The organism is Modestobacter caceresii (assembly GCF_000761485.1).
GTDB classification, from domain to species: domain Bacteria; phylum Actinomycetota; class Actinomycetes; order Mycobacteriales; family Geodermatophilaceae; genus Modestobacter; species Modestobacter caceresii.
Map to the genome: position 1 here is coordinate 51,574 of NZ_JPMX01000040.1, position 40,565 is coordinate 92,138.

37 protein-coding genes and 1 pseudogene are annotated in these 40,565 nt (G+C 70.9%); 21 read left to right on the top strand and 17 right to left on the bottom strand.

The annotated features are described in order from the left end of the window. The 3 genes from IN07_RS09940 to nhaA all read right to left on the bottom strand — a co-directional run. A partial coding sequence (locus IN07_RS09940; protein WP_036335507.1) for an NAD(P)-dependent alcohol dehydrogenase occupies positions 1–1,000 on the bottom strand: 1,000 nt, incomplete at its 3' end. A 218-nt stretch (positions 1,001–1,218) separates the two neighbouring features. Beyond that, positions 1,219–2,298 (bottom strand): NAD(+)/NADH kinase, encoded by a 1,080-nt coding sequence (locus IN07_RS09945; protein ID WP_036335508.1) that lies wholly within the window; start codon positions 2,296–2,298, stop codon positions 1,219–1,221. A 123-nt stretch (positions 2,299–2,421) separates the two neighbouring features. Continuing rightward, positions 2,422–5,046, bottom strand: a complete 2,625-nt coding sequence (nhaA, locus tag IN07_RS09950; protein WP_064972394.1) for a Na+/H+ antiporter NhaA — start codon at positions 5,044–5,046, stop codon at positions 2,422–2,424. Positions 5,047–5,999: 953 nt separating this feature from the next. Here nhaA and IN07_RS09955 point away from each other — a divergent pair. From IN07_RS09955 to IN07_RS09970, 4 genes are all read left to right on the top strand, one after another. Continuing rightward, entirely contained in the window at positions 6,000–6,290 is a 291-nt protein-coding gene (locus IN07_RS09955; protein ID WP_036335509.1) for an alcohol dehydrogenase catalytic domain-containing protein, read from the top strand. A 100-nt stretch (positions 6,291–6,390) separates the two neighbouring features. Continuing rightward, positions 6,391–7,158 carry an SDR family oxidoreductase gene (locus IN07_RS09960; protein WP_036335510.1) on the top strand — a complete coding sequence of 256 codons (768 nt, stop codon included), beginning with the start codon at positions 6,391–6,393 and terminating at the stop codon, positions 7,156–7,158. Positions 7,159–7,253: 95 nt separating this feature from the next. Then, the gene (locus tag IN07_RS25710; RefSeq protein ID WP_052091098.1) at positions 7,254–7,724 is read left to right on the top strand and encodes an SDR family NAD(P)-dependent oxidoreductase; all 471 of its coding nucleotides are present in this window, start codon (positions 7,254–7,256) and stop codon (positions 7,722–7,724) included. 94 nt (positions 7,725–7,818) lie between these two features. Further along, complete coding sequence (locus IN07_RS09970; protein WP_036335511.1) at positions 7,819–9,141, top strand: metallophosphoesterase; 1,323 nt, start codon at positions 7,819–7,821, stop codon at positions 9,139–9,141. A 95-nt stretch (positions 9,142–9,236) separates the two neighbouring features. Here the strand turns inward: IN07_RS09970 and IN07_RS09975 are convergent, their stop codons facing one another. Continuing rightward, a complete protein-coding gene (locus IN07_RS09975) occupies positions 9,237–10,457 on the bottom strand; it encodes a low temperature requirement protein A (protein WP_081975306.1) in 1,221 nt (406 codons plus the stop codon). 68 nt (positions 10,458–10,525) lie between these two features. On the opposite strand from IN07_RS09975, the gene IN07_RS09980 reads away from it, so the two are divergent. The 9 genes from IN07_RS09980 to IN07_RS10020 all read left to right on the top strand — a co-directional run bounded on the left by IN07_RS09980 (position 10,526) and on the right by IN07_RS10020 (position 20,136). Continuing rightward, complete coding sequence (locus tag IN07_RS09980) at positions 10,526–11,410, top strand: helix-turn-helix domain-containing protein (protein ID WP_036335512.1); 885 nt, start codon at positions 10,526–10,528, stop codon at positions 11,408–11,410. A gap of 313 nt (positions 11,411–11,723) precedes the next feature. Continuing rightward, complete coding sequence (locus IN07_RS09985) at positions 11,724–12,638, top strand: alpha/beta hydrolase (RefSeq protein ID WP_036335515.1); 915 nt, start codon at positions 11,724–11,726, stop codon at positions 12,636–12,638. Positions 12,639–12,912: 274 nt separating this feature from the next. Beyond that, entirely contained in the window at positions 12,913–13,971 is a 1,059-nt protein-coding gene (locus IN07_RS09990) for a zinc-binding dehydrogenase (RefSeq protein WP_036335516.1), read from the top strand. A 251-nt stretch (positions 13,972–14,222) separates the two neighbouring features. Next, complete coding sequence (locus tag IN07_RS09995; protein WP_036335518.1) at positions 14,223–15,236, top strand: zinc-dependent alcohol dehydrogenase family protein; 1,014 nt, start codon at positions 14,223–14,225, stop codon at positions 15,234–15,236. Between the two features lie 68 nt (positions 15,237–15,304). Beyond that, entirely contained in the window at positions 15,305–16,381 is a 1,077-nt protein-coding gene (locus IN07_RS10000; protein WP_036335519.1) for an FAD-dependent monooxygenase, read from the top strand. Between the two features lie 69 nt (positions 16,382–16,450). Further along, positions 16,451–17,212, top strand: coding sequence for a glucose 1-dehydrogenase (locus tag IN07_RS10005; RefSeq protein WP_036335520.1), 762 nt, complete (start codon positions 16,451–16,453; stop codon positions 17,210–17,212). Between the two features lie 8 nt (positions 17,213–17,220). Then, positions 17,221–17,994 carry an SDR family oxidoreductase gene (locus IN07_RS10010; protein ID WP_036335521.1) on the top strand — a complete coding sequence of 258 codons (774 nt, stop codon included), beginning with the start codon at positions 17,221–17,223 and terminating at the stop codon, positions 17,992–17,994. Between the two features lie 201 nt (positions 17,995–18,195). Beyond that, entirely contained in the window at positions 18,196–19,194 is a 999-nt protein-coding gene (locus IN07_RS10015) for an aldo/keto reductase (protein ID WP_036335560.1), read from the top strand. 108 nt (positions 19,195–19,302) lie between these two features. Beyond that, positions 19,303–20,136: an SDR family oxidoreductase gene (locus IN07_RS10020; protein ID WP_036335522.1), complete on the top strand. Its 834-nt coding sequence runs from the start codon at positions 19,303–19,305 to the stop codon at positions 20,134–20,136. 130 nt (positions 20,137–20,266) lie between these two features. On the opposite strand, the gene IN07_RS10025 is transcribed toward IN07_RS10020, so the two are convergent. After that, a complete protein-coding gene (locus IN07_RS10025) occupies positions 20,267–20,665 on the bottom strand; it encodes a (R)-mandelonitrile lyase (RefSeq protein WP_231558090.1) in 399 nt (132 codons plus the stop codon). 146 nt (positions 20,666–20,811) lie between these two features. Then, positions 20,812–21,819, bottom strand: a complete 1,008-nt coding sequence (locus IN07_RS10030; protein ID WP_081975307.1) for a zinc-binding dehydrogenase — start codon at positions 21,817–21,819, stop codon at positions 20,812–20,814. 297 nt (positions 21,820–22,116) lie between these two features. Between IN07_RS10030 and IN07_RS26955 the strand changes: the two are divergent. The 3 genes and pseudogenes from IN07_RS26955 to IN07_RS10040 form a co-directional block, all read left to right on the top strand. Next, positions 22,117–22,311 (top strand): annotated as a pseudogene (locus IN07_RS26955) (MmyB family transcriptional regulator); the annotation flags it as partial. A 216-nt stretch (positions 22,312–22,527) separates the two neighbouring features. Beyond that, the gene (locus IN07_RS26310) at positions 22,528–23,055 is read left to right on the top strand and encodes an aldo/keto reductase (protein ID WP_052091100.1); all 528 of its coding nucleotides are present in this window, start codon (positions 22,528–22,530) and stop codon (positions 23,053–23,055) included. Positions 23,056–23,188: 133 nt separating this feature from the next. Then, positions 23,189–24,205: an aldo/keto reductase gene (locus IN07_RS10040; protein ID WP_036335526.1), complete on the top strand. Its 1,017-nt coding sequence runs from the start codon at positions 23,189–23,191 to the stop codon at positions 24,203–24,205. Positions 24,206–24,357: 152 nt separating this feature from the next. On the opposite strand, the gene IN07_RS26850 is transcribed toward IN07_RS10040, so the two are convergent. The 5 genes from IN07_RS26850 to IN07_RS10060 all read right to left on the bottom strand — a co-directional run bounded on the left by IN07_RS26850 (position 24,358) and on the right by IN07_RS10060 (position 27,836). Next, positions 24,358–24,837 (bottom strand): ANTAR domain-containing protein, encoded by a 480-nt coding sequence (locus IN07_RS26850; protein WP_081975308.1) that lies wholly within the window; start codon positions 24,835–24,837, stop codon positions 24,358–24,360. A gap of 197 nt (positions 24,838–25,034) precedes the next feature. Further along, a complete protein-coding gene (locus tag IN07_RS10045; RefSeq protein ID WP_036335527.1) occupies positions 25,035–25,802 on the bottom strand; it encodes an SDR family oxidoreductase in 768 nt (255 codons plus the stop codon). Between the two features lie 83 nt (positions 25,803–25,885). Then, on the bottom strand, positions 25,886–26,818 hold the full coding sequence (locus IN07_RS10050) for an FAD:protein FMN transferase (protein WP_052091104.1): 933 nt from the start codon (positions 26,816–26,818) through the stop codon (positions 25,886–25,888). Further along, a complete protein-coding gene (locus IN07_RS10055) occupies positions 26,815–27,114 on the bottom strand; it encodes a hypothetical protein (RefSeq protein WP_036335564.1) in 300 nt (99 codons plus the stop codon). Before IN07_RS10055 ends, IN07_RS10050 begins: the two co-directional genes overlap by 4 nt. Positions 27,115–27,395: 281 nt before the next feature. Further along, on the bottom strand, positions 27,396–27,836 hold the full coding sequence (locus IN07_RS10060) for a nuclear transport factor 2 family protein (RefSeq protein WP_036335528.1): 441 nt from the start codon (positions 27,834–27,836) through the stop codon (positions 27,396–27,398). A gap of 430 nt (positions 27,837–28,266) precedes the next feature. Here IN07_RS10060 and IN07_RS10065 point away from each other — a divergent pair, with 430 nt between their 5' ends. Continuing rightward, positions 28,267–29,742 carry an MFS transporter gene (locus tag IN07_RS10065; RefSeq protein WP_052091101.1) on the top strand — a complete coding sequence of 492 codons (1,476 nt, stop codon included), beginning with the start codon at positions 28,267–28,269 and terminating at the stop codon, positions 29,740–29,742. 399 nt (positions 29,743–30,141) lie between these two features. After that, complete coding sequence (locus IN07_RS10070) at positions 30,142–31,131, top strand: aldo/keto reductase (RefSeq protein WP_036335529.1); 990 nt, start codon at positions 30,142–30,144, stop codon at positions 31,129–31,131. Between the two features lie 355 nt (positions 31,132–31,486). On the opposite strand, the gene gndA is transcribed toward IN07_RS10070, so the two are convergent. The 4 genes from gndA to IN07_RS10090 form a co-directional block, all read right to left on the bottom strand. Then, positions 31,487–32,968: an NADP-dependent phosphogluconate dehydrogenase gene (gene gndA, locus IN07_RS10075; protein WP_052091102.1), complete on the bottom strand. Its 1,482-nt coding sequence runs from the start codon at positions 32,966–32,968 to the stop codon at positions 31,487–31,489. Between the two features lie 326 nt (positions 32,969–33,294). Next, positions 33,295–33,678: a nuclear transport factor 2 family protein gene (locus tag IN07_RS10080; protein ID WP_052091103.1), complete on the bottom strand. Its 384-nt coding sequence runs from the start codon at positions 33,676–33,678 to the stop codon at positions 33,295–33,297. Between the two features lie 6 nt (positions 33,679–33,684). Next, positions 33,685–34,575, bottom strand: coding sequence for an aldo/keto reductase (locus tag IN07_RS10085; RefSeq protein WP_036335531.1), 891 nt, complete (start codon positions 34,573–34,575; stop codon positions 33,685–33,687). After that, a complete protein-coding gene (locus IN07_RS10090) occupies positions 34,572–36,020 on the bottom strand; it encodes an MFS transporter (protein ID WP_036335533.1) in 1,449 nt (482 codons plus the stop codon). Before IN07_RS10090 ends, IN07_RS10085 begins: the two co-directional genes overlap by 4 nt. Before the next feature lie 100 nt (positions 36,021–36,120). Here IN07_RS10090 and IN07_RS10095 point away from each other — a divergent pair, with 100 nt between their 5' ends. Then, entirely contained in the window at positions 36,121–37,014 is an 894-nt protein-coding gene (locus IN07_RS10095) for a helix-turn-helix transcriptional regulator (protein ID WP_036335534.1), read from the top strand. A 341-nt stretch (positions 37,015–37,355) separates the two neighbouring features. On the opposite strand, the gene IN07_RS10100 is transcribed toward IN07_RS10095, so the two are convergent. After that, the gene (locus IN07_RS10100; RefSeq protein WP_036335536.1) at positions 37,356–38,255 is read right to left on the bottom strand and encodes a M48 family metalloprotease; all 900 of its coding nucleotides are present in this window, start codon (positions 38,253–38,255) and stop codon (positions 37,356–37,358) included. Between the two features lie 253 nt (positions 38,256–38,508). Here IN07_RS10100 and IN07_RS10105 point away from each other — a divergent pair, with 253 nt between their 5' ends. Then, positions 38,509–38,952 (top strand): hypothetical protein, encoded by a 444-nt coding sequence (locus IN07_RS10105; protein WP_036335537.1) that lies wholly within the window; start codon positions 38,509–38,511, stop codon positions 38,950–38,952. After that, complete coding sequence (locus IN07_RS10110; RefSeq protein WP_036335539.1) at positions 38,949–40,007, top strand: helix-turn-helix domain-containing protein; 1,059 nt, start codon at positions 38,949–38,951, stop codon at positions 40,005–40,007. The genes IN07_RS10105 and IN07_RS10110 overlap by 4 nt, the downstream gene beginning before the upstream one ends. Before the next feature lie 326 nt (positions 40,008–40,333). Here the strand turns inward: IN07_RS10110 and IN07_RS26320 are convergent. After that, positions 40,334–40,565: BRCT domain-containing protein (locus tag IN07_RS26320; RefSeq protein WP_407937436.1), on the bottom strand; the 232-nt coding region annotated here is incomplete at its 5' end.

Here is a 40,565-nt window from a genome sequence, read left to right on the forward strand (position 1 = left end):
CGGACTTCAGCACCCGGTCGAACGCCTCGTTGATCTGCCCGGCGTCGATGACCTCGACGTCGGCGGTGATCCCTTGCTCGGCGCAGAAGTCGAGCATCTCCTGGGTCTCCCGGATGCCGCCGAAGGACGAGCCGGCGTAGGAGCGGCGCTGACCGAGCAGGGCGAACACGTTCACCGACATCGGCTCGGCGGGGACACCGAGGTTGACCAGGGCGCCGTCCATCGCGACCAGCGACAGGAAGGCATCGACGTCGACCTTGGCGCTGACCGTGTTGAGCACCAGGTCGAAGGTGTTGGCCAGTTCGGTGAAGGTCGCCGGGTCGCTGGTCGCGCGGTAGTCATCGGCGCCCAGCCGCAGGCCGTCGTCCTTCTTGCTCAGCGTCTGGGACAGCACGGTGACCTCCGCGCCCATGGCCTTGGCCAGCTTGACCGCCAGATGGCCCAGCCCGCCCAGGCCGACGACGGCGACCTTGGTCCCCGGGCCGGCGTTCCAGTGCCGCAGCGGCGAGTAGGTGGTGATGCCCGCGCACAGCAGCGGCGCAGCGGCGGCCGGGTCCAGACCAGCGGGGACCTTGACGACGAAGTCCTCGACCACCGGGACGTGCGTGGAGTACCCGCCCTGGGTGAGCCGGCCGTCCACGTCCACCCCACCGAAGACCAGGGTGTGGCCGTTGAGGCAGTACTGCTCCTCGCCCTTGCGGCAGTTGACGCACTCCCGGCAGGAGTTGACCATGCAACCCACGCCCACCCGGTCACCCACGGCGTGCCGGGTCACCTGCGGGCCGACCTCGGTGACGGTCCCCACGATCTCGTGGCCGGGCACCAGCGGGTTGGGCACGGGACCGAAGTCACCGCGGGCGAAGTGGATGTCGGAGTGACAGATCCCGCAGTAGTCGATCTCGATCATGACGTCCCGCGGCCCGAGATCACGCCGCTGGACGGTCATCGGAGTGAGCGGGTCGGTGGCGGACGTCGCGCCGTAGGCGTTGACGGTGAGCACGGTTCTCCAGGTGTCGTGGGACGTAGCCGCTCCGGGGTGCCGCCGCTCTTCTGGCGGGGACTTCACCTCGGAGGTGATGACCAGAGAACCCTCGAACAGCGCGGGTTGGCAGGGCCGGTCGTTCCAGGTACCGGCAGAGCCCCCCTCCCGGCTTGCGGACCGCTCAGGCATGCACGACGTGCCTGGCGTCGTCGGGTCCGGTCGCCGCGCGGTGCGGCTCAGAGGTCGCGGAACAGCTGGGCGATGTCATCGGGCATCGGCACGTCGTCCGAAGGCCGGTAGTCGGCCGGCGGCGTTCCGTCCGCGGTCGCGGCGGCGGCGTCGGCCAGCCCGAAACGGGCACGCAGCCGACCGTAGAAGTCGGTCGGGCGCAGCCGCACCAACCGCGCCCGAGTGGCGCCCGCGTGGACCGCCACCCAGTCCCCGGGCTCCAGGACGCCGCGCAGCTGGCCGTCGACGCTGACCGCCACCCGGCCGGAGCGCTCGAGCACCCGGACGCCGACCGTCTCGTCCGCGGCCAGCAGCAGACTGCGGTCGAACACCATGTGCGGAGCCACCGGGGTGAACACGAGAGCATCCAGTCGAGGCGAGACCACCGGTCCCCCGGCGGCGAAGCTGTAGGCAGTCGACCCGGTGGAGCTGGCCACGATGAGGGCATCTGCTGAGTAGGAGGCGAACAGCTTGGCGTCCAGGTAGACGCCCAGGCTGGCCTGCCGGTCGCGCGCCAGTTTCTCGAAGACCACGTCGTTCACCGCGACCTCGTCCACGGGCACGCCGTACCCCACGTCGTCCGGGTCACCGGGGCGCTGCACCGGTGGCGGCAGCGCCGGCCCTCGGCCGTAGCGGAGCAGGCCCTCGATCTCCGGTGGGATGGACAGCGGCCGACTCGCCCGCATCCGCAGCGTCAGTCGCGGCTCCACCGGTGCTGTCCCATCTACGCAGGCATCCAGCGCCCGTTCCACCTCCTCCGGTCGCACCTCGGTGAGGAAGCCGACCCGGCCCAGGTCCACGCCCAGCACCGGAGCGTCGTGCCGCGCAGCCACGCGCACCCCGCGGAGGAAGGTGCCATCGCCGCCCACGGTCACCACCAGGTCCAGCGCACCCGTGGCGTCGTCGATACCGGCGCCCATGGTCGCGAAGGCCTCCGCCATGGAGCCGGAACCCGGGTCGGTCCACACGTCGACGTCGATGACAGCCACGTCACGGCGGCCGGCCCAGGCGCGAACCCGCTCGGCCACATCACGGGCAGCGGGACGGCCCCCGTGGACCACCAGCCCGATCCTCCGCACTGAAACCATGGCTCCTCCCCGGATGAGCAACGCGATGGCCACCTCGTGCCCCGTACCGCGCCGGCGAACACCCGGGTGGGGATAGGACCGGCTCGCCGCACGCGGGAGACCGCCAGCGTGGGCCGTCCGGTCTCAGTCGGTCGAGCCCAGGATCCGGCCGAGAGCGGCCTCGTCGGGATGACGCAGCGTCGTCCCCGTCCGCGGGACGACGACGACGGGCAGGTCGGCCTCGGACACGCCGAGCTCGTCCAGGAGGGCGCTGTCGGTGCCGGCCTCCACGTCGACGAGATCGGTCGTGAGGTCGTGCTCACGGGCCCATTCGCGCAACCGGCGGGTGTCCGGGCTGCCGGGGCGCCCGATGATGCGCAGGTCGGCGGAGAGCTCGAACCGGATGGCGCGGCGGATGAGGAAGGCCCGCTGCACCAGCTCGCGCAGCTCCGTGTCCTCGGCGAGGACTTCGCGGAACTGGTCCTGCGACAGGCGGAGCACCTCGCCGGCTCGGATCACCACCGCCGTCCGGGACACGGGCTGGCTGCTGAACAGGTCCAGTTCCCCGAGGAACCGTCGTTCGCCGTGCACCCGGACGACCGGATCGGCCCCGCCCAGCTGACCGACGACCGCCACCGCGCCGGAGAGGATGACGTGGAAGTCGTACCCGGGGTCACCGGGCCGGTAGAGGACGTCCCCGGCGACGACCTGCCGGCGAGTGCCGAAGCGTTCGAGCCGGCTGATCTGGGCGTCGGTCAGCCGCGGGTGGTCACCGCCGCGGTCCGGTGTCTCCGGCAGGTCGGCCGGGAGGTCCGGCAACGCCACGACGGCATCCCGGCCGCGCTCGTCCGAGCCCACCGGAAGGCCACCCCCCGTCGTGGAGTCGGGGGCAGCACCTGTGAACGGACCCGGGACGGCGTCCTCGTCCGCACTCGCCAGCAGTGCGGCGGCCAGTGTGTCCGCGTCGTGGGTTCCGGTGTGCCGGCGCCCGCCGATGAAGAACGTGGGGATGCCGGTGACGCCGCTGGCCTCGGCGGAGGCGACGTCCTGCCCTATCCGACGGGCATGGCTGCCGGCGCCGAGATCGCGGGCGAAGCGCGGCAGGTCCAGGCCGATCGCCGCGGCGTGGTCGAGCAGGTCGGTCGTGGACAGCTGCTCCTGGTGGGCATAGAGCCGGTCGTACATCTCCCAGAACCGCCCCTGCCCGGCGGCGGCCTCCGCAGCCTCGGCCGCCAGCTGCGCGTGCGGATGGACGTCGGTCAGTGGTGCATGCCGGAAGACGTAGCGCAACCGGTCGCCGAAGCGCGCTCGCAGTTCGTCGACCGCGCCGGTGGCGCGGCCGCAGAACGGGCACTCGAAGTCGCCGTACTCCACCAGCGTCAGCGGCGCCTCCGCCGGGCCCCTGATGTGGTCCCGGTCGGCGTCGACCGCCGGGTGGAGGAGGTCGGGCCGGGAGCCCGTACCCGGGGATCGCCGGGCGGCGAGCAGCAGCGTGCTCGTGCCTATCGCCATGGCCAGCAACGAGGCGGCCAGCACGCCGACCCGGGCCTGATCGGCGAGCTGTTCGTCGTCGAAGGCGAGGTCGACGATGAACAGCGAGATGGTGAAGCCGATGCCCGAGAGCGCGCCACCGCCGGCCAGGGTCGAGCCGGTGAGACCGGGCGCCAGGTCACCCAAGCGCAGCCGCACCGCGAGGACGGTGCCCAGCAGGATGCCGACGAGCTTGCCCAGCACGAGACCGGCGACGACGCCGAGTGTGATGGACGAGGTTGCCGCGGCACGCAGGGTGTCGCCGGACAGCGTCACACCGGCGTTGGCGAGGGCGAACAACGGCACGATCACGAAGCTGGTCCACGGCTGCCACAGCCGCTGCAGTCGCTCCCCCGGCGGCACGGAGCGTTCGATGGACAGCCGGGCGGCGTGCGCGAACTCCGGGTTCGGTGACTGCAGGTACGCCCGGGTGCGGCGAGCGGCGTCCTCAACCTCCTCCCGCCGGGCGATGTAGGCCGGCGTCACCAACGCGATCACCACGCCCAGCAACGTCGGGTGGACACCAGAGAGGTACAGGGCGACCCATGCGATGGTCCCGAGTACCAAATAGGCTGGCCCCCGCCAGACGTTGAGCCACCGCAGCCCCAGCATCAGCCCCAGCACCAGCACCGCCAGACCGAGCGGGAGCAACCGCAGGTCCTCGGTGTAGAACAACGCGATGGCGGCGAGCGCGCCGACGTCGTCGGCGATCGCCAGGGCCAGGAGGAAGACCCGCAGCTGAGGTGGGCAGGCCGAGCCGACCAGGGCGAGGACGCCGAGCAGGAAGGCGGTGTCGGTCGAGATGACCACACCCCAGGCGGCCACCCCTTCCCCGCCGAGGTTGAACGCCACGTACACCAGGGCGGGGACGACCAGTCCGGCGAGGGCGGCCAGTGCCGGGACCGCAGCTCTCCGCCGGTCGGCGAGCTCCCCGATGGACAGCTCGCGCTTGACCTCCAACCCGACTACGAAGAAGAAGAAGGTCATCAGGCCGTCGTTCACCCAGTGCTGCAGGTCCAACGACAGCTCGCTGTCCCCGGCCCCGAATCGCACCGGGGTGTGCCAGAAGTCGTCGTAGCTGTCACCCCACGGCGAGTTGGCCCACAGCAGCGCGATGACCGTGGCGGCCAGCAACAGGCCCGCCCCACCGGCCTCGGTGCGCAGATGCCGACGCAACGGCGCCATCCTGGCGAGCAGACCGGTGCCGCCGGCAGTGGACCGGCTGTCAGCGACCGTCATCGAGATGCTTCTCCATCGGTTCGGGGCGGCGGTGGACCGGCGGCATCGGTCGACGCGAGGTGTGCTGGGCCGTGGGCGGACACAGGCGGTGCCCTCGACAGCGTTGCCGCATCTACAGCCAACCGCAGGACGGGGAGTGGCGCCAGGTACTGCCAAGGCACCCCAGCGCCGTCCGACCACGCGGGCACCGCCGCCCCGGTGAGCCGCGGCGGCGGGTACGGGAGGAACCGGTGTGCCCAGTCATGACAGTGCCTCGGAGAAGTTCGTCGGTGCGTAGCTACGTCGCGAATGTGACGGGCCCACACATCGTCGACGGGGTCGACCGGACTGTCGCGCCGGCACCTCGGCGTGCAGTCGTGGTGGGTGCGTCCCTGACGGGTCTGGTGACCTCGCTGCCTCTGGCACGCGCCGGCTGGCACGTGGTGGTCCTGGAACGCGTCGGCATCCTACGGAGGAGCGGCGCAGCACCGGCCGTGGACCCGCAGGACCTGCTCCGGCTGCTCGGATCGGGGCCTCCGTCACCGTGCCGGCCCGACCTCGCGGTCGATGCGGCGGCCACGGGCGCTGGACTCCCGGTGACGTGGGAGCGCTGCACGCCGGCTGCAGGCGGCCGCCAGGTGTGGACGTCGCCGGTTCCCGCCACCGCCCACGCGTGCCCCTCGTCCTGCTCGATCTCCACGACGCGGGACCAGTTGCGCACGTCGATGGTCGCGTGCCCGGAAGCTGACGGTCGACGGGCGCCGGACGCGGATCTACGCCGCCCACAACTGATCGGCGACGCGAGGCCCTGCCGGTACAGGTACCGGCAGGGCCTCCCTCCTGCGGTGTAGCCCGGACGCCGTCCGGGGAGGACCGAAGAGTCAGGCCGTGGTGGTACCGGTGCGACGACGCCCGCACTCCCGGCCTCTCGACGTCCCCGGTCCCCTCGCGGACCCTCACCGACAGGAGGCACCGTGCCCGCGAACATCGGCTACGCCACCTCCGACGCCAGCAGCCCGCTCGCTCCCCTGGAGTTCGACCGTTCACCGGTCGGACCCGAGGACGTGCTGATCGACATCCGCTACTGCGGCGTCTGCCACTCCGACGTCCACCAGGCCCGCGACGAGTTCGACGGCGCCCTGGCCACCACCTTCCCCTGCATGCCCGGCCACGAGATCGTGGGCATCGTCGCCGAGACCGTGGCCAAGGACGTCCGCTTCCGGTTCGTCATCGACAACGCCACCCTGCGCCCAGCGGGCGCCTGACCGCGACGAGGCACACCCGACCGTGACCAGGCGCATCTCGCCCCGGCCCGGCCACGCTGCGACGCCGCCCGGCGCCCGCTCTCATCCGAAGGAGAACCTCATGGAGACATCACCCTCCGACGTGCTCGTCGTCGGAGCCACCGGCAGCGTCGGACGGCTGGCCGTGGAGGAGTCCCTCCGCCGCGGTCACCGGACCCGCGCCCTGGTCCGGAGCAGCCGCAGAGCCAGGGACCTGCCCGCCGACGCGCACGTCGTCGTGGGCGACCTGACCCGCGCCGAGACCCTCGCCGAGGCGGTGGACGGCGTGGACGGGGTCGTCTTCACCCACGGATCGCACGGCGGCGCGCGGGACGCCGAGCTCGTCGACTACGGCGCCGTGCGCAACGTCCTGCAGGCGCTCGGCGACCGGCCGGCGCGCATCGCCCTCATGACGTCGATCGGGGTCACCCGCCACAGGCCCGCTCTCGACTGGAAGCGCCGTGGTGAGCGCCTGGTACGTGCCAGCGGCCGCCCGTACACGATCGTCCGCCCGGGTTGGTTCGGCTACAACGACCCCGACGAGCTCAGCCTGGTCATGCTGCAGGGCGACCACCGTCAGTCGGGAACGCCGGCCGACGGTGTGATCTCCCGCCGCCAGATCGCCCAGGTGCTGGTGGACGGCCTGACCTCGCCTGCGGCGGAGCGGAAGACTCTCGAGCTCGTCGCCGAGCGCGGCCCCGCCCCGGCCGACCTCGACCCGCTGTTCGCCACCCTCCGGACCGACACCCAGGGAGAGCTGGACGCCGTCCTGGACCCGGACAACATGCCGTTGTCGCAGGAGCCCGACACGGTGCAGCAGGACCTCGCCTCCCTCGGTCACCGCGCCTGAGCGTCTTCGCGAACGACAACTCCGATGGGTCAGCTCGGGAACAGCCGGCGTGGACCCGACCTCGGTGGCGGGACAGCCAGAGCGAGGAGCGCAGCGTGAACATCGACTTCGCGGGAAAGGCCGCCTTCGTCACCGGCGGCTCGAAGGGGATCGGCAAGGCCATCGCCGAGACGCTGGCCGCCTCCAGCGCCAACGTCGGCGTCATGGCCCGCGGCAAGGACGAACTCGAGGCGACGGTCGCGGAGCTGAACGCCCGAGAGGGCGGCAGGGCTCTCGCCGTCGCCGGGGACGTCTCGAGCCGCGACGAGCTGGGCGAGGCCGTCCGGCGCACGGCCCGCGAGTTCGGCGGCCTGCACCTCGCGGTCAACAACGCCGGCATCACGGGGCGAGGGGGCCTGCTCCACGAGACCGGGCCGGAGAACTGGCGCACCGTCATGGGCGTCAACCTCGACGGCCTCGCCTACGCGATGATGGCCGGGATCGTCGCCTTCCTCCTGTCCGACCTGTCCAGCTGCACCACCGGGACGGACATCCTCCTCGACGGGGCCTTCCTGCTCCGGGAGTGAGGTCCCGCCGGCGGGCGGCAGGAACCGTCCGGGCCCGACGCCTTCGTGAACCCCTTCGATCGTCCGCCTCGTCCTTCGGAGACCGCTTCTACCCATGGTCGGAACCCTTCTCTTCATCGCCGTCCTCCTGTTCGTGCTGGTGGTGCTGCCGACCTACCTCTGGTGGCGCCTGGTCCGCGCGACCACGGTGCCTGGCCGCACGCGGCGGTGGCTGACCGCCCTGACCGTCGTGGTCGTGCTCATCCCGCTGACCGCCGGGGGGCTCGATCGCGTCGTCCCCGAGGACGCTGTCACTCCCCTGTCCTGGATCGCCTACAGCGTGGTGGGCGTCCTCCTGTACCTCTTCCTCGCACTCCTCGTTCTCGAGCCGGTGCGGCTGGGTCTCCGGGGCTGGACGCGCAGGCCCATCCCGCAACCAGCGCCGGCCCCAGGAGCCGGCGTAGCCGAACGGGAACCGGAGACCGTCCCGAGCGGGGCCCGCAGCCGATCAGGCAGCGAGGACGCCCCGGCTCGGCCCGACGGGCAGAGCCACGCCCACCGCGATCGTCCGGAGAACGGCCGCGTGGTCGACCCGTCCCGGCGGCTGTTCCTGGCCCGGAGCATGGCGACCACGGCTGGTGTCGTTGCTCTCGGCACCACGGGCGCCGGCACGTACTTCGCCAACAGCGCTCCGGTCGTCCAGCGCGTGCCCATCACCTTGCGTGGACTGGATCCCGCGTTCGACGGGTTCCGGATCGTCACCTTCTCCGACGGGCATCTCTCCGAGACGTACGGTGGACGACGGTTCGAGCGGCTGGTGGAGATCGTCAACGCACAGCGGCCCGACGTCGTAGCGGTCGTGGGTGACCTGGTGGACGGCGAGGTCGACGACCTGCGCGACGACGTGGCCCCCCTCTCCGACCTGGTCAGCGAGCAGGGCGTGTACTTCGTGACGGGCAACCACGAGTACTTCGTCGACACCCGGGCGTGGCTGCGTCACCTGCCGACCCTCGGGGTGGAGGTCCTCCGCAACCAGCGCGTCCCGCTGCGCCGGGGGACGGCGACCTTCGATCTGGCGGGCATCGACGACCGCACCGCGGCCGCCTCGGGTGTTCCCGGACACGGGGCCGACCTCGACGCAGCCCTCGACGGCCGGGACGACAACACGCCCGTCGTGCTGCTCGCGCACCAGCCGGTGCAGGTGGCGCAGGCGGCAGCGGCCGGCGTGGACCTGCAACTGTCCGGGCACACGCACGGCGGTCAGTTGTGGCCGTTCGACTACGTGGTCAGCCTCGAGCAGCCCGTCGTGGAGGGACTGAGCCGTTACGGCGACACCCAGATCTACGTCACCCGTGGTGCCGGCTATTGGGGGCCGCCGATGCGGGTGGGGGCCCGCCCCGAGGTGACCGTCGTGGAGCTCCGGTCACCTCGCACCTGACCGGGGCGACGGCCCCGCTCGCCCGGCGCCCGGAATGTTCGCGAGAGCGCATGCACGCCAACTGGCGGCACGTGTGCCGGAGTCCGCCGCTCCGGTCAGGGGGCCGGCGCGTTGCGGTCCTCGTTCCGCTGGTGCGCGTAGCGCCGCGTCTCCACGGCGATCAGTGCTACGAGGATCGCCAGCAGCCCGGCGAGCGCGGCGAGTGGCGGCGCGTACGCCGCCAGCGGGGTCACCGCGAGCAACAGAACCGTGGTCACCACCCGGGCTCGGCTGACAGGGAGACGTAGCCGGTTGCTGAACAGCAGGTGGCCGGCGAGGTAGACGGCGAACCCGCCGAACAGCGCCACGGCGTAGAAGCCGTCCAGTCGTTCGGTCTCGTCGGCGTTGGCGATCACTCCCTCCACACCGACCGCGGCCAGGATGACGCCAGCGACGAGCACGAAGTGCCCGTAGGTGTAGCCCTCGATCGCCATCTTCGCCCGCGCTTGGCCCGGCGCTGCCGCCATCCGCTCCTCCGCAGCGACCGCGATCCCGTCGAAGTACAGCCACCACAGGCACAACACAGCAGCGATCCCGAGCACGCAGGCCAGGATCAACGGCGCCCCGACGGTCTGCTCGGCCGCCCCGACACCCATCGCGACCACCGACTCCCCGATGGCCAGAAGGACGAACAGACCGTGCCGTTCGGTCCAATGGCCGGCGCTCTGCACCCGCCAGCCACCTCGCAGGGAGGTGAGGTACACCCCGCCCCAGTCGACGACCAGGGCAGCGCCGAACAACAGCGTCTGAGCCGCGCCGCCAAGCAGCACACCGGCCACAAGCAGGACCGCACCGGCGGCTGTAGGGATCCAGCTCACAGCGATCTGGCGCCGCAACGACGGGTCCCCACCGGCGGCGATCGAGTACACGGTGAGGTGCAGACAGCGCACCAACAGGAATGCGCACACGAGAACCAGTGGGCCGTGCAGACCGCCGGGGGCGTCGCGCCACGCCTCAGGAATGGTCACCGCGACGACGAAGACCGCCGCAGTCGCCACCGCCATCGCGGTACGCACCAGCCCCTCGTCGGCACGCGCATGGTTGCCCAGCCAGGTGTACCCCGTCCACGTCCACCACAGCAGGGCCAGGAGCAGCATGCCCTGCACGACGCCGAGAGCACTGTGCGTCCGGAAGATGTACCCAGTGATCTGGATCGCGGCGAAGACGTACACCAGGTCGAAGAAGAGCTCGAACGTCGTCGCGCGGTCAGTTTCGTCGGTGTGTCGGACGGCGCTCAGCATGTGCAGGCGGCCTCTGGTGTTGCGGTGCTCGACCATGATCGGGTGCCTACCCGCCCGGCCGGGAGGTACCAACAAGGCCCTGTCTGCCGGTTTACCCTGACACGGTGAACGCCCAGGCTGAGGTGCGGCAGTTCCTGGTCACGCGACGCGCCCGGCTGACTCCAGAGACGGCCGGCTTGCCTACTGCCACCGGCCGCCGCCGAGTCCCTGGGCTGCGTCGGGAAGAGCTGGCGAGTCTTGCCGGGGTCTCGGTCGACTACTACATCCGGTTGGAACGCGGAAATCTGAGCTGCGCCTCCGACGGCGTGCTTGAGGCGATCGCCCGCGCGCTCCAGCTCAATGACGTCGAACGGGCCCACCTCTTCGACCTCGCTCGCGCGGCACAGGCCCGCGCACCATGGCAGTCCCCTCGGTCGACGTTGCGGCCGGGTCTGCAGGCGATGGTGGACGCCATGACCGGCGTGCCGGCCATCGTCCGCAACCAGCGCCTGGACATCCTCGCCGGCAATCGGCTCGGTCGCGCGCTCTACTCCGAGCTGTACCGCGCCCCTGCCCGGCCCGTGAACCTGGCCCGCTTCGCCTTCCTCGAGCCGCGCGCCCACGACTTCTGGGTGGACTGGCCTGAGGCCGCGGACGCCACCGTCGGTGTCCTGCGCACCGAGGCGGCCCGGAGCAACGACCCAGGTCTCACCTCCCTGGTCGACGAGCTCTGCGCGCGCAGCGAGCAGTTCCGCGCCCGCTGGGCTGCGCATGACGTCCGTCTGCACGGGGCCGGGACGAAGCAGCTGAACCATCCGGTCGTCGGTTCCTTGGAGGTTCAGTACGAGACGCTTCAGCCGCCGATCGATCCCGGACTGACGATGCACGTCTACACCGCCCGTCCGGGGTCGGCGTCCGCCCTGGCGTTAGAGCGCCTCACCGCCTGGTCGCTGGACCAGTTGCCGGAGAAGGACTCCACCCACGATAGGAACGAGGACCTCGGCGCCTGAACCCGCCAATCACCCGTCCGGCGGATCTCAACCGCTCCTTCCTGCCCCGCCGGCGTCCGCGTCATGCAGGCCCTGCCAGGCCCTCCCTCCCCCACCCATTCCCGAATAGCCTCGAAGACGTCGCTCGGCACACGCATCCGGATCCTGGATCGAGGTTTTCCCGACGAGCCGACGCACGGCGCCCTGTCCGCCCATCGTCCGCCGTCGGGTCGGCCGTCCCCGTGTCGCGCCGATTGCCGTGGCGTCCCAGCCGCGGTACACGACGTGCACCCCTGCACATCCGCGTAGCCGGTCACCGCCGAGGAGGACAAGCATGAAGTTCGACGTCAGGTTCCCCAGCAAGGGGCTGATGCTCGCCGGCCACCTGTACGTGCCCGACACCTACGACGGCAGCCGGCTGCCTGGCATCGTCGTCTCCCACCCGTGGGGCGGCGTGAAGGAGCAGACCGCTGGCCTCTACGCCGAACGCCTGTCCCGCCAAGGCTTCGCCGCCCTCGCCTTCGACGCCGCCTACCAGGGCGAGAGCGAGGGTGAACCGCGCGGTGTGGAGGACCCCTTCCAGCGCGCAGAGGACATCAAAAGCGCGGTCTCCCACCTGGCCGCACGCGAGGACATCGACCCACAGCGGATCGGCGCACTCGGCATCTGCGCCTCCGGCGGGTACGTCCCGTTCACCGCGCAGACCGACCGGCGCATCAAGGCAGTGGCGACCGTCAGCGCCCTCGACGCCGCAGACCTGTACCTCAACGGTCTGGGGCGGACAAACGACCCGGCCGTCGCCAGCGCCATGCTCGACCAGGCCGGCGTGATGCGCACCGCTGAGGCGCGGAACGAGGGGGTCGTGTACGCGCGCACCCTGCCCGAGCGCGAGGAAGAAACCGCCGGCTTGCCCAAGCACTACCACGAGTGTTGGGAGTACTACCGCACCGCGCGAGGCTTCCACCCGCGCTCTCCCAACTGGTGGGTGCCGCGCAGCATCGAGTACTTCGCCATGTTCGACGCGTACGCGCACATCGAACGGATCTCGCCGCGTCCGCTCCTGATGATCGCCGGCACCCAGGCCGAGACGGCGTACTTCAGCGAAGAGGCGATCAAGAGGGCCGACGAGCCCAAGGAGTTGTTCTGGATCGACGGGGCCACCCACGTCGACCTGTACGACAAGGACGAGTACGTCAGCCCCACGGTCGCCAAGCTCACCGAGTTCTTCGGCGAGCACCTGGCGGCCTGACGACGTGTGCTGCGCCGCCGCTCGGACGGCGCAGCACACGGTCCGGCGGCTGCCTCACCCGCTGTTGCTGAACCGCTGTTCCAGCCTTCGGCGGGATCGAGACCCACCCCGTGCGAGGCGGACGTCGACTGCGCCTGCCACGCGGACCGGCGCCCCACCGCACGGCAGGGACCCCTGGACGTCCCCCGTCACCGAAGGCATGCCCCGGCAGCCGAGGTGACGCCAGGGTTCCCCGTCGGAAATTGCGACCCAACACTGCGGAAAGGTGTTCATCATGCGCGGATATGTCCTGCACGGCAGAGGCGATGCCTCCTTCGGCGAGATCCAGGTGCCGCCCCTGGGCCCCTACGATGCGCTCGTACGCACCACGGCCGTGGCGACCTGCACCACGGACGTGCACATGATCAACGCCGCCCCCTATCCCAATGCGATCGGCAAGCCGCTGGGGCACGAGGGAGTCGGCGTCGTAGAGAAGGTCGGCGACCTCGTCAGGGACTTCACTCCCGGGGACCGAGTGATCCTGTCCGCCGGCGGCGCCGACTGGCGGATCCCCCAGGCACAGCGCGGGGAGGCGAAGTACTACCCGAACAACATGCCCTACTTCTCGGAGGATCCCCTGCAGGGCGGCGTCTTCGCCGAGTACGTCAGGGCTCTCGACGCCGACATGTCGATGGCACCGATCCCCGACGGGGTCAGCGACGAGCAGGCGCTCATGGTGCCGGACATGGTCGCCACAGCCTTCACCGGCGTCGAGCGCATGCAGATCGAGTTCGGCGACATCGTGGCCGTCCTCGGCGTGGGCCCGGTCGGCCTCATGGGCGTCGCCGGCGCGGCCCTCAAGGGCGCGAGTCGCATCATCGTCATCGGCTCCCGCCCCAAGACGCTGGACCTCGCCCGCCGGTACGGGGCGACCGACGTGATTGACTACAAGCAGGGTCCCGTCGTCGATCAGGTCCTGGCCCTCACCGGAGGGGTGCCCGTGGACTCGGTACTGGTCGCCTCCGGCGGCTCGGCGAGCGACCAGTTCACCGCCGCTTTCCGGATCGTCAAGCCCGGCGGGCACATCGCCAACGTGTCGCTGTACTACGAGGACACGGTGACCCTGCCGATGGACGCCTTGTCATACGGCGGCATCGAGAAGTTCTTCACGGGCGTCTTCGTGCAGACCGGACGAGAGTTCTACACCCGCCTGCTGCGCCTCATCGAGCAGAACCGCCTCGACCCCACCGGCTTGATCACGCATCGCTTCGACGGATGGGACGAACTCCCGGAGGCGCTCGACCTGATGCGCAGTCGCAACCCCGACGTCATCAAGCCGATCGTGACCGTCTGAGACCTTCACACCTCGGTCGGGGCTCGTCGAGCCATCTGCCCGACGAGCCCCGCGTGGCGACTTCTCGGTCGGCTACCGGCCGAGAAGTCGCCACCTGCAGACCCGGGTTGAAGTAGGACATGCCCGCGGGACCTCGGGCCTGGCAGGGAAGCACAACGCGAGCGGAAGTCGACTCGGGCGCGCCCGAAACGTCTCCAGGGAGGTAGTGACAGGTCCTCCCGCGTGCTCAGCAAGGGTTGTGTCATGGGGACATGCGAGGAGCTGTCATCCATGGGACCAAGGACATCCGATTCGAGGACCGGCCCGACCCGGTCGTCACCGAGCCGACCGATGCCGTCATCCGCACCGTCGCCGCCTGCGTGTGCGGATCGGATCTGTGGCGCTACCGGGGCATCCAGGAGGTCCTGGAGTCGACGCCGATCGGCCACGAGTACGTCGGGATCGTCGAGCAGGTCGGTGACGCCGTCACCACCGTGAAGCCCGGCGACTTCGTCGTCGGCGGGTTCCTGCACAGCGACAACACCTGCGCGGTGTGCGCCAAGGGCATGCAGGCCAACTGTCAGCACGGCGGCGGCTTCGACGGCTGCCAGGCCGAGAAGATCCGCATCCCGGACGCTGACGGCACGCTGCTCGCCACGCCCGGACAGCCCGACGCCGACCTCATCCCCAGCCTGCTGGCGCTGTCCGACGTGATGGCTACCGGGTGGCACGCGGCGGTATCCGCCGATGTCCGGCCCGGCTCGAGCGTCGTGGTCGTCGGCGATGGCGCGGTGGGCCTCAGTGGGGTACTGGCCGCTGCCCAGCTTGGGGCAACCACCATCATCGCGATGAGCCGGCACGAGCCCCGCCAGCGGGTGGCCAGGGAGTTCGGCGCCACCCACGTCATCGCCGAGCGCGGCGACGCGGGCCTCGCGCAGGTGCGGGAACTGACCGACGGCATCGGTGCGGACGCCGTGCTGGAGTGCGTCGGCACCGAAAATGCCCGCGCCCAGGCCGTGGCCTACGCCCGCCCCGGCGGCATGATCGGCCTGGTCGGGGTCCCGCACGGCGACCTGCCCACCGACGAGCTGTTCTGGGCCAACAAGGGCATCCGCGGCGGCGTCGCGCCGGTGCGCGCATACCTGCCGCACCTCCTGGACCTGGTGCTGCGCCGGGAGATCGACCCGGGCAAAGTCTTCGACCTCACCCTGCCCCTGTCCGAGGTCGCCGAGGCCTACCTGGCCATGGACGAGCGGCGCGCCATCAAGGTGCTCCTCCAGCCTTGAGCCACGAGCGCGCCCGCTACGGTCCGCCCAGGAGTGAGGGCGCAGGCACTAACCGCCGGCATGCGGTCGTGGTCGGTGCCTCGCTGGCCGGCCTCATGACCTCCCTCGCCCTGGCGCGGGCCGGTTGGCAGGTCACCGTGCTGGAGCGCGCGGGCGCCCGCCGCTCCAGCAGCGCGGCGCTGGCGGTCGACCCGCCCGACCTCGTCCGGCTGCTCGGACAGGAGGCCTCCGCCACGGTGCTGCCACACCTCGCGCACGACGCGGCCGACGTCAGCGGAGGCCTCCCCGTGACCTGGCAGGCCCTCCACTCCGGCTTGCAGGCCGCGGCCGCCGAGCACTCCGGCATCCGGCTGCACCACCACTCCCCCGTTGTGGAGGTCGGGCAGGACGCCCGCCAGGCCTGGGCGGCCACGAACACCGGTGCGGTCCACGTGGGTGACCTCCTGGTGGGCGCGGACGGGTACCGGTCGCTGGTGCGTGCCGCGGTGGCACCGGACCGGCCGGACGCGCGGTTCGCCGGGTACGTGCTGTGGCTGGGCGTCGCCGACGAGCAGGGCCTCGGCTCGGTGCGGTGGCCGACCGGCCTGGACATCCGTTCCAGCGGCGGGCACTTGCTGCTCGGTTACCCGCTGCCGGCGCCCGACGGCTTGCCGACCGTCGGGTCTCGGCGTCTTGGCTGGGCCTGGTACGACGCCAGCCGCAACGGGCTCCTCCGCCGGATCGGCGCCGTCGAGGGCAGCGTCGTGCAGCACTCGCTGCGCGAGACCGACATACCGGAGGAGACCTACGCCGAGCTGGCCGCAGGGGCCCGTCAGCACTGGCCGGCGCCCTGGTCGACCGCGATCATCGACTCCATCGAACGGCGCGCGGTCACCGCCACCCCGATCAGCGAGTACCTCCCCGACCGGCTGGTGGCCGGCCGGCTGGTCCTGGTCGGGGATGCCGCGCACGTCCCGACCCCCATGACCGGCAGCGGGTTCGCAGCCTCGCTGGCCGATGCGGAGGCGCTCGGACGTGCCACCGCTGCCACGGACGCCCACGAGGTGCCGGTCGCCCTGCTCGAGTACGAGCAGGACCGCCTGCAGCCGGCTCGGTCGCTCGTCAAGTCCGGACAGAGCTTCAGCCGGTCCTTCGCCGGCCGCTGACCAGCGGCTCGGTGTCCAGCGGTCGCCGACCGGTCGACCGACGACCGGTCCCACAGAAGAGGAGAGGGCATGCCACAGCTCGCAGGCAAGGTCGCGCTGATCACCGGAGGCAACTCCGGCATCGGCTTCGGCACGGCCAAGCGGATGGTCGAGGAAGGCGCCTTCGTCTACATCACCGGCCGGAACCAGGAGAGCCTGGACCGGTCCGCCGCCGAACTCGGCGAGAACGCCAGGGCGATCCGGGCGGACGTGACCAGCCGAGCCGCCATGGACGACGTCGTGGCGACGATCCGACGCGACCACGGACGCCTCGACATCGTCTTCGCCAACGCGGGTGCCGCCTGGTACAGCACGGTCGAAGACCTGACCGAGGAGGAGTTCGACAAGGGGTTCGGCCTGGACGGCAAGGGCACGCTGTTCACGGTGCAGGCCGCCTTGCCGCTGCTCCGCGAGGGTGCGTCGATCATCGTCAACACCTCCATCACCCAGACCATGGGCCTGCCTACCTTCGGCGTGTACGCGGCCAGCAAGTCGGCGCTGCGCAGCTTCGTCCGGACCTGGATGAACGAGCTGCGCGACCGTCGCATCCGGGTGAACGCGATCAGCCCCGGCGTCATCGAGACCGAGTCCTACGCGAAGGACATGGGCGTCGAGGGCGCGGCTGCCTATGTCGAGCGCGTCGTGGAAGAGATCCCGGTAGGCCGCATCGGCCGGCCGGAGGACATCGGCAACGCCGTCGTCTTCCTCGCCTCCGACGCTGCCGGCTTCATCAACGGCACCGAACTGACCGTCGACGGCGGCCAGACGCAGATCTACGCCGGCCACAACTGAGGAGACCCATGAGCACCAACGCCCCCACCGACGTCCTCGTCGTAGGAGCCACCGGCAGCATCGGAGAGCTGGTCGTCGCGGAGTCGATCCGCCGCGGCCACCGGACGCGGGCCCTCGTCCGGGACCGTGGCCGGACGGCATCCCTGCCGGGCGACGCACAGATCGTCGTAGGCGACCTCACCCAGGCCGACACCCTGACCGAGGCCATCGACGGGGTCCACGCGGTCGTCTTCACCCACGGCTCGCACGGCGGGGCGCGGGCTGCCGAGCTCGTCGACTACGGGGCCGTCCGCAACGTCCTGCAGGTACTCGGGGGCCGGCCGGCCCGGATCGCTCTGATGACCGCCATCGGGGTCACCAACCCCTATCCGGGCCACGACTGGAAGCGACGCAGCGAGCGCCTGGTCCGCGCCAGCGGCCTGCCCTACACGATCGTGCGGCCCGGCTGGTTCGACTACAACCAACCCGACCAGTTGGAGCTGGTGATGCTGCAGGGAGACCGCCGCCACGCCGGCACACCGGCCGACGGCGTGGTCTCCCGCCGGCAGATCGCCGAGGTGCTGGTCGCCAGCCTCTCCTCGCCAGCGGCGGAGCGGAAGACCCTGGAGCTGGTCGCCGAGCGCGGGCCCGCCCCGACCGATCTGGACCCGCTGTTCTCCGCTCTGCAGCCAGATCCGCAGGGAGCACTCGACGCGGTCCTGGACATCGACAACATGCCGTTGTCGGCCGAGCCCACCGCAGTCCGGCAGGAACTGGCCGCCTTCTCGGCACGCGGCCGCTGAACGGAACGGGGACGCCGGCCAGTCGGCCGGCGTCCCCGTTCCCTCCCGCCGTCCTGGCGCCTCCGGACGGCCGGGCACGACCGGGCGGCTGGATGGATCACGCGCTGCTCCACGCCGCGAGGCGGGCACCACCCAACCCGGTACTGACAGAGCCCCCCAGGACGGTCGCGCGGGGGTGCCACTGCTCTCAGACTCGTGTCCATGGACTACACCCGACTGGGAACTTCAGGTCTCGAGGTCAGCCGCATCGCGCTCGGTTGCATGAGTTTCGGCCGGCCAGGCAACGGCTTCGACTGGGCGCTGGACGCCGAGGGGGCAGAGCCGATCTTCCGGCAGGCCGTGGAACTGGGCATCACCTTCTGGGACACCGCGAACGTCTACAGCGCAGGCACCAGCGAGGAGATCGTCGGCGAGGCGATCACCAGGTACAGCACTCGTGAGGACGTCGTCCTGGCCACCAAGCTCTTCGCGCCGATGGGCTCGGGCCCGGGCGGCAAGGGCCTGTCCCGCCGCGCCGTGTTCGAGCAGGTCGACGCCTCGCTCCGGCGTCTGGGCACCGACTACATCGACCTTTACCAGATCCACCGCTTCGACCCGAACACCCCGGTCGCTGAGACCATGGAAGCCCTGCACGACGTCGTGAAGGCTGGCAAGGTGCGCTACCTCGGCGCGTCGTCTATGTGGGCCTGGCAGTTCTCGAAGATGCAGTACACCGCGGAACTGAACGGCTGGACGCCGTTCATCTCCGTGCAGGACCAGTACAACCTGGTCATGCGCGAGGAGGAGCGCGAGATGTTCCCGCTGCTGGCCGACCAGGGCGTGGGCAGCATCCCGTGGTCGCCGCTGGCCGCCGGACTCGTGGCCCGCCCCTGGGGCCAGACGAGCACCACCCGCGGCGGGATGAACCCGACCACCGACTCCGCCGGCACCCCGCTGTTCCTCGACAGCGACCAGGGCACCGTCGACGCCGTCCAGCGGATCGCTGAGGCACGCGAGGTCTCGATGGCCCAGGTCGCCATGGCCTGGGTGCTGCGGAACCCCGTCGTCTCCGCGCCGATCGTGGGTGCCACCAAGCCCCACCACCTGGCCGACGCGGTCGCCGCTCTGGACGTGGAGCTCACCGACGACGAGGTGGCCGCGCTGGAGGAGCACTACACCCCGCGCACGCCGACCTACTACGGGACGCCGTCCGGGTACTGAGCGAACGGGGGCCGCCCGCCTGACGCGGTGGGCCCCCGACCGCGCTGGCGGAGAGCACTCCGCGGCCCATCAGTTGTCGGTCGTCCCGGCGGCACAGAGAGAAACCACATGAGCAGCGTCCTCGTCGTCATCGGGCCCGGCCAGATCGGGCAGGCCATCGCCCGGCGGGTCGGCGTGGGCAAGCACGTCGTCCTGGCGGACATGCGCCGGGAGAACGCTGACGCGGCGGCCGGGGTCCTCAGTGACGCCGGCTATGACGTCAGCGTGGCCACGGTGGACGCCTCTTCCCGCGAGGCCGTCCACGCCCTCGTCGAGACCGTCACCGGTCTGGGTGAGGTCACCGGCTTGATCCACGCGGCCGGCGTCTCCCCCTCCCAGGCGTCGCCCTCGACCATCCTGAGGGTCGACCTGTACGGCACCGCCCTGGTGCTGGAGGAGTTCGGCACCGTGATCGCGCCGGGCGGCGCCGGCGTCGTCATCGCCTCGCAGTCCGGCCACCGTCTGCCGCCGCTGACGGTGCAGCAGAACGAGTTGCTGGCCACCACGCCCGTGGAGGAGCTGCTCGGCCTGCCCTTTCTGCAGCCGGACCAGGTGACCGACTCGCTGCACGCCTACCAGCTGGCCAAGCGCGGCAACTCCCTGCGCGTGATGGCCGAGGCTGTGCGCTGGGGCGAGCGCGGCCCGCGCATCAACACGATCAGCCCCGGCATCGTCATGACCCCCCTCGCCCGGGACGAGCTCAGCGGCCCGCGCGCCGAGGGTTACCACCGCATGATCGAGGGCTCCCCCGTGGGCCGGGCGGGCACCCCAGACGAGGTGGGTTCTGTCGGCGCACTGCTGATGGGCCCCGACGGTGGGTTCATCACCGGCAGCGACTTCCTCATGGACGCCGGGGTGACCGCCTCCTACTGGTACGGCCCGCTGGCGCCGGCCAGAGGGTGAGCAGCCGCGGGGGCGGAACGTCGTCCCCGCCCCCGCGCGTGGGCCACTGCACCAGCCGTGACCTGGCGTGACGGCCGTCGGCTGCCCGGGGGGCGGTCGGCCGCGCGGTGTGGCCGACCGCGGACGGGCATCAGCTCCGCTGGCCGTACTCGACGTCGGTGACCTGCTCGCTCCACTCGGTCTCCGGGCCGTCCTGCCCTTCGGCCAGACCGTCCCAGATCGCCAGGTGGGTCATGAACGTCTCCGGGGAGGCGCCGTGCCAGTGCCACTCCCCCGGCGGGCACCAGACGGTCTGCCCCGGGTGGATGGTGACGACCTCCCCACCGCGGGACTGGGTCAGTCCGACGCCCTCGGTGACGTGCAGGGTCTGGCCGTTGGCGTGCCGGTGCCAGGCGGTGCGGGCACCGGGTGCGAAGTGCACGGTGTTGACCTTGCCGCGGGTCTGCGTCCCGGGTGCGATGACGTCGAAGTACACGTCCCCGGTGAACCAGTCGGCCGGTCCCTTGACCGAGGGCTGCCTGTCCAGCATCTCCACGTTCGTCTCCTCATCGGCTGCTCGCTGGTGTCCCGACCGGGGTGGCCCGACCGGGGTGGCCCGGGGGATGACGTCGGCTGGACGCGGGAACACGGTGGGCCGGGACGGGACCCGGCCCACCGTGGAGTCGCCCGCGCCTGTCAGGGACGGACGAGGACCTTGAGCGCGGTGCGCTCGTCCATGGCGGTGTAACCCTCCGGGGTGGCGTCGAGGGCCACGGTGCGGTCGAACACCTTGCCGGGCTCGATGCGGCCCTCCAGCACGTCGGGCAGCAACTCCTCGATGTAGGAGCGCTGGGCGCCGGGACCGCCGGCGAGCCGGACGTTGCGGCCGAACAGGCTGCCCATCCCGATCGGCGCCTCCTCGTACTGCGGCACGCCGACCCGGCTGATGATCCCGCCGGACCGGACCGTGCCGATGGCCATCTCGTAGGCGTTCATGTACCCGACGCACTCCAGCACCGCGCGGGTGCCCTTGCCGCCGGTCAGCTCGAGCACCTTGGCGATGCCCTCCTCACCACGCTCGGCCACGACGTCGGTGGCACCGAACTCACGGCCCAGATTGGTGCGGGCCTGGTGGCGGCCCATCAGCACGATCTGCTCGGCGCCCAACCGCTTGGCGGCCAGCACCGCCAGCAGGCCGACCGCACCGTCACCGATGACCGTCACCGACGTGCCAGGGCCGACCTGGCCCATGACGGCGGCGTGGTGGCCGGTGATCAGGACGTCGGACAGGGTCAGCAGCGAGGGCAGCAGCGCCGAGTCGTCCCCGACCGGTGCCTTGACCAGCGTGCCGTCGGCCAGCGGGACCCGGACCGCCTCGGACTGCGCGGTGGAGAAGAAGCCGCCGTGCTCGCAGGACGTGGTCAGTCCCTCGCGGCAGAACTCGCAGGTGTTGTCGAAGTAGGCGAACGGGGCGATGACGAAGTCGCCACGGCTGATGAGGGAGACTTCGCTGCCGACCTCCTCGACCACACCGATGAACTCGTGGCCCATCTGCGTGCCCTGCTCGGCCGCCGGCATCGAGTGGTACGGGTGGAGGTCGCTGCCGCAGACGCACGCGCGGACCACCCGCACCAGGGCGTCGGTGGGCTGCTCCAGCTTCGGGTCGGGCAGGTTCTCCACCCGGACGTCACCGGCGCCGTACATGACTGTTGATCGCACGGGTTCGTGCCCTTCTGTCGGAACGGGGAACGGGATCGGCTGCAGCGGTCCGCAGCCGATCCCTGTCGACACAACCCGCGATCGTGTCCACGTGGGAGGGTCTGCCGTGCCAGGTACCCGCAGGGCCTCCCACCAAGCACCGCGCTGGAGTTCTCTCGGCGGGCGTTCCGGACGTGCGCACAGCCGGTCGCCGTCGTCGGCGGCGTCCCGACAGGGCCATGACAGGGCACCCAGGATGGCCGACGCGGTCCCGCTCGGCCACGGGCGAAGGGGGGCGAACTGCTGGTCAGGAGCGCCGACTTCGCGCGGCTCTGGGAGCGCTACGAGGTGGGCGGCCACACCGCTGGACGCAAGACCTTCCACCATCCGCTCGTCGGCGACACGGGCCTCGGCTTCCAGTCCATGCAGCTGGAAGGCAGCCCCGGGCACCGGCTGGTCACCTACCTCGCCGACCCGGGAACCCCCGAGCACGACAAGCTGATGCTGCTCGAGATGGCCGGGCGTGAGTCGGCGCCCCGCAGCGCTCGTGACCAGACCGGGTCCGTGGCTGGCGGGCCGACCACGGCCGACGTGTCCAGCGACCCGCCACCCATCGATCGGGGTACTGACAGGGCCTCCCTGTCGGGTGGCCGCCCCCCGTGCCCGGTGGCTGACTCGAGGAGTCGGAGTCCACCACCTGCGAGGAGGAAGACCGTGGAACACGTCCGCCTGGGTGAACTGGAGGTCAGCCGCATCGGCCTGGGAGCCATGGGGACGTCCTTCGCCTACACGGGTGCCGGCACCGACGACGACGAGTCGGTGCGGACGATCCACCGAGCGCTGGAGCTCGGCGTCACGCTGGTCACCTACTCGCCGCCGGGCCATGGCCTCCTGACCGGGGCCATCCGCTCCGAGAGCGACTTCGGGCCGGACGACGCCCGGGCGACCAACCCGCGGTTCACCGGGGAGAACGTCCAGCGCAACCTGGCGCTCGCCGACCAGGTCCAGGAAGTGGCGGCCGAGGTCGGCGCCACCCCGGCTCAGGTGGCCATCGCCTGGCTGCTCAGCAAGGGCCCCGATGTGGTACCGATCCCCGGCACCAAGCGGGTCTCCCGGGTGGAGGAGAACACTGCTGCCGAGAAGGTGGAGCGGACCGCGGATCAACTGCGGCGGCTCGACGAGCTGCCTGCGCCAGCCGGCGGGCACCACAACGAGGCGCAGATGGCCATGATCGACCGCTGACCTCCCAGCACGGACACCGAGGGCCGGCGTCATCGACATCGGGCCCTGACCTCATCCCGCGTAGCACCGGCACAAATCCACCCGTGCCGGGGGGCCGTCACCCGTCTCACTCACCAGAAGAAGGAGCCAACTCATGCAGTACCGCCCACTCGGCCGCACCGGCGTCCAGGTCAGCCCCCTGTGCCTCGGGGCGATGATGTTCGGCCCGTGGGGCAACGACGATCGCGCCGACTCCATCCGGATTATCCACCGCGCGCTGGACGCCGGCATCAACTTCGTCGACACCGCCGATGTGTACTCCGGTGGCGTGTCCGAGGAGATCGTCGGCGAGGCGCTGCGCGGCCGTCGTGACGACGTCGTCCTGGCCACGAAGTTCTTCATGCCGATGAGCGAGGACCCCAACCACCGCGGCGGCTCCCGGCGGTGGATCATCAGCGAGGTCGAGAACTCGCTGCGGCGGCTGGGCACCGACCACATCGACCTCTACCAGGTGCACCGGCCCAGCCCCGACACCGACGTCGAGGAGACCCTCGGCGCGCTCACCGACCTCGTCCGGGCCGGCAAGGTCCGCTACATCGGCTCCTCGTCCTACTCCGCCTCCCAGATCGTGGAGGCGCAGTGGGCCTCCCGTGAGCGGCACCTGGAGCGGTTCGTCACCGAGCAGCCGCCGTACTCGATCCTGGTGCGCGGCATCGAGGAGGACGTCCTTCCCACGACCCAGCGGTACGGCATGGGCACCCTCACCTACAGCCCGCTCGCGGGCGGCTGGCTGTCGGGCCGGTGGCGCAAGGACGCCGCCGGGACGCCGACCTCGGCTGCCCGGCCCAGCGCCCGGTTCGACATGAGCAGCCCCGCCAACCAGCGCAAGCTGGACATCGTCGAGGAACTCGCCCAGCTCGCCGAGCAGACCGGCATCACGCTCATCGAGATGGCGATCGCCTTCGTGATGAACCACCCTGGCGTCACCTCGGCGATCGTCGGGCCGCGCACGATGGAGCAGCTCGAGTCCTACCTCCCCGCCGCGGACATCACGCTGTCCACCGACGTCCTGGACCGCATCGACGAGCTCGTCGTCCCCGGAGTGACCGTCAACCCCGACGACAACAGCTACGGCACCCACGAGCTCAGTCCCGCGGTACGACGGCGCTGACCACGGTCCGGCCTTGGGCGGCGGGGCGCAGGCCAGGTCGTAGGGCAGGTGATCGGGACGGTCGGTCGGCTGGGTCACGGCTTCCCCATCGCAGTGGTGCCTCCACCGTTGGGTGATGGAGGCCCTGGGCGGACCACCCCACGTCGCCGGTCTCAGGCATCGGCCGGAACCTGCTCCACACCCGGCCGGGCGGGCCAGAGCTCACCGGTGAGCTCCAGGTTCTCGGCGAGATCCCGGAGCTTCCTGTTGGTGCGCCGGGATGCCTCGGCCAGCAGCCGGAAAGCCTGGTCCACGGTAATCTCGTGGCGTTGGGATGGCCTTGGCCCGCTCGATGACCGACCGGAACGCTCCCGGCGCAGCTCCTCCCGACGTCCTGCCACGAACGCTGACCCTTCCGAGACGGGCCGGCCGGCCGGCCCGGAAGGCGTGACAGATGGCGGTCTGCCCCGAGAGGGAAGCCGGTAGTCGAAGAGCCGGCGTCCAACGGTCTCCGCCACGGCAACACTCCGGTTCAGGTCACCGTCAGCACCACGCCCATCGGCTGGCTGCTCGACGTCAGTGCTGCCACGACCAACCAGCCACCAGAACTGGCCCACGGCCGGGACCCCGCCCTGGATCAGGCACCGACCCACCTACGGCTGGACCGCCACGTGCTCGACCACGCCACCTACCCGACAGCCGCTTCGTCTCCCGGGCCGGCGCCTCGTCGGCACAGAGGACGATGTGCAGGCAGCCCCTGACCACGGCGCCCTACCTGCCTGCGGTGAGGAACCTCTGCGTGGCACCTGCTGGCCAGTAGAGGAGCAACTGCGCGAGCGACGGGGTGCGGTCAGTGCCCCAGGCGCCCCAGGTCCTGCTGGACGACGTCGGGCTCCTCGGCGACCGAGGGCAGGCTCGACGGGTCGCCGACCGCGTCGAGGCCACCGCTCGGGTCAGCAGCCAGAGCGGCGAACAGACCGGACCAGTCAGACGGCGCCGGACCCCGCTCGGCGAAGAGCTCGAACGTCCGGCCGACCGCCGTCTCGGTGAGCAGGCTGCGGACGAGCACCTCGGCCAGCTGGTCGCGGCCGATGCCGCCGTTGCCCGTGTCGGTCTGCTCCAGGACCAGCAGCTCGTCGCCCGGGCCCACGTTGTCGAACCAACCGGGGCGGATGATCGTGTAGGGGGCCCCGCTGGCCCGGACGAGCCGCTCGGAGCGACGCTTCCAGTCCAGCAGCTGGCCCGTGCTGCCACCGTAGGCGCCGCGGCGGCTCACGCCGATCGAGGTCATGAGCGCGAGCCGGGGCGTCCGGCCGTCGAGCGCGTGCAGGACGTTGGCGACGCCGCCGTAGTCGATGCGCCGTGCAGCATCCGGATTGCCGTTGCCGCCGTGCGTGAACACGATCGCGTCGACGCCCTGCAGGGCAGCGGTCAGCGTCGCCGGCTGCTCCAGGTCGCCGCGGACCAGCTGCGTGCCGGGCAGGGTCCGCTCGGCCCGGTGCGGGTCGCGGACCAGGGCACGGACGTCGAGACCGTGTCGCTCGGCGGCGGCGACGACTCGGCGGCCGATGCCGCCGGTCGCTCCGACGACGAGCACGGACGTGGGGGTCTCGGTCATGGGGTGACTCCTTCGGTTGGGGACGGTGTTGGATCAGCGCGCACGAGGGCCGACGGCTCGGCGAGCAGCTCGGGGTCCAGTCGTCATCGGCTGTCCGGTGGAGCGGGTCGGGTGAACAGCTCGCCCGGGAATCGGGCCGACCTCTCGGCCCGTCCGTCGGCGAACAGACGGACGTGGGAGAACCGGAAGCTCTGCCCCAGTCGCCGGGGGTCCGTGCTGAACAGCGCTGTCGCGAGGCCGTCGGCGGTGGCCGCGTCGGCGGCGAGGGCCCAGGTGGCCAGCACGCCCTTCACCGGCTCCCCTGTCCGGGCGTCGAGCACGTGGTGCAGCCCGTCGCCCCAGGCCCGCCGGTTCGTGGCAGACGCGCACAACGAGCCGTTCTGCAGCTCCACGACACCGATGACCGATCGAGGGTCGAGCGGGTGCTCCAGGCCGACCCGCACCGCGCTCGCACCACGGTGTCGGAGGTCGCCACTCGCGTCGATGACGAACTCGGCCGCGCCGGTCGCCTCGAGCAGGACCGCGATCAGGTCCACGAGGAGACCCTTGCCCGCGGCACCGACGTCGACCACGAGCGGACGGCGCGTGACCAGCGTGCCTCCCTCCCGAACGACGTCGGCCGCCCAGGTCGGCCGCTGGTGCACGGCTTGTCGCCGGAGGTCCTCGGGCGCCGGCACGAGCGAGTACGCGGAGTCGTAGCCGAGCAGCTCCAACTGCCGCCCGACCAGCGGGTCCACGGCGCCGTCAGTCGCCGCGGACAGCCGGTCGAACAGCTCGAACAGCGTCACCGCCTCGGCCGGGAACGCGAAGACACCACCGTTCTCGGCCGCGGCGATCTCCGCGACCACCGAGTCGGGGCGGAAGCGTGACCAGACGGCGTTGAACCGCTCGACCCGCTCCAGCACGTGATCACGGACATCCTGGGCGAGCGGTTCGGAGGTCACGACCTCCCAGCGGGTGCCGATCCCGTGGAAGGACCAGCGCGACCGCCCCTCGGTGTCCGTCGCTGAGCTCAGCGCGAGGCCTCGTTCTTGATCCGGTCGAGGGCGTCGTTGAAGCCGTCGGGGGTCCCACTCGAACCTGCCAGCTCGGACACCCGCACCTCGTCGATCGGCCGGCCGATCACGACCTCGGGGACCGCGTCCGCGAACCGCTGCTGGTAGTCCAGCGAGGTCGGGTCGGTGGCATGCGTGGTGACGCCGACGTCGGTGATCACGTCGTCCTCGAGGGTCAGCTCGACCCCGATGGAGGAAGGCAGGCTGCCGTACCACCCGTCGGCGGAATAGGCGCCGTCCTGGTATCTCGACTCCACGTTCTCCTGGCTTTCGTCCTGTGTGGCACTCGTCGACGCGGCGGACCGCCCGTCCGACGACGTCTCGCCGCCAGCGGCACACCCCGCAATGGCCACGACACCGACTGCCCCGGCGACCGCGGCCCTCCATCGCTGCTCGGTCATGCTGATCTCCTCATCCAGGTGGCCCAGACGCGCCCGCAGCGATGACCTCGACCTCGCCACCGGCGACCGCTCGGGCACGACGACTGGAGTGGCGCGCCCGGGGCTGGCCCGGCGGCGCCACTCCACTGGCAGCGTGCTCAGCTCTGCAGCGGTCGCTTGTCGTTGATCGAGAAGTGCGAGATCCGGGTCTTGATCATCCATCGGACCTCCTGGCGCACGTACTCGTCGTCGTAGCGGATGCTGCTGTCGGTGACGAACTCCTGGCCGTCCTCCTCGCTGACCAGCTTGACCTGGCAGTAGGCGATGCCACGCGCGGAGTCGCCGTCGATCTCGACGTCCTGCTGGCCGTTCATGTGGAAGGAGCGCTTGACGTTGGCGGTGAAGCCGGTGAACGTCTCCTCCAGCTGCTGGGTGCCTGAGATGTCGAACAGCAACGTCTCGCCCATGTAGACCCGCACCTTGGTGTCCGGGGTGAACAGCGGCATCTGATCTGCGATCCGCTTCTCGTCCGCCAGGTTGGCGAAGGCGTCCACCAGCTCCCTGAGTGCGACCTTGGCCTCGAGGATCTCCAACGACATGGTCTTCCTGCTCTCTGTGATCGGCCCGATCCCGGGCTGACACTGCGGTCCTCACCGCGGTGCGCGGCTGTGTCCGCACGCCTCCGCGCGAGAGCCCAGGCAGCAGCCGCGCCGTAGCGCGGCATGACCGGGCACCGGTTCGGCCTGTGCGGTGGCAGGCGCGGAGCGGGGCGTCTGCTCGGCCCCGCGAAATCCAAGGTAGGTCGCCTCGGCGGCCGCAGGCAGGCCCTGCCACTGCCTGGAACGCCAGACCCTGCCGCCGGGCGGACAGAGGCTGTTCTCTTGCTGTGGGCCGAGGCCATCGCCAGCGTTCCGGTGAGCGAGGGGCGACCGCCGCGACAGCGACGCGCTCCGGGGCCCGGAGCCCGTACCGGGACCCCGGCCACCCTCCCGGGGCCTTCCCCCACCATCACGACCACGAAGGACTTCCGTGTCTGCACCGCTCCGCACCGGCACTCCGCCTGTGCACAAGACGGCGATCCTGTCGATCATCCTGATCAGCTTCTTCATGGTGATCCTGGACAACTCGATCATCTTCACCGGCCTGCCGGTCATCCAGAGCACGATGGGCTTCTCCGACGCCGGTCTCGCCTGGGTGCAGGACGCCTACACCCTGACGTTCGGTGGCCTGCTCCTGCTGGCCGCACGCGCGGCCGACATCCTGGGCCGCCGCCGGCTGTTCGTCATCGGCCTGGTGATCTTCACCGTCGCGTCCATGCTGGTCGGTCTTGCGTGGGACGCACCGTCGATGATCGCAGCGCGGGCGCTCCAGGGTGTCGGTTCGGCGATCGTCGCTCCCACCTCCCTGGCACTGCTCACAGCGACGTTCGACGAGGGGCGCGAGCGCTCCCGCGCGGTCGCGCTCTACGCCGCAGTCGCCGGCATCGGCGCAAGCGTCGGCCTGGTGGTGGGGGGCGCGGCGGTCGAGCTCGTCTCGTGGCGCGCCGGCTTCTTCCTCAACCTGCCCATCGGCCTGCTCATGCTGTTCCTCACCCTGCGCTTCATCCCCGAGCTGCCTCGCACGCCGGGCCGGTTCGACGTGCCCGGCGCCGTGACCTCCACGCTCGGCACCGCTGCACTGACCTTCGGCATCATCGAGTCGAGCCTGGTCGGGTGGGAGTCCGCACGGACCGTCGGCTCCCTGGTCGCCGGCCTCGTCCTGCTGACGGTCTTCGTCGTCCTCGAACGGCGTGCCGCCCAGCCGATCGTGCCGCTGCGGCTGTTCGCCAGCGGCGTGCGCTCCGGCTCCTACGCCGTGCGCCTGCTGTTCATGGGCGCCTTCATGGGCTTCTTCTACTACACGACGCAGTTCTTCCAGGTCGTCCTCGGCTGGAACGCCCTCCAGGCCGGGCTCGGGTTCCTGCCGATGACGGTGGTCAACTTCGCCGTGGCCATGGCGGTGACCCCGGTGATGCGGAGGATCGGCGCCTTCACCACCTTGGCACTGGGCATCCTCTCGACCTTGGCCGGCATGGCCTGGCTCAGCACGTTGGACGCCGACACATCGTTCTGGATCGGCATGGCGGTCCCCATGGCCCTCATCGGCATCGGGCAGGGCCTGGCGCTGGCCCCGATGACCGACTTCGGCATCCACGGGGTGACCAGTTCGGATGCCGGCGCTGCCTCCGGGCTGATCTCCATGGCGCAGCAGCTCGGCCTGTCGCTCGGCCTGGCCGTGCTGGTCGCCCTCACCGCGGGGGTCCCGGACGACGCCGCCGCCGTCGAGCGGACCACCGACGTCGCCCGGATCGGCTTGACCGGCGCCGCGGGCATGCTGGTCGTGGCCCTGGTGGTCGTGTTCGCCGCGATCCTGCCCGGGGCGACCTCGGCTCGCCGGACCGCTGCGCAGCGGCAGGACGCCCCGGAGCCGGCGGATCGTCTCAGGGTCGGCGTCCCCGTCGAGTGAGCTGACCTCGAAGAGCAGGACGGGGCCGGGCACCTCACGTGCCCGGCCCCTTCTGTGCTCGGGTGCGACTCGGCCGAAGGCGACGGCGTCGACTGCGAAGCGGTACCGCACGTCGGAGGCGCTCGGGCGGGCGCAGCCATCGACGGTGACGTCACACCGACCTTCTGCACCTGCTGGCCGGACAGTACCAGGCGCCCACGTAGGAGCCCGCCCGGATCCATGACCACTCGCCCGCCGCTCCGCAACTGCTGTGGGGTGGTGTGGTCACTGCCTGGACGGACACGTCCTGCCACGCGGCGACCATCAGGGGTTCCCTGGTCCTCGGGTCCGGACCGGCTGCACCGCTCGTCGTGGTGGGTCGGCTCCCTGCCCACCCACCACCACGAGCGGAGATGCGAGATGAAGACACGCCAACTCGGCACGGACCTGCAGGTCTCGGCGATCGGCCTGGGCTGCATGGGCCTGAGCTTCGGTCTGGGTCCGGCCACGGACCGGTCCGAGGCCATCGGGGTCATCCGGTCGGCCGCCGACCGCGGCGTCACCCTCTTCGACACCGCGGAGGGCTATGGGCCCTTCGTCAACGAAGAGCTGGTCGGCGAGGCACTCGAGCCGGTCCGCGACGAGGTGCTGATCTGCACGAAGTTCGGCTTCAAGATCGACGAGAACGGTGAGACGGTCGGGCTGGACAGCCGTCCCCAGCACATCCGGGACGTCGTCGAGGCGTCGCTCAGGCGGCTGCGCACCGACCACATCGACCTGCTCTACCAGCACCGCGTCGACCCGGCCGTCCCGATGGAGGACGTGGCCGGTGCGGTCAAGGACCTGATCGCCGAGGGCAAGGTGACGCACTTCGGCCTGTCCGAGGCCAGTGCGCGGAACCTCCGCAGGGCGCACGCGGTGCAGCCGGTGACCGCGATCCAGGACCACTACTCGCTGTGGATGCGCGAGCCGGAGAACACGAAGTTCGCCGTGTGCGAGGAACTGGGCATCGGCCTGGTCGCCTGGGGTCCCCTCGGTCAGGGCTTCCTGACCGGCGCGATCACCCGCGGGATGACCTTCGACGACCCGAACGACCTGCGGCGGGACTTCCCGCGCTTCACCCCCGAGGCGCTGGAGGCCAACTTCGCGGTGGTCGACTTCCTGAAGGAGTTCGGCGCCCGTAAGGGAGCCACCCCTGCCCAGCTCGCCCTCGCCTGGCTGCTCGCCCAGAAGCCGTGGATCGTCCCCATCCCGGGCGGCACGAAGGTCGAGCACCTCGACGACAACCTCGCCGCTGCCGACATCGAGCTGACCGGCGCGGACCTGGCCGAGATCGACCGCGCCTTCGCCACCATCGACATCACCGGCGCGCCGCTGTCGGAGGGACTCGACGCGGCCGTGGACCGGTAGCCCGAACAGGCGTCGTCCCAGCGGAGCCCGCCCACCGGGTGTCGGGCGGACTCCGCTGCGACCTGCCCCCGCGGCCGGCAAGGCGGCGCAGGGCAGGTCCTGCCAATACCTCACCCGGTGCCCTCCCGACCGGAGGTGGGCACAGGGACAACAGCTCGATGCTCGTCGCGACCACTCGGGTCACCGGTGACCCGCACCGGGATGCTGTGGACGTCGGCGTGCGCAGCGGACCCGATCAGGACGTCCTGCCCCTGCCCGCTGCGAGCAGACCGGGGACCTCGTCGGTCGGCGCACCTCGGGCCGACGAGGTCCCCGGGCCGGACGGCTGCCGGCGCTCGCCCAGCAGCCGCCGGGCTCAGTGGGTGGAGGGCTCGGTCGCGATCTCCGTGCGGTCACCGGACCAGAGGGTGTGGAAGGTGCCCCCGGCGTCGGTCCGGCGGTAGGTGTGCGCGCCGAAGAAGTCCCGCTGGCCCTGGATCAGCGCGGCCGGCAGCCGCTCGGAGGACAGCGAGTCGAAGTACGCCAGCGCGGAGGCGAAGCCGGGCACCGGGACGCCGGACAGCGCGGCGGCCGACACGATCCGCCGCCACGCCTGCTCGCCACTGGCGACCGCGTCGGCGAAGTACTCGTCCGCGAGCAGCGTCGCCAGTTCCGGGTCGCGCTGGTAGGCCTCGACGATCCGGTTGAGGAACCGGGCCCGGATGATGCAGCCACCGCGCCAGATCCTCGCGACCGCGCCCAGGTCGATGTCCCAGCCGTACTCGCGGGCGCCGGCGATGATCGTGTCGAAGCCCTGCGCGTAGGCGACCACCTTGGAGGCGTAGAGAGCGGCGCGGACGTCGTCCTCGAACCCGTCGTAGGTGGGCTGCACCTGCGGGCGCCCAGTGATCGCCTGCTGGACGGCAGCCCGCTGCGCGGGCTTGCTGGAGACCGCGCGGGCGAAGACCGCCTCGCCGATGCCGGAGACGGGTACGCCGAGCCCGACCGCGTTCTGCACGGTCCACACCCCGGTGCCCTTCGAACCGGCCTGGTCGACGATCACGTCCACCAGGGGCTGCCCGGTGCGGGCGTCGGTCTGCCGGAGCACCTCGGCGGTGATCTCGATCAGGTAGGACTCCAGGTCGCCGTCGTTCCAGGTGGCGAACACGTCGGCGATCGCTGCGACGTCGTGGCCGCCGATGCGGCGCAGCAGGTCGTAGGGCTCCGCGATCAGCTGCATGTCGGCGTACTCGATGCCGTTGTGCACCATCTTCACGAAGTGACCGGCGCCGTCGGTGCCCACGTGGGTGACGCACGGCTCCCCCTCGGCGACCGCGGCGATCGAGGCGAGGATCGGCCCCAGCGTCCGGTAGGCCTCCGCCGAGCCGCCGGGCATGATCGAGGGCCCGTTGAGCGCGCCCTCTTCACCGCCGGAGATGCCCGCACCCACGAAGTCCAGGCCCTTCGCGCGCAGCTCCCGCTCCCGGCGGATGGTGTCGGCGAAGTTGGCGTTGCCGCCGTCGACGATGATGTCGCCCGGCTCGAAGCGCTCGGCCAGCTGCGCGATCACAGCGTCCGTCCCGCGGCCGGCCTGCACCATGATGATCGCGGTCCGCGGCCGGGCCAGGGACGCGACGAAGTCGTCGACCGTCTCCGAGGCCACGAAACCGGCCTCCGGGTGCTCGGCGACCAGCGCCCGGGTCCGCTCCGGGGACCGGTTGTACACAGCGACGGTGTTGCCCTCCCGGCTGGCCAGGTTGCGCGCCAGGTTGGAACCCATCACCGCCATGCCCACCACACCGATGTTCGCCCAGGCGATGGCGTGCTGGCCCGCAGCCCCTTGGATGGTCCCGTCCATGTCGTCCTGCCTCTCGAAGTGGTGGCGCCGACCTCCGGCCGGCAGTTCACGATGACGAGCACGAAGAGCAGTGCCTGCTTCATGACCCCGGCGCGCCTGTTCGGTCGAACGATTCGACGGCGGTGAGCCGGAGCTTTTCGACGTCCGGCCCGGCTCTGCACTCGCCGCGCCACAGGGTCACCGACCGCGCCTTCGTGCGTGACCTGGATCACCACCTGGCGCTCACGTCCAGCAGCGTGGAGCAGGCGCTCGTCCCCTCGTCGCGGCTGAGCAGTCAGCACTCGGAGGACCCACGGCGCCCATCGTCGGGGACGCCGATCAGCCCGTCATCGCCAGGTGGAGGCCACCGCTCCGGTAGCGAGCCAGGCATCGCCGGCACGGGTGAAGCTGATCCGCAGCCGGAGTGGCCAGGTGCCGTTGGCCCCCCAGATCGTCGCCCGGGTGTGGGTGCGGGCGGTGAGCGTCGGAGACCCCCCGGAGACATCGACCGACACGTCGACGTCCAGCATGTCGTGGTAGCTCATGGCCCCCGACCGCACGTCGGCCAGCCACTCGTCCCTGGCCTGCCGGTAGCCGGTCATGTGCACGAGGGTGAAGTCCTCGGTGAGCAGAGCGCCGAGCGCGTCGGCGTCCCCGGCGACCATCGCCCGGCACTGCGCCTCGTAGTTGGCGCGGACGGCGGCCGCAGTGCCGGGCTGGTCAGCGGGCATGACGGCTCAGGCTTCCGGGATGTCGACGCCGAACTTCGCACGGGTGATCTCGGCCGGGTCGGGACCGCCGCGCACGCCGGTGTCCAGGGCGTCGATGGCAGCCAGCTGGTCGTCGGTGAGCTCGAAGTCGAAGACGTCGATGTTCTCGGCGATCCGGGACGGCGTGACCGACTTGGGGATCACCTGCCGGCCCTGCTGCAGGTGCCAGCGCAGCATGACCTGCGCAGGGGTCTTGCCGACCGCCGAGGCGATGTCCGTGATCGTGGAGTCCTGCAGGGTGCTCTTCCGGTCCCCACCGAAGCCGGGATAGAAGGTGATGCCGCCGATCGGCGACCAGGCCTGCGACAGGATCCCGTGCTCGGCATTCGCCGCCAGCAGCTCGGACTGCCGGAAGTACGGGTGCACCTCGATCTGGTTGACCGCCGGGATCACCGAGGTCTCGGCCAGCAGCCGGGTGAGGTGGTCGGGCATGAAGTTGCTGACGCCGATCGCCCGGACGTCGCCGTCGGCCAGGGCCTTCTCCAGGGCCCGGTAGGCGGCCACCGTGAGGTCGAACTCGTCGGGCAGCGGCTGGTGGAGGATCAGCAGGTCGATCTGGTCGATGCCCAGCTTGCCGGCGCTCTTGTCGACGGCGTGCCGCGCCTGGTCGTAGCCGTAGTCGGTGATCCACACCTTGGTCTCGACGAACACGTCCGAACGGTCGACGTCCGAGCGGCGGAGTCCCTCGCCGACCTCGCGCTCGTTGCCGTAGGCAGCGGCGGTGTCGATGTGCCGGTAGCCGGTCGTGAGGGCGGTCTGCACGGCGGCAACGGTCTCCTCGGTCGGGGTCTGGAAGACACCGAGCCCGACAGCCGGGATCTGGACGCCGTTGTTCAGGGTGAACGAAGAGCTGCTCATGACGATGATGCTGCACCCGCTTCGGGGCGAGTGGCAGTACCTGTGGGACCGGGTACTGGCAGTGCCCCCTTCGTGCGGCCACCCGGCACCAGGACGACCAGCACGACGACGAGGGCGACGCCCAGCAGGGCACTGCCGGCCGTCAGGGCGGCGCCCACCTGCTGCGCCACGGCCGCCGGGCCGGTCAGCGCAGTGCCGGCGCGGACGGCGACCGCGGACAGCACCGCCAGCCCGAGTGCCATGCCCAGCTGGTGGGCGGTGTTGACGAGGCCGGAGGCGGCACCTGCGTCCTGCGGCGGCACGCCGGCGATGCCGGAGCTGGTGAGCGGCGCGAACGCCAGCCCCTGGCCCGCCCCGACCAGCACCATGGGCAGCGCCACCGAGGTCAGGTAGACCTCGCTGATGCCGGCCCGGCTGAGCCACACCATGCCGACCAGCGTCAGCAGCACGCCGCCGGCGAGCAGGAGGGCGTCGGGCACTCGGGTGCGCAGCCGCGGGATCGCCAGCGCGACGATGAAGTTCACCAGCGACATGGGCAGGAAACCCAGGCCCGCCTCGAGAGGGGTGAAGCCGAGCGCGTCCTGCAGGTACTGGGTGGTGAAGAAGAAGAAGCCGATCATTGCGCCCAGGTACAGCAGCCGGGCGGCGTAGGCGCCGCTGCGTTCACGGCTGCGGAACAACCTCAGCGGCATGATCGGTTGCGCGACCCGGGACTCCGTGACCACCAGCGCCGCCAGCAGGACCACCCCGACGACGAGCGGGACGACCACCCGCGCCGAACCCCAGCCGGTCTCCCCGGACTCGATGATGCCGAAGACGAGGCCGCCCATACCGAGCGTCGCGCACAAGGCGCCGACGACATCGATACGGCCGCTCTGCCTGGGCGTCTCGATGAGCACGGCCCGCGCGGCGATGATCATGGCTATCGCGATCGGCACGTTGACGAGGAACGCGGCCCGCCAGGAGATCAGGTCGGTCAGCGCGCCGCCCACGAGCAGCCCCAGACTGGCGCCGATGCCGGCGGTGGCGGCGTACCAGGCGACGGCGCGACTCCGTGCCTCTCCCTCGAAGTAGGCGGTGATCAGTGCCAGCGAGGTCGGCGCGACGATCGCGGCGCCCACGCCCTGCAGCGCACGGGCGGCGATCATCCACCAGCCCGCGGGAGCCAGCCCGATCAGCAGCGAGGCCGTGCCGAAGACCCCCAGACCGATGACGAACAGACGACGCCGGCCGACGATGTCTCCGGCCCGGGCGCCGAGCAGCAGGAGTCCGCCGAACACCAGCGTGTAGGCGTCCTGGACCCACGACAGACCGGTGGGTGAGAGATCGAGGCCTTCCCGGATGCTCGGCAGCCCGGTGAAGATGACCGAGTTGTCCAGCAGGATCATGAAGTAGCTGATCAAGATGATCGCCAAGATCGCCGCTGGCTTGCTGTTCCGGGGCACGGTGCCAGGGCACGACGGCGCGGCCCGGCGTGGGAGTCACGGTCGTTCCGGGTACTGGCAGAGCCTCCCTCGGCTCGCCCAGGCTGCCTACCGTGTACTCGTGAGTAAGACCGACGTGAACGCCGAGATCCGCGAGTTCCTCAGCACCCGACGTGCGCGGATCACCCCTGAACAGGTGGGACTGCCGGCCTACGGAGGCAACCGCCGGGTCAAGGGCCTGCGCCGCGAGGAGGTCGCGATGCTCGCCGGCGTCTCGGTCGACTACTACGTCCGGATGGAGCGCGGCAGCCTCGCCGGCGCGTCGGAGAGCGTGCTCAACGCCCTGGCCGACGCCCTCCGCCTCGACGAGGCCGAACGGGCTCACCTGTACGCCCTCGCCCGGGAAAGCGGCTGCCACGGTCCGCAGCGGAAGCGCAGCGCTCCGACCGCCGTCCGGCCGGGGATCCAGCAACTGCTCGATGCGATGACCGACGCCGCGGCGTGGGTGCGCAACGGCCGGCACGACATCGTGGCCATGAACCAGCTCGCCCGCGCCCTCTACTCCCCCGTGCTGGCCAACCCCCGCCGTCCGGCGAACACCACCCGGTTCGTCTACCTGGACCCGGCGGCTCCGGAGTTCTTCGTCGACTACGACCGGATCGCCAACGACGCCGCCGCGATGCTCCGTCTGGAGGCCGGCCGCAACCCGCACGACAAGGCACTCATCGAGCTCGTCGGCGAGCTGTCCACCCGCTCCGAGCTGTTCCGCCGCCGGTGGGCATCTCACGATGTGCAGTTCCACCGCAGCGGCCAGAAGCGACTGCGCCACCCCGTCGTCGGCCAGCTCGACTTGGACTTCGAGGGCATGGAGCTTGCCTCGTCCCCCGGGCTGCACCTCAACATCTACACCGCCGCGCCCGGCACACCGACCGCCGATGGCCTCCAGCTGCTGGCGTCGTGGGCAGCCTCGCTGGAGAACCTGGCGACCGAAACCGCCGCGACTCCCGGGGCCTGACTCAGTCTTGCTACGAGCCAATGGTGAACACCGGCCAGCAAGTCGCGGCGGCCAGCGGTCGTAAGCGTCCGTGCGCACCGGAACCCTGCGGCGACTCCGACGCGGAGCTGTACCGGCTGCTGTAACCGGCTGCACTCACGGCTTCCTCGCAGCCAGGCTTAGGGAGCTCTTACGTACCCTCTTGGATGAGGGCCCTGGCCGATCTCGTCCCCTGTGTTCGAGATTGCTGCGAGCCGCCCGTTCACGCCCGGCGAGCAGTTCGGACTGCGGTGGTCGGGCTCTCGATGTCGCGGGACGCCAGAACGCCATCTACTTTGGCACGTCCGCTTCCGGGGCCGACGTCACGACGCCTGAGGACGACGACCGCCCCGTTGGGATCGGCCGCCGTCAGGAGCGCGCTGACCCGCCGTTCGTGGGTCGGGTGGGATGCCAGCCGCCGCGACCATGTGAGGGTGGTACTCGGGCCACCGCCCAGTGTGCGGAGCCCCGGTGGCCAGTTCCGGGCCGATACCGTGATCAGCAGCGAACCGGTCGGCCGCGAACTCGGCACGCCGGCAGACCGTGGCGTCGGCCAACGGACAGATCACCGCGAAGAGCGCGAGAGCCCCCAGCACTCCCCCGACCATCCATTGGCCCTGCTGCACGACGCGCACCACGGCCACGGTGATCCCGGAGATGACCACGGTCCGCAGCGCGCGCTGGGACGGGTGCCCGGACAGGAGACCCGCCAGGCCGGTCAACACTCTTACGGTCATGCGCCACGGCGCGGCCAGCCACATGGCGACCAGCATCGGCTGGGTCGCCCGGGTGGCGTGATGGCCCAGCTCGTGCACCAGCACGGCCACCATCTGCTCCGCCGCCAGCCGTCCAATCCGGTAGTCCTCCAGCGCCCGGCTGGTGACTGCAACGCTTCGCCCGCCGGCGGCGTACGCGTTGGGCTGGCGCGAACGCTGGACGAAGAGGTCGACCTCGCTCGCTGGTGTTGCGGACAGCCGTAGCGCTGCCGCCCACAGCGGCTGAAGCGCCGCAGCCTGGACCGAGCTCGGCGGACGGAACCCGAAAGCCATCCGCACGGCAACCCGCTCGCCGGCGCGGGTGAGCCCGACTGCCCCGCAGGCCAGCCAGACCAGAACGATCGGCGCCGTCCACGGGTCCAGTCCACTGGTGGCGGCAGCTACGAGGAGCAGGCTGCAGAGCATGGCCGGCGCCGCCGCGGCCGCGCGCCACAGCCCGAAGCCCACGGCATCTCCCCGTGGACCACTCGTCCGGGCTCGACAGCTCCTCACCAGGGCCTCCCTCGGATGCGGTACGCGCGCTTGTCAGCCTGCCGGCCGCTACTGACATCTGAGCCGGCGCCGGCACCGCGGGGTTCTTCCGCCAGCTACACCTTGCGTCAGATTCGATTGCAGTCAAGAGACCTTCGTGTCCGGCGTCAGTACGTGACCAGGAACTGCGCCTTCTCCCGGTGAGCACCAGCTGTCGGGAGGAGAGCCAATGCCGAGCCACGCCCAAGACCCACTTCCCGTCGATGCGTCCCCCGCCGTCGATCCCGGCGATCAACGGCGCCTCAGCGCAACCGGATCGACCGACGCGTGTGACCCAGACCGGCAGGCTGACCGCCGCCAAGCCTGCGAGGCCCTGGTCGCCGCCTACCGCGGAAACACCCACCGGCTGCTGACCGACCTCGCCGACCACCTCAGCGCCAGCGTGGCCTACGTCGACCGGCCCACGATCGAGGCTCACCTGGAAAGGCCGCTCTCTGACACCGAGTGGTCGGCCAGCGCCTCCCAGATGACCGGGATGGCCTTCGACGAGCACATCGGAGACGCCGGCACGATCCGCACCGACTGGATCGAGGACGTCCTGCTTCGAGCCGGCGTACCCGGCCGCCCCCGCACCGTCACCTCCCCGTCGAGTCCGCCACGTCGCCGGCGATGACGGTCACCCGAACCTGCTCGAGCTGCGGCTACACCGCCGCCTACGCCAGCGCCCCGCTCGCCGACGCCCACCATCCCCGGCACTCCTGCGACAAGCACCGGCAGACCGTCGAGCGAGCCGCTCGCCGAGCCGGCCGCGCCCGGATGCGGGTGAGACGCGAGTGCGCCCATGCAGGTCGCCCCCACGTCCACGGCACCCGAGCCGCCTACGTCAAGGACCGTTGCCGCTGTACCGCCTGCACCGCCGCCAACACCACTGCCTCCCGTCTGGCCAACCGCGAACGCTCCTACGGCCGCTGGCAGCCGTACGTCGACGCACGCCCGGTCCAAGAGCACATCGCTGCCCTGCGGGCAGCCGGCATCGGCGTCGAGCGCATCGCCCACCTCGCCGACATGGCCCTCAGCCACGTTCGCGAGCTCGCCGACCCCGGCTTCAATAGCGAGACCGGAGCCCGCCGGGTCCGTCCCACCACGGCCGCCCGGATCCTGAGCATCGACATCGACGACGCCAACCGCGCCTCACACAGCCGTGTCCATGCCACCGGCACCCGCCGCCGCCTGCAGGCCCTCATCGCCACCGGTTGGGCTCCCGAACTCCTGGCCGCCCAACTCGGTCGCCGGCCGAACAGCCTCGAGCGCAGCATGGTCAGTCCGTCGGTCACCGCACGCACCGCTCAGGACGTCGCCAAACTTTACGAACGCCTGGAGAACACCCCGCCACCACGAGCGACCGGCGAGCAGCGAGCTGCCGCGAGCGCAGCCCGGGCCCACGCCGCCGCCCAGGGCTGGCAGCCACCACTGGCCTGGGACGACATCGACACTGACCCCGCGCCCCAGCCGACTGTCAGCACTCCCCCGTCGGACGACGTCGACCAGATAGCAGTCGAACGCGCACTGACCGGCGACGGCATCCGCTACGACGACCTCACATTGGCCGAACAGCACGAAGTCATCCACCGACTCACCGCCCGCGGCAGGTCGATCCGCGACATCGCCGCGCAACTCGCCACCACGAAACGCACCGTGTCCCGGCGTCGCTCAACCGTTGGCCCGTAGCGAGCCTGGTGGCAGAGAACGGTGCGCCCGGCCCGGATGGGCACGGAATCGACGAAGACCAACTGGGGACATCAGATTGATTGACCCTGCGAATTAGTCTTGACCCTTTTGGCTGCGCGACCTTTAACGTGTCATTACAGGTCAGATGCCTATTGATCTACAGAATCGACGAACCAGTAAACGTGGTCGACGGTCATATTGACTGCCTAAAGGGTTCGAGCGGGTCGAGTTCGCTGCGACTGTTCGCAGACGTGCTGGGCGTACAGGAGACAGCTGACGTGGCCTGCCGCGACCTTGACGCCGCGTGCCCAGCCGTCGCCTCGGCATCAGGACAGGCCTACCGCTCGCCAGAAGCTGGCTTCGGTCATGATCCGGGTTCCGCACGAGCGCGCCTTCTCAGCCTTTCCGGACAAGGACTCAGGGTCGACGACGACGAGCACGTCGAGCGCTTTCGTGACGCGTTCGGGACTGCTGCACGGATCGGTGACAGGTTGGGTCAGGGGACTGCTGCACGAGTAGGTGACATCTGATCTGTGGTGCCGAGAGGTGCCGCTGGAA

What these genes read in the sequence shown, in the direction of transcription:
- IN07_RS09995 (WP_036335518.1), top strand. Translation starts at nt 14,223, where the DNA reads ATGCGAGGAGCTGTCATCCATGGGACCAAGGACATCCGATTCGAGGAC.
- IN07_RS10020 (WP_036335522.1), top strand. Translation starts at nt 19,303, where the DNA reads ATGAGCAGCGTCCTCGTCGTCATCGGGCCCGGCCAGATCGGGCAGGCC.
- IN07_RS10080 (WP_052091103.1), bottom strand. Translation starts at nt 33,678, where the DNA reads ATGCCCGCTGACCAGCCCGGCACTGCGGCCGCCGTCCGCGCCAACTAC.
- IN07_RS10030 (WP_081975307.1), bottom strand. Translation starts at nt 21,819, where the DNA reads ATGTACGGCGCCGGTGACGTCCGGGTGGAGAACCTGCCCGACCCGAAG.
- IN07_RS10010 (WP_036335521.1), top strand. Translation starts at nt 17,221, where the DNA reads ATGAGCACCAACGCCCCCACCGACGTCCTCGTCGTAGGAGCCACCGGC.
- IN07_RS10040 (WP_036335526.1), top strand. Translation starts at nt 23,189, where the DNA reads ATGCAGTACCGCCCACTCGGCCGCACCGGCGTCCAGGTCAGCCCCCTG.
- IN07_RS10015 (WP_036335560.1), top strand. Translation starts at nt 18,196, where the DNA reads ATGGACTACACCCGACTGGGAACTTCAGGTCTCGAGGTCAGCCGCATC.
- IN07_RS09975 (WP_081975306.1), bottom strand. Translation starts at nt 10,457, where the DNA reads ATGGTCGAGCACCGCAACACCAGAGGCCGCCTGCACATGCTGAGCGCC.
- nhaA (WP_064972394.1), bottom strand. Translation starts at nt 5,046, where the DNA reads ATGACGGTCGCTGACAGCCGGTCCACTGCCGGCGGCACCGGTCTGCTC.
- IN07_RS10005 (WP_036335520.1), top strand. Translation starts at nt 16,451, where the DNA reads ATGCCACAGCTCGCAGGCAAGGTCGCGCTGATCACCGGAGGCAACTCC.
- IN07_RS09945 (WP_036335508.1), bottom strand. Translation starts at nt 2,298, where the DNA reads ATGGTTTCAGTGCGGAGGATCGGGCTGGTGGTCCACGGGGGCCGTCCC.
- IN07_RS10085 (WP_036335531.1), bottom strand. Translation starts at nt 34,575, where the DNA reads ATGAGCAGCTCTTCGTTCACCCTGAACAACGGCGTCCAGATCCCGGCT.
- IN07_RS09970 (WP_036335511.1), top strand. Translation starts at nt 7,819, where the DNA reads ATGGTCGGAACCCTTCTCTTCATCGCCGTCCTCCTGTTCGTGCTGGTG.
- IN07_RS10070 (WP_036335529.1), top strand. Translation starts at nt 30,142, where the DNA reads ATGAAGACACGCCAACTCGGCACGGACCTGCAGGTCTCGGCGATCGGC.
- gndA (WP_052091102.1), bottom strand. Translation starts at nt 32,968, where the DNA reads ATGGACGGGACCATCCAAGGGGCTGCGGGCCAGCACGCCATCGCCTGG.
- IN07_RS10110 (WP_036335539.1), top strand. Translation starts at nt 38,949, where the DNA reads ATGACGGTCACCCGAACCTGCTCGAGCTGCGGCTACACCGCCGCCTAC.
- IN07_RS10060 (WP_036335528.1), bottom strand. Translation starts at nt 27,836, where the DNA reads ATGTCGTTGGAGATCCTCGAGGCCAAGGTCGCACTCAGGGAGCTGGTG.
- IN07_RS10025 (WP_231558090.1), bottom strand. Translation starts at nt 20,665, where the DNA reads ATGCTGGACAGGCAGCCCTCGGTCAAGGGACCGGCCGACTGGTTCACC.
- IN07_RS09990 (WP_036335516.1), top strand. Translation starts at nt 12,913, where the DNA reads ATGCGCGGATATGTCCTGCACGGCAGAGGCGATGCCTCCTTCGGCGAG.
- IN07_RS10105 (WP_036335537.1), top strand. Translation starts at nt 38,509, where the DNA reads ATGCCGAGCCACGCCCAAGACCCACTTCCCGTCGATGCGTCCCCCGCC.
- IN07_RS10045 (WP_036335527.1), bottom strand. Translation starts at nt 25,802, where the DNA reads ATGACCGAGACCCCCACGTCCGTGCTCGTCGTCGGAGCGACCGGCGGC.
- IN07_RS09985 (WP_036335515.1), top strand. Translation starts at nt 11,724, where the DNA reads ATGAAGTTCGACGTCAGGTTCCCCAGCAAGGGGCTGATGCTCGCCGGC.
- IN07_RS09960 (WP_036335510.1), top strand. Translation starts at nt 6,391, where the DNA reads ATGGAGACATCACCCTCCGACGTGCTCGTCGTCGGAGCCACCGGCAGC.